Origin of the sequence: Streptomyces sp. NPDC007205 (genome assembly GCF_040634095.1) — a bacterium.
In the GTDB taxonomy this organism is placed as follows: Bacteria; Actinomycetota; Actinomycetes; order Streptomycetales; family Streptomycetaceae; genus Streptomyces.
This window is the reverse complement of the sequence record NZ_JBEYEW010000003.1, coordinates 1-57,671: the sequence shown is the minus strand read 5'-3', so window position 1 is coordinate 57,671 and position 57,671 is coordinate 1. Positions and strand designations below refer to the sequence as shown.

Annotated in this window: 45 protein-coding genes, 1 tRNA gene and 6 pseudogenes; 32 read left to right on the top strand and 20 right to left on the bottom strand. The window is 69.2% G+C overall.

The genetic code is table 11. From position 1 onward, the window contains the following. Window positions 1-512 precede the first annotated feature (512 nt). Together ABZ624_RS06640 and ABZ624_RS06635 are read left to right on the top strand one after the other, a co-directional pair. Window positions 513-1,742: a hypothetical protein gene (locus ABZ624_RS06640; RefSeq protein ID WP_360083315.1), complete on the top strand. Its 1,230-nt coding sequence runs from the start codon at window positions 513-515 to the stop codon at window positions 1,740-1,742. 895 nt (window positions 1,743-2,637) lie between these two features. After that, a complete protein-coding gene (locus ABZ624_RS06635; protein WP_360084051.1) occupies window positions 2,638-4,527 on the top strand; it encodes an IS481 family transposase in 1,890 nt (629 codons plus the stop codon). On the opposite strand, the gene ABZ624_RS06630 is transcribed toward ABZ624_RS06635, so the two are convergent. The 4 genes and pseudogenes from ABZ624_RS06630 to ABZ624_RS06615 form a co-directional block, all read right to left on the bottom strand. Continuing rightward, window positions 4,472-4,744 carry a hypothetical protein gene (locus ABZ624_RS06630; protein ID WP_360083313.1) on the bottom strand — a complete coding sequence of 91 codons (273 nt, stop codon included), beginning with the start codon at window positions 4,742-4,744 and terminating at the stop codon, window positions 4,472-4,474. The two genes, ABZ624_RS06635 and ABZ624_RS06630, sit on opposite strands and share 56 nt — an antisense overlap. Before the next feature lie 53 nt (window positions 4,745-4,797). Then, window positions 4,798-5,194 (bottom strand): annotated as a pseudogene (locus ABZ624_RS06625) (hypothetical protein). After that, window positions 5,188-5,616 (bottom strand): ATP-binding protein, encoded by a 429-nt coding sequence (locus ABZ624_RS06620; protein WP_360083311.1) that lies wholly within the window; start codon window positions 5,614-5,616, stop codon window positions 5,188-5,190. The pseudogene ABZ624_RS06625 and the gene ABZ624_RS06620 overlap by 7 nt, the downstream one beginning before the upstream one ends. Window positions 5,617-5,662: 46 nt before the next feature. Then, entirely contained in the window at window positions 5,663-6,070 is a 408-nt protein-coding gene (locus ABZ624_RS06615) for an NUDIX hydrolase (protein WP_360084049.1), read from the bottom strand. 109 nt (window positions 6,071-6,179) lie between these two features. Here ABZ624_RS06615 and ABZ624_RS06610 point away from each other — a divergent pair, with 109 nt between their 5' ends. From ABZ624_RS06610 to ABZ624_RS06565, 10 genes and pseudogenes are all read left to right on the top strand, one after another. Next, window positions 6,180-6,968 (top strand): GntR family transcriptional regulator, encoded by a 789-nt coding sequence (locus ABZ624_RS06610; RefSeq protein ID WP_360083309.1) that lies wholly within the window; start codon window positions 6,180-6,182, stop codon window positions 6,966-6,968. 168 nt (window positions 6,969-7,136) lie between these two features. Further along, window positions 7,137-7,493: a hypothetical protein gene (locus ABZ624_RS06605; RefSeq protein WP_360083307.1), complete on the top strand. Its 357-nt coding sequence runs from the start codon at window positions 7,137-7,139 to the stop codon at window positions 7,491-7,493. Beyond that, complete coding sequence (locus ABZ624_RS06600) at window positions 7,493-8,869, top strand: FtsK/SpoIIIE domain-containing protein (protein WP_360083305.1); 1,377 nt, start codon at window positions 7,493-7,495, stop codon at window positions 8,867-8,869. The genes ABZ624_RS06605 and ABZ624_RS06600 overlap by 1 nt, the downstream gene beginning before the upstream one ends. A 34-nt stretch (window positions 8,870-8,903) precedes the next feature. Then, window positions 8,904-9,464 (top strand): annotated as a pseudogene (locus tag ABZ624_RS06595) (DUF2637 domain-containing protein); the annotation flags it as partial. A 476-nt stretch (window positions 9,465-9,940) separates the two neighbouring features. Further along, window positions 9,941-11,242, top strand: coding sequence for a replication initiator (locus ABZ624_RS06590; protein ID WP_360084047.1), 1,302 nt, complete (start codon window positions 9,941-9,943; stop codon window positions 11,240-11,242). Then, window positions 11,235-11,417, top strand: coding sequence for a helix-turn-helix domain-containing protein (locus ABZ624_RS06585; RefSeq protein ID WP_030642747.1), 183 nt, complete (start codon window positions 11,235-11,237; stop codon window positions 11,415-11,417). The genes ABZ624_RS06590 and ABZ624_RS06585 overlap by 8 nt, the downstream gene beginning before the upstream one ends. Further along, window positions 11,417-12,568, top strand: a complete 1,152-nt coding sequence (locus tag ABZ624_RS06580; protein ID WP_360083303.1) for a site-specific integrase — start codon at window positions 11,417-11,419, stop codon at window positions 12,566-12,568. Before ABZ624_RS06585 ends, ABZ624_RS06580 begins: the two co-directional genes overlap by 1 nt. Window positions 12,569-12,965: 397 nt before the next feature. Next, window positions 12,966-14,711: pseudogene (locus tag ABZ624_RS06575) on the top strand (class I SAM-dependent DNA methyltransferase). Next, window positions 14,708-15,904, top strand: a complete 1,197-nt coding sequence (locus ABZ624_RS06570; RefSeq protein WP_360083301.1) for a restriction endonuclease subunit S — start codon at window positions 14,708-14,710, stop codon at window positions 15,902-15,904. Before ABZ624_RS06575 ends, ABZ624_RS06570 begins: the two are co-directional and overlap by 4 nt. Continuing rightward, window positions 15,904-19,047 (top strand): type I restriction endonuclease, encoded by a 3,144-nt coding sequence (locus tag ABZ624_RS06565; RefSeq protein ID WP_360084045.1) that lies wholly within the window; start codon window positions 15,904-15,906, stop codon window positions 19,045-19,047. Before ABZ624_RS06570 ends, ABZ624_RS06565 begins: the two co-directional genes overlap by 1 nt. A gap of 428 nt (window positions 19,048-19,475) precedes the next feature. Here ABZ624_RS06565 and ABZ624_RS06560 read toward each other — a convergent pair whose 3' ends face one another. The 4 genes and pseudogenes from ABZ624_RS06560 to ABZ624_RS06545 all read right to left on the bottom strand — a co-directional run bounded on the left by ABZ624_RS06560 (window position 19,476) and on the right by ABZ624_RS06545 (window position 23,016). Further along, complete coding sequence (locus ABZ624_RS06560; protein ID WP_360083299.1) at window positions 19,476-20,576, bottom strand: DUF3644 domain-containing protein; 1,101 nt, start codon at window positions 20,574-20,576, stop codon at window positions 19,476-19,478. Window positions 20,577-20,655: 79 nt separating this feature from the next. Then, window positions 20,656-20,967 (bottom strand): annotated as a pseudogene (locus ABZ624_RS06555) (hypothetical protein); the annotation flags it as partial. 158 nt (window positions 20,968-21,125) lie between these two features. Next, window positions 21,126-21,626 (bottom strand): NUDIX domain-containing protein, encoded by a 501-nt coding sequence (locus ABZ624_RS06550; protein ID WP_360083297.1) that lies wholly within the window; start codon window positions 21,624-21,626, stop codon window positions 21,126-21,128. 37 nt (window positions 21,627-21,663) lie between these two features. Then, a complete protein-coding gene (locus ABZ624_RS06545) occupies window positions 21,664-23,016 on the bottom strand; it encodes a tetratricopeptide repeat protein (RefSeq protein ID WP_360083295.1) in 1,353 nt (450 codons plus the stop codon). A 225-nt stretch (window positions 23,017-23,241) separates the two neighbouring features. On the opposite strand from ABZ624_RS06545, the gene ABZ624_RS06540 reads away from it, so the two are divergent. The 4 genes from ABZ624_RS06540 to ABZ624_RS06525 all read left to right on the top strand — a co-directional run bounded on the left by ABZ624_RS06540 (window position 23,242) and on the right by ABZ624_RS06525 (window position 26,289). Then, window positions 23,242-23,991: a hypothetical protein gene (locus ABZ624_RS06540; RefSeq protein ID WP_360083293.1), complete on the top strand. Its 750-nt coding sequence runs from the start codon at window positions 23,242-23,244 to the stop codon at window positions 23,989-23,991. 83 nt (window positions 23,992-24,074) lie between these two features. Beyond that, window positions 24,075-24,986 carry an aminoglycoside phosphotransferase family protein gene (locus tag ABZ624_RS06535; protein ID WP_360083291.1) on the top strand — a complete coding sequence of 304 codons (912 nt, stop codon included), beginning with the start codon at window positions 24,075-24,077 and terminating at the stop codon, window positions 24,984-24,986. Window position 24,987: 1 nt separating this feature from the next. Next, window positions 24,988-25,680: a class I SAM-dependent methyltransferase gene (locus ABZ624_RS06530; protein WP_360083289.1), complete on the top strand. Its 693-nt coding sequence runs from the start codon at window positions 24,988-24,990 to the stop codon at window positions 25,678-25,680. 30 nt (window positions 25,681-25,710) lie between these two features. Beyond that, window positions 25,711-26,289, top strand: a complete 579-nt coding sequence (locus ABZ624_RS06525; protein ID WP_360083287.1) for an HAD domain-containing protein — start codon at window positions 25,711-25,713, stop codon at window positions 26,287-26,289. Window positions 26,290-26,390: 101 nt separating this feature from the next. On the opposite strand, the pseudogene ABZ624_RS06520 reads toward ABZ624_RS06525, so the two are convergent. The 5 genes and pseudogenes from ABZ624_RS06520 to ABZ624_RS06500 all read right to left on the bottom strand — a co-directional run bounded on the left by ABZ624_RS06520 (window position 26,391) and on the right by ABZ624_RS06500 (window position 32,012). Next, window positions 26,391-28,105, bottom strand: a pseudogene (locus ABZ624_RS06520) (mobilization protein). After that, window positions 28,102-28,617 (bottom strand): MobC family plasmid mobilization relaxosome protein, encoded by a 516-nt coding sequence (locus tag ABZ624_RS06515; protein WP_360083285.1) that lies wholly within the window; start codon window positions 28,615-28,617, stop codon window positions 28,102-28,104. The pseudogene ABZ624_RS06520 and the gene ABZ624_RS06515 overlap by 4 nt, the downstream one beginning before the upstream one ends. A gap of 389 nt (window positions 28,618-29,006) precedes the next feature. After that, on the bottom strand, window positions 29,007-29,807 hold the full coding sequence (locus ABZ624_RS06510; protein ID WP_360083283.1) for a DUF2637 domain-containing protein: 801 nt from the start codon (window positions 29,805-29,807) through the stop codon (window positions 29,007-29,009). 484 nt (window positions 29,808-30,291) lie between these two features. Then, on the bottom strand, window positions 30,292-31,554 hold the full coding sequence (locus tag ABZ624_RS06505) for a DUF3631 domain-containing protein (protein WP_360083281.1): 1,263 nt from the start codon (window positions 31,552-31,554) through the stop codon (window positions 30,292-30,294). Between the two features lie 263 nt (window positions 31,555-31,817). Next, window positions 31,818-32,012 carry a hypothetical protein gene (locus ABZ624_RS06500; protein WP_360084043.1) on the bottom strand — a complete coding sequence of 65 codons (195 nt, stop codon included), beginning with the start codon at window positions 32,010-32,012 and terminating at the stop codon, window positions 31,818-31,820. 141 nt (window positions 32,013-32,153) lie between these two features. Here ABZ624_RS06500 and ABZ624_RS06495 point away from each other — a divergent pair, with 141 nt between their 5' ends. Together ABZ624_RS06495 and ABZ624_RS06490 are read left to right on the top strand one after the other, a co-directional pair. After that, window positions 32,154-32,840 carry a transcriptional regulator gene (locus ABZ624_RS06495; protein ID WP_360083279.1) on the top strand — a complete coding sequence of 229 codons (687 nt, stop codon included), beginning with the start codon at window positions 32,154-32,156 and terminating at the stop codon, window positions 32,838-32,840. Next, window positions 32,837-34,369, top strand: coding sequence for a site-specific integrase (locus ABZ624_RS06490; RefSeq protein WP_360083277.1), 1,533 nt, complete (start codon window positions 32,837-32,839; stop codon window positions 34,367-34,369). Before ABZ624_RS06495 ends, ABZ624_RS06490 begins: the two co-directional genes overlap by 4 nt. 176 nt (window positions 34,370-34,545) lie before the next feature. On the opposite strand, the gene ABZ624_RS06485 is transcribed toward ABZ624_RS06490, so the two are convergent. Both ABZ624_RS06485 and ABZ624_RS06480 read right to left on the bottom strand, forming a co-directional pair. After that, window positions 34,546-34,618 (bottom strand) — tRNA-Arg (locus ABZ624_RS06485). 721 nt (window positions 34,619-35,339) lie between these two features. Continuing rightward, on the bottom strand, window positions 35,340-36,323 hold the full coding sequence (locus ABZ624_RS06480; RefSeq protein WP_360083275.1) for an Lrp/AsnC family transcriptional regulator: 984 nt from the start codon (window positions 36,321-36,323) through the stop codon (window positions 35,340-35,342). Window positions 36,324-36,530: 207 nt separating this feature from the next. Between ABZ624_RS06480 and ABZ624_RS06475 the strand changes: the two genes are divergently transcribed. After that, the gene (locus ABZ624_RS06475) at window positions 36,531-39,749 is read left to right on the top strand and encodes an amidohydrolase family protein (RefSeq protein ID WP_360083273.1); all 3,219 of its coding nucleotides are present in this window, start codon (window positions 36,531-36,533) and stop codon (window positions 39,747-39,749) included. A gap of 77 nt (window positions 39,750-39,826) precedes the next feature. Here the strand turns inward: ABZ624_RS06475 and cydC are convergent, their stop codons facing one another. The 4 genes from cydC to ABZ624_RS06455 are packed head-to-tail and all read right to left on the bottom strand — an operon-like array spanning window position 39,827 to window position 45,696. Continuing rightward, window positions 39,827-41,563, bottom strand: a complete 1,737-nt coding sequence (gene cydC, locus ABZ624_RS06470) for a thiol reductant ABC exporter subunit CydC (protein ID WP_360083271.1) — start codon at window positions 41,561-41,563, stop codon at window positions 39,827-39,829. After that, window positions 41,560-43,287, bottom strand: coding sequence for a thiol reductant ABC exporter subunit CydD (gene cydD / locus ABZ624_RS06465; RefSeq protein ID WP_360083269.1), 1,728 nt, complete (start codon window positions 43,285-43,287; stop codon window positions 41,560-41,562). Before cydD ends, cydC begins: the two co-directional genes overlap by 4 nt. A gap of 30 nt (window positions 43,288-43,317) precedes the next feature. Continuing rightward, window positions 43,318-44,343 (bottom strand): cytochrome d ubiquinol oxidase subunit II, encoded by a 1,026-nt coding sequence (gene cydB / locus ABZ624_RS06460; RefSeq protein ID WP_360083267.1) that lies wholly within the window; start codon window positions 44,341-44,343, stop codon window positions 43,318-43,320. Between the two features lie 60 nt (window positions 44,344-44,403). Beyond that, a complete protein-coding gene (locus ABZ624_RS06455) occupies window positions 44,404-45,696 on the bottom strand; it encodes a cytochrome ubiquinol oxidase subunit I (protein ID WP_360083265.1) in 1,293 nt (430 codons plus the stop codon). 201 nt (window positions 45,697-45,897) lie between these two features. Here ABZ624_RS06455 and ABZ624_RS06450 point away from each other — a divergent pair, with 201 nt between their 5' ends. The 13 genes from ABZ624_RS06450 (at window position 45,898) to ABZ624_RS06390 (ending at window position 57,490) form a co-directional block, all read left to right on the top strand. Beyond that, the gene (locus ABZ624_RS06450) at window positions 45,898-46,812 is read left to right on the top strand and encodes a LysR substrate-binding domain-containing protein (RefSeq protein WP_360083263.1); all 915 of its coding nucleotides are present in this window, start codon (window positions 45,898-45,900) and stop codon (window positions 46,810-46,812) included. 299 nt (window positions 46,813-47,111) lie between these two features. Beyond that, the gene (locus tag ABZ624_RS06445) at window positions 47,112-47,435 is read left to right on the top strand and encodes a 2Fe-2S iron-sulfur cluster-binding protein (RefSeq protein ID WP_360083261.1); all 324 of its coding nucleotides are present in this window, start codon (window positions 47,112-47,114) and stop codon (window positions 47,433-47,435) included. Continuing rightward, window positions 47,435-48,706, top strand: coding sequence for an FAD-dependent oxidoreductase (locus tag ABZ624_RS06440; RefSeq protein WP_360083259.1), 1,272 nt, complete (start codon window positions 47,435-47,437; stop codon window positions 48,704-48,706). Before ABZ624_RS06445 ends, ABZ624_RS06440 begins: the two co-directional genes overlap by 1 nt. A gap of 213 nt (window positions 48,707-48,919) precedes the next feature. After that, the gene (locus ABZ624_RS06435) at window positions 48,920-49,465 is read left to right on the top strand and encodes a PhzA/PhzB family protein (RefSeq protein ID WP_360083257.1); all 546 of its coding nucleotides are present in this window, start codon (window positions 48,920-48,922) and stop codon (window positions 49,463-49,465) included. Window positions 49,466-49,499: 34 nt separating this feature from the next. Next, window positions 49,500-50,675, top strand: coding sequence for a 3-deoxy-7-phosphoheptulonate synthase (locus ABZ624_RS06430; protein ID WP_360083255.1), 1,176 nt, complete (start codon window positions 49,500-49,502; stop codon window positions 50,673-50,675). A gap of 96 nt (window positions 50,676-50,771) precedes the next feature. Next, window positions 50,772-51,395, top strand: coding sequence for an isochorismatase family protein (locus ABZ624_RS06425; protein ID WP_360083253.1), 624 nt, complete (start codon window positions 50,772-50,774; stop codon window positions 51,393-51,395). After that, window positions 51,392-53,323, top strand: a complete 1,932-nt coding sequence (locus tag ABZ624_RS06420; protein WP_360083251.1) for an anthranilate synthase family protein — start codon at window positions 51,392-51,394, stop codon at window positions 53,321-53,323. The genes ABZ624_RS06425 and ABZ624_RS06420 overlap by 4 nt, the downstream gene beginning before the upstream one ends. 143 nt (window positions 53,324-53,466) lie before the next feature. Next, window positions 53,467-54,303, top strand: a complete 837-nt coding sequence (locus ABZ624_RS06415; protein WP_360083249.1) for a PhzF family phenazine biosynthesis isomerase — start codon at window positions 53,467-53,469, stop codon at window positions 54,301-54,303. Then, window positions 54,296-54,985, top strand: coding sequence for a phenazine biosynthesis FMN-dependent oxidase PhzG (gene phzG, locus ABZ624_RS06410; protein WP_360083247.1), 690 nt, complete (start codon window positions 54,296-54,298; stop codon window positions 54,983-54,985). Before ABZ624_RS06415 ends, phzG begins: the two co-directional genes overlap by 8 nt. A 25-nt stretch (window positions 54,986-55,010) precedes the next feature. Beyond that, a complete protein-coding gene (locus tag ABZ624_RS06405; RefSeq protein ID WP_360083245.1) occupies window positions 55,011-55,517 on the top strand; it encodes a PhzA/PhzB family protein in 507 nt (168 codons plus the stop codon). 122 nt (window positions 55,518-55,639) lie between these two features. Beyond that, entirely contained in the window at window positions 55,640-56,734 is a 1,095-nt protein-coding gene (locus ABZ624_RS06400) for a phage tail sheath subtilisin-like domain-containing protein (RefSeq protein WP_360083243.1), read from the top strand. Window positions 56,735-56,756: 22 nt separating this feature from the next. Then, a complete protein-coding gene (locus tag ABZ624_RS06395; protein ID WP_360083241.1) occupies window positions 56,757-57,311 on the top strand; it encodes a hypothetical protein in 555 nt (184 codons plus the stop codon). Continuing rightward, a complete protein-coding gene (locus ABZ624_RS06390) occupies window positions 57,308-57,490 on the top strand; it encodes a hypothetical protein (RefSeq protein ID WP_360083239.1) in 183 nt (60 codons plus the stop codon). Before ABZ624_RS06395 ends, ABZ624_RS06390 begins: the two co-directional genes overlap by 4 nt. A gap of 70 nt (window positions 57,491-57,560) precedes the next feature. Here ABZ624_RS06390 and ABZ624_RS06385 read toward each other — a convergent pair. Continuing rightward, window positions 57,561-57,671: pseudogene (locus ABZ624_RS06385) on the bottom strand (3-dehydroquinate synthase); the annotation flags it as partial.

The following is a 57,671-nucleotide window of genomic DNA, read 5'->3' as shown; positions in this document are numbered from 1 at the left end:
GCTGTGGATGTCAGGTCGTCCCTCGATGCGAACTATGGGCAGGTAGGTCGCTGAGATCTTTTTAGCTGGTCGCGGGGTTCTTAGCAGCCACGACCGGACGCCTGGGGCCCCCACAGTTGCTGTACTTCTGTGCTGTACCGCAGGCGGCCTGTCTCACTGGTTCCTCAACATAGGTTCGCCGATGAGCACCTGCAATGGCGCTTACCGCGCCATTCCTGACCAGGGGCAGAGCCGTCGACAACTGCTTTTCCTGTCGTCGTTGACACCCCTCGTACGGTCCGGAGACGACCCCGGAGTGTGTCAGATCGCTGCACTCCAGCCCGGGTAGCCAGTCGGTGACGGTGCAGCCGCTGAAAGTGCCAAGACATTTATCTCCAGTTATGGTGATGTGCTGAGCGATTGCGGTGAGCAGACAGTCAACACATGCTGGGGAATGGTGCAGCTCATAAGTTCAAAAGTTGGCTGCCCGTCGACCGTGACTGCGCCCTGGCCACATGGTTCTAGGAGATCGCATGAAGTTAAAACGGCGATTACTCTCGGTTAGTTCCCTCTGGGTGATGGTGGTCTGCTTACTGGCAGCCCCCGCCATGGCATCATCCAGGCTGATCCCTCTCAAGGAGAAGGTTGGTGATCCGTTCACCGTCTTCCATTTGGGTCGGTCAGTCAAAGACCCGCGTCAGGCGTTCTTTGTGCCCTACCGCGGCAACCCGGTCGTCAGGGGGCCGAATCTGTATGCGGCCAACCCCGTCAAGGCGGGCGGCGTCTGGAACGTCTACTTCGGTGGCTGGCGCGCCGCAGGACAGCAGAACGACGAGATCTACCTGTCTAGGACCAGAGACGACACACTTACCCATGGTTTCTCCGGTATCAGGACAATTATCGGTCACGGCGTTTACGACCACGTCAACGATCCCTCGGCGGTCAGGCTCCAGGACGGTAACTGGGTCATGGCGATGACCACCAGACCGGTAGGGGATGTCGATAAGTGCTCCACACTGCTTTCCCCCGACGGGGTTCACTGGCCACAGCTGACCGACCGTAGGCACGAGGTCACGATTCGGGGAGCGCGCGTCACCATGTGCGGCCGCCCGTCGCTGATCTTTAACTCCCACTATAAGGACAGGCACCACCGGTGGCGGTGGGAGATGTACTTCGATGGCTCGGTCAACAACAGCCCTTGGTCGCAGCACCTGGCTGTCTCCTACGAGGCCTTCCCGAGGCACTTCACCTACGTACGGCTGATCGGCCTCATGGGCGACGCCGACATCAAGCTTGTCAACGGGCAGTACATCGCCGCTTATCGCAGGATCGGCCCCGGCATGGACTCGTGGTGGCGCCTGCGTTACGCCACCAGCCGGGACGGCCTCCACTTTGCCGAACACGGCCAGTTGGTGGCCCCTGACCCGCTGGCCAGCTACGACGACTGCGGCGTGACCAACCCGGGCTGGGCCATCAACGAGAAGGGCCTGATCACTGCGGTAATGTACGGCGGCATGGCCACCTGCCCCTGGGGAACCAGCAAGCAACAACTCGGCGTGGCCCTGCCGCAGGCGGAGGTGACCCTCTTCACTGGCAATCTCGCCCATTGGCACCGGCAGGCCATCAGCGCCACCGCACAGCGCATCGACACCCACCAGTACAACAATGTCGACCGGATCATGATTATTCCACAGCCCGGCGCACGCCCGATCATCAACCAACCAGTCCATGGCACCCGTAGGGACGCATGGGCTGTTAAATAACGTTTCCGTGCCCCGCATACCCTCTTCCGGGCTATCCGGTGAGGCTGGCTGGTTCGGTTGTGGCTCACCCGCTGGTTACTGATCACGGGTGAGCCGTCACCGGCGCAACCGACCGCCCCAGCCACAGAGGGGTTCTCCCCCTTCTCATGGCCGCGCCCGCCATCCGGCCGGCCTGGCGCGTGGATCACTGGGCCGTACGAACGCCCGCGCATCTGGCAGCGTCGGCCCGCATGCCACCGCCACCACGATCCGGCCTCTTGCGGTAACAAAGCGTCTTTGACCTGCACCGTTGGGTATCACTGTTCGTTCCCGTGCCCGTGTTGGAATGTGGCCGCTGCGTGCGGCGACGGACGGGCGGCGACGTGCGGCCGGTGGCGAAGACAGTGAGGCGGCGCGGCGGCGACCGGTCGGCGCCGCCGCGCTTGGCGCGGCCCTCGGGTCTTGATCCGACCTACCGGAAGTAGGCAACCGGGTGGAAAGGGGTACGCGGTGGCCCTGGTAGCGGAGTGCTGGGGTTGAGCTGCTGTTGCGTCGTTCCCTTCCTGAGGCCGGATCGTGGTGGCGGTGGTGTGTTGGTCGGGAGCGGCCGTTGATGCGCTTGGGCGGAGGGTGCGGCGGTCGGGTTGGCGATGATCCAAGAGGGCCGTTGACCGCCGGACCAGCGAGCGAAGCGAGCCTTGAACCAGTAGAGAAAGTTGTAACTCACTGGCTCGGGCCGGTGGTGTCCGGTCCCGGTAGATGCTTGAACCAGTAGAGAAAGTTGTAACTCACTGGCTCGGGCCGGTGGTGTCCGGTCCCGGTAGATGCTTGACACTTCGGTCCCAGCTGATGGTTGACAGTGGCCGTGATCGGCTTTTCTGTGCGCGTCGTTGCGGCGCGTGTGGGGAGGCCGGGATTGGCGCTGGTGGAGTTGTCGGTTGTCGAGCAGAGATGCCGGGCTGTGCTTGCGGTGCTGGCGGGTGCGACGGTGACGGAGGTCGCCGCTCAGCTTGGTGTGTCCCGGCAGACGGTGAGTGGGTGGAAGTCGAGGTATGAGGCCTCGGGTCTGGCGGGGTTGGGGGATCGTTCACGCAGGCCGACGTCGTGTCCGCATCAGGCGTCTGCCGAGGTGGAGGCGGCGGTGTGCGAGTTGCGGCGCGAGCATCCTCGGTGGGGTCCGCGGCGGATCGCTCATGTGCTGGAGCGGTCCGGGATGGTGGATCCGGTGCCGTCGCGGATGACCGTGTATTGGATCCTGGTCCGTCACGGGTTGGTGGAGCCGGGGGTGCGGCGCCGGAAGCGGTCGGATTACAAGCGCTGGCAGCGGGACCGGGCGATGCAGCTGTGGCAGATGGACATCATCGGCGGGGTGATGCTGGTCGACCCGGTGACCGGGGAACTGACCGAGGCCAAGGTCGTGACTGGGGTGGATGACCATTCCCGGTATTGCGTGATCGCGTCGGTGGTCGAGAGGGCGACGGGGCGGGCGGTGTGTGCGGCCTTCGCCCGGGCCTTGCAGAGGTTCGGGGTGCCGGAGGAGGTGCTGACCGACAACGGCAAGCAGTTCACCGACCGGTTCGGGCAGGGTGGTGAGGTGTTGTTCGACCGGATCTGCCGGGAGAACGGGATCGCGCACCGGCTGACCCAGCCGGCGTCGCCGACCACGACGGGCAAGGTCGAGTGGTTCCATCAGACGCTGCGGCGTGAACTCCTTGACGACTGCGGGGCTTTCGAGAGCATCGAGGCGGTGCTGGATGCGTGGGTGGAGGAATACAACTCCTCGCGGCCGCATCAGGCGCTGGACATGCAGTCTCCGGGGGACCGGTTCGCCCCGGTTGCTGAGCAGGAGCGGGACGTCCTCGGGCTGAAGATCCCCGGAGTGCTCGCCCTGGTGCCGCAGCAGCGGACACCTCCTGCGGAGCTGGCTCCGGCTGAAGCGTCGGCTGTTTCTGCCGCCCGGTCTGAGGTGGTGCCGGCGGAGCCCGGTGGGCCGGTGGAGTTCGAGCGGGTGGTGCCTGCGAGTGGGAATCTGCAGGTCGCGGGCAAGCAGTTCTGGCTCGGGCCGGCCCGTTCAGGACTGACGGTGACCTTCTGGGCCGACAGCTCCATGATCCATCTGCTGATCGCCGGAACACGGATCAAGACCGTGCGGTCGCACTTGTCGGTGGCGGATCTGGGCCGGCTGGCCGCCCGGGGCGGACGTGCGGCTGGACCGGCCCCGCTTCCGGCTGGCGACGGGGCCGCGTTCGAGGTGGACCGGGTCGTGAACAACAGCGGCCTGGTGGGCCTGGGCGGGCACCAGCTCCTGGCGGCGGAGATTCTCGGCGGCCGCCAGGTGGGCATCCGCATCGACGACGAGACGCTGTCGTTCTTCGATCCGTCCTCGCGGGAGCTGCTGCGGGTGCGGCCCAACCCGCTGACCGGCGAGGAAGTCCGCAAGCTGCGGGGCCTGCGGCCGGCCGGACCGCCACCACGGCCCGGCGTCGAGCCCGTGCGGGTGCAGCGGCGGGTCAGCGCGGTCGGCACCGTCATGGTCTGCCGCCAGGTCGTCTCCCTCGGCCGCCCCTACGCAGGGCAGACCGTGACCGTCCACGTGTCCGACACGACGATCAGCGTCGAGCTGGACGGCCAGGTCCGGGTGATCCGGCGCACGACCGACGTCCCGGTCCGTAACGTGAAAGCGAACAGGCCCCACGGGGCTTCCCATGTGGCCCACCGTCAAGCATCACCTGGGACCAGATCGTCAGGCATCAGCTGGGATCCGACAGGCTCGGGCCGGTGGTGTCCGATCCCGGTAGATGCTTGACGCTTCGGGCCTCTGCGATGTGGCGGCCGTGTTCGGCCGCTCGTAGCAGTGACTGGGCTACCCGTTCGGCGTCGTCCGGGTGCAGGTAGATCTCCTGGGTCCACAGCACTGACAGTCGCACGGTGCCGTTCAGGGGGTTCGTTGCTACGTCTACCTCGACGCCGTTGCCGGTGGTGTCGCTGACGTTCAGGTCCAGATCGCTGCTGTAGGCGCTCATGCGATTGAGCATGCATGAGGCCCGGCTTCAGATGCGAGGCCGGGCCTTCGTCATCAGCTGAGACGGGTCGTGGTAGGCAGACGCTTGAAGTCGTGAGCGCAGAGCGGGGGGTTCCCTGAGTGCACGATGAGCGAGTGGCAGGTAGGTCACTGGCCGGATAGTCCAGGTGACGCGGGTGTCAGCGTGTGTGACCGACACCGTGCAGGGTTCGCACCGTAGCAGTGCTCGTCTGGTCTCGACACGGCCGTCGTGCAGCCACTCCCATGCCTCATCTGAGGCATCTGAGTCCAGGGCTGGTGAGATGGTGCGAAGTGCGACCGCGACCCACCGGTCGGCCTGTGGTGCCGAGTAGGCGTCGAAAGATGCCAGGAGCGCCGGCCCCTGCGCCTCGGTGAGGTTTTCCGTCCAGCACTCGCACCAGAAGCCGCGGCGGGTGTTCTGGCTCAGCACGGATGGCCTCCCCACCGACCGTCCGCGTACAACTCCGCGGTGACCGTGTGGCCCTGGTCGCTGTCGTGCACGACGATCCGGTGGGCGATGGCGCTGACCATGCCCAGTCCTCGGCCGTGCTCGGCGTCCTGGTCCTGGTGCTCGACCTTCGGGGCCGTGGCCGTACCGCCGTCGTCCGTGACTGACACTGCGACCACCTGAGCCGATACCGCGACCGCCAGGTGGAAGCTGCCGTACTCCCGGCCGCTGGCCGTGTGCAGGATCGCGTTTGCGCTCAGCTCGCTCACGATCAGTTCGGCGTCCTCGGCTAACGGGGAGCCGCGCAGGATGTCACGGGTCCAGCGGCGGGCCCGGCTCACTTCTTCGGGGAATCCTGGGCAACTCAGTCCCCAGACCCGGGCTGTACTCGTATACTCGTGCATACAAGTTCCTTCGTGCTGGTAGGCCGCCATGTGCAGCGGGTTCGGGCTAGACGAGTTTCACGCCGTTGTGGGCGCGGATGGCCGGCGGGGTTGCCGCGTCGAGTGCGTCCAGGACTCGGATCGCGTACGCCTCGTCGGCGAGCTCGGTGACCTCTTCGCGGGTGGCCCAGCGCAGTGCGCGGGTCTCGTCACCGGTGGTGGGCACACCGTCGGCGGCCTCGCAGCGGAAGACCAGCGAGACGATCAGGCCCTTCATGTTCTTGTAGACGCCGGTCAGGGTCGCCGGAAGGGCGATCTTGATTCCGGTCTCTTCGAGGACTTCGCGCTGGAGGGCTTCCGGGATGGTCTCCTCGCGTTCGAGGACGCCGCCCGGCGGCTCCCACTTGCCGTTGTCCCGGCGCTGGATCAGGAGGGCCCGGCCTTGGTCGTCCACGACGACCCCGGCGACGCTCACGGAGTGCGGGCGTTCAGTGCTCACGTTCCTCGGACCTCTCGGCTGGCTAGGCTCTCCACCGTAGCAACAACACTCGCCCACTCGTCTAGATACCTAAAGGAGTACTCACGTGAGCCCTCTCCCTTCGGGCCTCCTCGGTGATCTCGACCCCACGAGCGATCGTGCGGTCTTCCGGCAGATCGCCGACCAGCTGCGCGAGGCCATCGACCGTGGGCGATTTCGCGAGGGCGGGAAGCTGCCCTCCGAAGCCGACCTTGTCGACCACTTCGGGGTGTCCCGGATGACGGTCCGCAACGCCTTCTCCATCCTCCAGGGTGAGGGGCTGGTGCACGCCGAGCACGGCAGGGGGGTCTTCGTACGACCGCGACCGCCCGTGCGGCGGCTCGCCTCGGACCGCTTCGCCCGGCGACACAGGGAGCAGGGCAAGTCCGCGTTCATCGTGGAGGCCGACGCGGCCGGCAGTCACCCCCAGGTGGACAGCCTGGAGGTCAAGGAGGAGAAGGCGAGCCAGGACGTCTCCGCCCGGCTGGGATCAGTGCGGCGCGTGCTGGCTCGTCGGCGCCGGTACCTGCTCGACGGGCGACCGGTGGAGTTCGCCACCTCCTACCTCCCGCTCGACATCGCCCGCGGGACCCCGATCGCGGAACCCAACCCCGGGCCCGGCGGCATCTACGCCCGCCTGGAAGAGCTGGGTCACCGCCTCGAACACTTCGAGGAAGAGATCCGCGCCCGGATGCCCTCACCCGCAGAGGTGAAGACGCTCCGGTTGGCCGCCGGCGTGCCGGTCATCCACCTCATCCGGACGGCCTTCGACACCGAGGGCCGGGCCGTCGAGGTCTGCGACACGGTGATGGCGGCGGACGCGTACGTCCTCTCGTACCAGCTTCCTGCGACCTGATCGTCACGATTTGCGGTGGTGCGCGGGGACGCTTCTCCGAACTCGTTCACCCCAACACGCTTACTCGTATAGACGAGTGGGCAAGTTGTGTGGCAAGGTGGGTACGTGATCCCGATCAAAGGGACTCGCAAAACCCATCTTGTATAGACGAGTAGATAGGAGTGTGCCTTGCGCACCATCCGCGTGGAGACCTCCGGAGCGACGATCCTCCTCACCGAGGCCCCCGAGCCGAAGGTCCGCGACCGGCAGACCGGTGAGATCGCCAAGGACACCAACAGCGGTGAGGCGCTGATGACCATCGGCGTCGTCTACATCGAGGACGGCGAGTCGTCGCTGATCAAGGTCACCGTTCCGGAGGGCGGCATCTCCGAGGGGCTGGCTCTCGGCGCGCCGGTCTCGCTGCCGGGTCTGGTCGCCCGGCCGTGGGAGTCCGTCTTCAACGGCCAGCAGCGCCACGGCATCGCCTACCGCGCTGCCGCCGTCACTCCGGCCGCCTTCCCGGCCGCGACCGGGGCCGCCGCCTGATGTCCGACCTGACGACGCTTCTGGAAGTGGGTGGTCCTGTCGCCGCACTCGGTGGCGGGGCCGCCTACGCCCGGGCCAAGCACCCGGCGGCGTACTGGTCCACGGTCGGTCTTCCGGTGTCCACGGTCCGGCTGATCAGCTCGTACGGCTCGGTCATGGAGGCGTGCGGCCTGACCGTGGCGCCCTCCCGGCTGCGGGTGCTCGCCGTGAAGGCCATGACGCAGCGTGAGGTACGGCCCGTGCCGCCACGTCGGGGCCTCATCCGACCCACCACGACCGGGCTGCGGATACGCCTCCGCCTGGCGCCGGGCCAGGAACCCGCCGACGTCGCCGCCTCGGCCGAACGACTCCGGCACGCGTGGGGCGTTCACGCCGTGTACGTCACCACCGTCAAGCCGGGGGTCGTCGAGCTGCGGCTCGTGGGTTACGACGTCTTACGGCGGGTGCGTATGCCGCGCAAGATTGCGGGCGGTTTCCTTAAGGTGCCGGTCGCACTGCGAGAGGACGCTACGCCGTTCGTCCGCGACTACCGCACCATCCCCCACCAACTCACCCTTGGTGCCACGCTGTCCGGCAAGTCCATGTACCTGCGGCACCTCATCGCCGGACTCGCTCCTCAGTCGGTCGCCCTCGTCGGCATCGACTGCAAGCGGGGTGTCGAGCTGGCTCCCTTCGCGCCCCGGCTCTCCGCACTCGCGACCGACCCGGAACAGGCGGCTGAGCTGCTGCCGGTGCTGGTCAAGGAAATGGAGGACCGGTACGACCTGATCAAGGCCCGACAGGGCATCGCCCCCGGCACCCCGGACGAGGAAATCACCTCCGACATCTGGGGCCTGCCGGAGCATGAACGCCCGGTGCCGGTAGTGCTGTTCGTGGACGAGGTGGCCGAACTCTTCATGGTCGCCACAAAGAAGGACGAGGAGCGACGCGACGAGATGGTCACCCAGCTCATCCGCCTCGCCCAGCTCGGCCGCGCCGCCGGCATCTACCTGGAAGTGTGCGGGCAGCGCTTCGGCGCCGAACTCGGCAAGGGTGCCACGATGCTCCGCGCCCAGCTCACCGGCCGCGTTTGTCACCGCGTCAACGACGAAGCCTCCGCCAAGATGGCTCTGGGCGACATCGCCCCTGAAGCGGTCTCCGCCGCCTGCTCCATCGCCCCGGAACGGCCCGGGCTGGCCGTGGCGGGCGACACCTCCGGCGGCTGGTCCCGCATCCGCACGCCGTACCTCTCCCTCGGCGACGCTGCCAAGACCTGCCACGAGTCGGCCCACCTGGTGCCCGACCTCCCCGCCCTGAAGCCCTTCCGGCCCGACGTGCCCGAGCATCCGGTCGAGAGCACGCCGCCGGTCGTCCTGCCGCACCCGGTCACCGACTGACCTTCCCCTGCCCGACTCCGGAAGGAGCCGCATCATGCGTGCCCACCTGGCCCGCGTCGACGCGGTGCTCGTCCAGGCGCTCATCGCCGCCGCGCTGTCCTTCGCCCACCTCCATGACGTCGCCGTGGCCGCCGGACAGGACGGATGGAAGGCGTGGGCCTACCCCGTCTCCGTCGACCTGCTGCTGGTCGCCGCCTGGCGTCGACTGCGCTCCGGGCACGGCAAAGCGGCGGCCTGGTGCTGGTTCGTCATCGCACTCGCCGCCTCCCTCGGTGCCAACGTCGCCACCGCCGGCCTCCTCGACCTCGGCAACGTCCCGGCCTGGCTGCGCATCCTCGTCGCGGGCTGGCCCGCAATCGCCTTCCTCGGCGGGACCCTCCTCGCTCACACCGCGCCCAAGACGGACTCCGAAGCCGAGGTCATCGAGGACCAGGAGGACGAGCCCGAAACCGCGTCCGAGCCACCTGCCCAACCGGCCATCGAGGCACCACCGCAACCCTCGCCCGTACCCGTCCCGTCCGCCCTGGTCGACCATGCCCGCAAGGTCGCCGCCGAGCACCACGCCCGTACCGGCGTCCCGATCGACACCCCCACACACCTTCCTGGCTCCCGCCATCGAGTCCGGCACGCGCTCCGGCGTGAGCGTGCTCACATGCCTAGACGAGTAGATAAGGAGACGCCCGCTGTGTTCCTGCCCAAGTACCCGGACAGCCCCACCCCGCCGCCCGCCCACACCCACGCACCCACCGACCCGGCTCCCGCCCGACGCGGCCTCCCGTCGCTTTCCGTGGATCAGAAGACGGTCGCGACGGTGCTCGTGGCCGGCGTGGTCCTCACCGCGCTCCTGGCCGCCGTCGCCGTCACGGCCATATCCGTGGCCGTCGCCGCTGTCGTCGTGCGCTCCCTGCTCCGCGACCAGTACCGGCGCTGACAAGCCGAACCGCACCCGGGGCGGCCACGACACGGCCAAGCATCCGGCCGCCCCGGGCCATCACCCCTGACCGATCCAGTCAGAAGGAGACTGCCATCTTCACCCGCACCACCCCGCCCCCGCTCCCGGAACTCGCAAGGCTGGCCGAAGACGGCACCCTGCCCGGTACCCTCCGGCAGCTCTCCGGGCTCGGCGGCTGCACCAACCCGATCCGCCTCGACGGCCACCGCACCGAGTACGACATCGACACCACCACCGGCGAGATCGGCCGCGTGCTCCACCACCTCGACTCGACCGCCCTCCCGGCCGGCCAACTCCTCGTCCGCTGCAACAACCGCCGCACCACCCGCTGCCCGGCCTGCGCCGAGGTCTACCGCCGCGACACCTTCCACCTCATCACCGCCGGACTGCGCGGCGGCAAGGGCACCCCGGAACACGTCGCCGCCCACCCCCGCGTCTTCGCCACCTTCACCGCCCCCGGCTTCGGCCCGGTCCACAACCGCCGCACCGACGGCCGCCCCTGCCGCTGCGGCACCGACCACGACCAGGACGATGACGTTCTTGGTACCCCGCTCGACCCGGACACCTACGACTACGAAGCGGCCGTCCTGTGGAACGCCCATGCCGGGCAGCTCTGGCGGCGCTTCTCCGTCTACCTGCGCCGAGAGGTCGCCAAGCGGGCGGGCCTGTCCCAGCGCCGGTTCCGCGAGCACGCGCGCGTGTCCTTCGCCAAGGTCGCCGAGTACCAAAAGCGCGGAGCCGTCCACTTCCACGCGGTCATCCGCCTCGACGGCCCCAGCGGCGGAGACACCCCGCCCCCGGCCTGGGCAACGGCCGAACTCCTCACCGACGCCGTCGAGGCCGCCGCCGCCAAGGTCCGCGTCGACGGCCCGGTCATCGACGGCCGCGCCCACACCTTCACCTTCGGCCGCCAACTCGACGTCCGCACCATCCGCTCCGCCGACTTCAACGACGGCCAGGAGCTGACCGAGCGGGCCGTAGCGGCGTACATCGCCAAGTACGCCACCAAGGGAGCCGAGACCGCGACGGGTGCCCTCGACCGCCCGCTGAAGTTCGCCGCCGAACTCGCCCAGCTCGACATCAGCGACCACGCGCGCCGCCTCATCCGAACGGCTTGGACGCTCGGCGCGCGGAAGGACCTGGAACACCTCCGCTTGCGGGCCTGGGCCCACATGCTCGGCTTCCGCGGCCACTTCTCCACCAAGTCCCGCCGCTACTCCACGACCCTCGGCGCCCTCCGCGACGCCCGCGCCGAATGGCGCCGAGCACAAGCCGCAGCAGCCAACGGCCCGGAGACCGAGACGACGTACGTCCTCGCCCACTGGGTCTTCGCCGGCACCGGCCTGTCCGACGCCGAAGCCTGGCTTGCCGCATCCCTCGAACCATCCCCCGGAACGGAAGGAGAGCCGACCCGTGCGTGACGACGAGCTGTTGACGGTGCCGGACGTGATGGAGCGGCTGAAGGTCGGCCGTTCCACGGTCTACGACCTCATCCGCTCCCGGCGTCTTCCCTCGATCACCATCGGCCGCTGCCGTCGCATCCCGGCACGGGCCGTCCGCGAGTACATCACCAACGAACTGGAGGCGGCCGCCTGATGGCCCAGCAGCGCAAGCGCAACCCGAACGGCGCCGGCACCATCACGAAGCGCAAGGACGGCCGCTTCCAATGTGCGGTCTACGTGCTCCAGCCGGACGGCACCCGTGCCCGCAAGTTCGCCTACGGCAAGACCTGGGCCGAGTGCGACGCCAAGCGCCGCGAACTGCTCGACAAGGTCGACCAGGGCGTGCCCGTGCCGACCCGTTCGGCCAAGCTCTCCGAGTGGCTGCCGTACTGGCTGGACAACGTCATCAAGCCCCGGCGGAAGCTGAGCACGTACGACAAGTACGAGGCGCACGTCCGGCTCTACCTGGTGCCGCTCCTCGGAGCGAAGCGGCTCGAATCGCTGGGCGTCGCCGACGTGCGCTGCTTCCTCGTCCGCCTGGAGAACGAGGCGACCGCAGCCACGGCCAAGGAGGCTCACCGCGTACTGCGGTCGGCGTTGTCCTCGGCTTGCCGAGAGGAACTGATCACCCGCAACGTCGCGAAGCTCGTCGAGCCGCCCCGGATCAAGGAGCGGGCGCTGAGCCCCTGGACTCTGGACGAAACCCTCGACTTCCTCGCCGCTGCTCGCAAAGACCCGCTCTACGCGGCCTTCGTGCTGGCCATCGCCATGGGGCTCCGCCGGGGAGAGATCGTGGGCCTTCGCTGGTCGGACCTCGACCTCGAAAACCGGGTCCTGTACGTCCGCCAGCAGACTCAGCGGCGCCGTGGCGTCCTGTACGACGATGACCCCAAGAGCCGTCGTCGCCGAGCCGTCCCGCTCCCTGCCCTCTGCATCGCGCCTCTGCGCTGGCATCGCATGCGGCAGGCAGCTGCTCGCGCGAAGGCGGGGGAGCGGTGGCAGGACTCGGCCTACGTCTTCACCACCCGGACCGGTCGCCCGGTCGAGCCGCGCAATCTCTACCGCTCTTTCACCCGCGTCGCCCAGTCCGCCGGCCTTCGCGTCATCCGGCTACACGACGCCCGTCACGGCACGGCCACCCTCCTCACGGCGGCCGGAGTCGCGCCCCGCGTCGTGATGGAGATCCTCGGCCACTCCCAGATCAGCATCACCATGGACGTCTACACGCACGTCGTGCAGGACACCCAGCGCGAGGCCATGAGCCACATGGACCGTCTGCTGCGGAGGCGCCCCGGTCGTCAGTGACCGCCCCCGTTGATGTCAAAAGTGGATGTCAAAGGCCACCTACCAAGATCGGTAGGTGGCCTTTTCCCTGGTGCCCCCGGCAGGATTCGAACCTGCGACACCCGCTTTAGGAGTGGGATCGAATCCTTGCCGGGGGATGCCTGGCGCTGCCGCGCGGTGCTGTTTCCCCTGGTCAGAGCCGCGCGGCGAGCCACTTGATCCGGATCATGACGCGCTGTATCGGGCAGTCCGCTCACGCATCGCTCACGCGCCCGAGGTACCTCGGTGTCGTGCCGACGCATCTCCGGGCCGATCGGCGAGAGCACGTCGAGGGCTCCGTATAGCTGAACCATGGGATGCTGGCTGCTCCCTTTGGCAAAGTGATCGTCACTGCTAGACGATTCTCGTGAGGAACCCTGTGAGCACGCTCGGTAGCTTCATCTGGTCGATCGCTGACCAGCTTCGGGGCCCCTATCGCCCCAACCAGTACGGGACTGTGATTCTTCCGTTCACGATCTTGAGACGGCTCGACTGCGTGCTTGAGCCGGACCGTGCGGTGGTACGGGAGCTGGCTGCGAGGTACGAGAACCCGAACCGGCTCAAGGTCGAGGTTAAGAAGGCCACGGGACGGACGTTCTACAACACCTCCAACTACGAGTTCGCGAACCTGCTGGCCGATGCGGACGGGCTGGCGGACAACCTCGCTGACTACATCGACCGGTTCTCCGCCGACGTGGACGTGTTCGAGTACTTCGACTTCAAGAAGGAGATCTTGGCCCTGGAGAAGGCCGGGCTCCTGCGCGAGATCGTCAAGTCCTTCGGCGCTGTCGATCTCCACCCCGATGTGGTGTCGAACTCCGACATGGGCGACGCCTTCGAGTACATCATCCGCAAGTTCAACGAGGCCGCGAACGAGACCTCCGGAGACCACTACACGCCGCGCGACGCGATCCGGCTGCTGGTCGACCTGCTCTTCGCGGAGAAGGACGTCGAACTCTCCGAGGGCAGCATCATCAGGTCGCTGTACGACCCCACCGCCGGTACCGGCGGCATGCTCTCCCTGGCAGAGGAGCACCTGCTCGCCCAAAACTCCGAGGCGAAGCTGAGCCTGTACGGCCAGGAGTACAACCCGCAGTCGTACGCCATCTGCAAGTCCGACCTGCTCGCCAAGGGACACGACACGACCAACATCGCTTTCGGCAACACGCTCACCGACGACGCCTTCAAGGGCCGCCAGTTCGACTATTGCATGTCCAACCCGCCCTACGGGGTGGACTAGAAGCAGTATGCCAAGGCGGTCAAGGCGGAGCGCGACTCCGCCGGCCCCTACGGCCGATTCGCGCCGGGACTCCCCGCGACCTCGGACGGCCAGATGCTCTTCCTGCTCCACTTGGCCCACAAGATGCGCGCACCCGAGGACGGCGGCGGCCGCGTCGGCATCATCATGAACGGCTCGCCGCTCTTCAACGGCGCCGCCGAATCCGGTCCCTCCAACATCCGCAAGTGGTTGCTGGAGAATGACCTGGTCGAGGCGATCGTCGCGCTGCCGACCAACATGTTCTTCAACACCGGCATCGCCACCTACATCTGGATCCTCGACAACACCAAGCACCCCGACCGCCAGGGCAGGGTCCAGCTCATCGACGGCACGTCGTTCTGGACCAAGATGCGTAAGAACCTCGGGTCCAAGGGACGCGAGATAAGCGACGATGACCGCGCCGAGGTCGTGCGGCTGTACGCCGACTTCGAGGACGCCGACCCTGACTTCTCCAAGGTGCTGCGCAACGACGAGTTCGGCTACTGGACCATCAGCGTCGAGCGTCCCATGCTCGATGAGGACGGGAACCCTGTCGTCGACCGCAAGGGCAACCCGAAGCCCGACTCGAAAAAGCGTGACACCGAAATTGTGCCCTTTACCTACGGCGGCTCAACCGCCGGCGCCGCAGGGGAGCGCGAAGTCATCCAGTCGTACTTCGAGGCTGAGGTGAAGCCGCACGTTCCTGACGCCTGGATCGACTGGGCCAAGACAAAGACCGGCTACGAGATCCCCTTCACCCGCCAGTTCTACAAGTATGTACCCCCTCGCCCGCTAGCCGAGATCGACGCCGACCTGGAGAAGCAGGTCGCCAAAATTCTCGATCTCCTCCGGGAGGTGGAGCAGTGATCACCACGCCGCCGTCCGACTGGCGTGAGACAACGGTGCGGCGAGTGTTGCGGCTGCTGAACCGACCTGCTCGGTCGGGGATGGGTGTTGTCACCGCCTATCGGGATGGCACAGTCACTCTGCGCTCGAACCGCCGTGAGGACGGCTACACCTTCTCTGACACCGAGAACGGCTATCAGGAGATCCGCCCCGGCGACCTGGTTTTCCACGCCCTCGACGGTTTTGCTGGCGCCGTCGGAGTCTCGGACAGCCATGGCAACGGTTCACCCGTCTACCACGTCTGTGAGCCTGTGGCGGGCGACGATCCCGCTTACCTTGCCCGCCTGCTACGGCACCTTGGCACCTCCGGCTTCCTCGCTACCCAGGCGCCGAACGTGCGCGAGCGTAGCGTTGACTTCCGCAACTGGAGTACCTTCGCTCGCATTCCTCTAGTACTGCCCCCGGCCGACGAGCAGCGAGCCATCGCTGACTACCTCGACCGCGAGACGGCCCGCATCGACACGCTCATTGAGGAGCAGCAGCGGCTGATCGAGTTGCTCCACGAGCGTCGCCACTCGCTTATCAACGGAGTCTTCGAAGCCCAGCCGGTCAACACCCGACTGCGGAACGCATGCGCAGACGTCGTCGACTGCCCACATACGACGCCGGAGGTTGCGGAAGACGGCGCATACGAGGCAGTCCGAACTGCCTCGGTCAGGAATGGAAAGTTCCGGCCGGGAAACGGACTGCCTGTCAGTGCGGAGACATGGGAGGCCCGAAACGCTGGAGGCGCACCGTCCATAGGCGACGTGTTGTTCACGCGTGAGGCGCCCGCCGGTGAGGCATGCATGGTTCCTAATGAGCAGATCTGCCTCGGCCAGCGCATGGTCCTGCTTCGGATCGACGTCGCAGTTTGTGTAGGGAAGTTTCTGATGTGGCAGATCTACTCGGACCGCGTGCAGGACCACTTCCTGCTCTCGGCAAATGGCTCTACGGTGGCAAATGTTCGACTGCCGATCTTGCGCACAACGCCGATCTGGCTGCCGAGTCTCGCGGAGCAGCGCCAGATCGTTGCGTATCTCGACGAGCAGACGACCAAGATCGACGAACTCATTGCGGAGGCTGAGCGGTTCATCGAGCTCTCGCGGGAGCGCCGGTCGGCGTTGATCACGGCGGCAGTGACAGGGCAGATCGACGTGCCAGAGGTGGCGTGATGTCCGACCACAACGAGGTGGTCTTCGAGGCGGAGATCTGCGAGTACCTGCGTGATCACGGCTGGCTGTACTCGAAGAACGACCGTGACGATGGTGAGTACGACCGGGAGCGGGCGCTGTTCCCGGCAGACCTGTTCGCGTGGCTTGAGGAGACGCAGAGGCCGGCGTACGAGAAGGCATTGAAGGCGGCGGGGTCGCAGGCGAAGTTCCTCGACGTGCTGACCGCGGCGCTCGACCGGCCGCTGGAACATGGCGGTGGAACGCTGAACATCCTGCGTAACGGGGTGCAGTACATCGGCGGTGGCCGGATGAAGATGGCGCAGTTCCGTCCCGAGACGTCGCTCAACGAGACCACCATGGCGCACTATGAGGCGATGCGGGTGCGGGTGGTGCGGCAGGTGCACTTCTCGACCGCCGATCAGCGCAGTATCGATCTCGTGTTCTTCGTCAATGGGCTCCCGGTGGCCACGGTGGAGCTGAAGACCGACTTCACCCAGTCGCTGGACGAGGCGGTCAACCAATACAAGCAGGACCGCAATCCGTTGACGAACGGCCGACCGGAGCCGTTGCTGTCGTTCGGTCACCGGGCGCTGGTGCACTTCGCGGCCTCGAATGACCTGGCGGCGATGACCACGAGGCTGGAGGGGGAGAAGACCCACTTCTTGCCGTTCAACATGGGCTTCGACAGCGGTGCCGGCAACCCGCCCGGCGCGGACGGGCGGTCGTCGACGGCGTACCTGTGGGAACGCGTCTGGGAGAAAGACGCCTGGCTGAACATCATCGGGCGACTGATGATCGTGCAGACCAAGGAGGAGTGGGACGTCACCACCGGCACGTCGGTGCGACGTACGAGCATGCTCTTCCCACGGTTCCACCAGTGGGAGGCCGTCACGAACATCGTTGACGCAGTGAAGGTGGAGGGTGTCGGGCAGCGGTACCTGATTGAGCACTCGGCCGGGTCGGGAAAGACGAACACCATCGCCTGGACAGCCCACCGGCTGGCGCGACTGCATGTCGATGATCGGAAGGTCTTCGACTCGGTCATCGTGGTCGTGGACCGCACCGTGCTCGACTCCCAGCTGCAGGATGCGATCCGGCAGATCGACGGCACGGGCAAGATCGTCGCGACTATCAGCCCCGAGGACGTCCGCAAGGCTGGCGCGAAGTCGAAGTCGGGTCTGCTGGCGCAGGCGTTGAAGAACGGTGAGCTCATCATCGCGGTGACGGTGCAAACCTTCCCACATGCGCTGAACGAGATTCGGACCGACGCTGGCCTGAAGGGCAAGCGGTTCGCCGTCATCGCCGATGAGGCGCATTCCTCCCAGTCGGGTCAAATCTCCTCGAAGCTGAAGCAGGTGCTGACTGCCGAGGAGGTCAAGGAGATCGAGGAGGGCGGACAGGTCGATGTGGAGTCGGTGCTGGCATCGGAGATGACCGAGCGGGCCGAGTCGGAGAACATCTCCTACTTCGCCTTCACCGCGACGCCGAAGAACAAGACGCTCGAGCTGTTCGGCCGCAAGGGGCCCGACGGCAAGCCGCGCGAGTTCCACCTGTACTCGATGAAGCAGGCGATCGAGGAGGGCTACATCCTCGACGTGCTCAGGGGCTATCAGTCCTACGGCACCGCCTTGAAGATCGCCGGCAGGGCCGAAAGCGGTAACGGGGATGAGGTCGAGGAGGCCGCCGCCCGCAAGGGTCTGATGCGGTGGGTGCAGCTCCACCCGACGAACATCAGCCAGAAAGTGCAGATCATTGTCGAGCACTTCCACGCCAACGTTGCCTACCTCCTCGAAGGCAAGGCGAAGGCGATGGTGGTGACCGACTCGCGCAAGTCCGCAGTGAAGTACAAGCTGGCCATCGACGCCTACATCGCCAGGCGCCGCACCGAGGACGCTTCGTACAACTACCGTACCCTGGTCGCCTTCTCCGCCGGGGTAACGATGACCGAGGACGAGACCTGGCACAGCGACTGGGGCGCGCAGCCGTCGAAGGATGACGAGTTCACCGAGGCCAACATGAACCCCGGCGCCGGGGCTGATCTGGCAGCCGCATTCAAGGGCGAGACGTACAAGATCATGCTGGTCGCCAACAAGTTCCAAACGGGCTTCGACCAGCCCTTACTCTCGGCGATGTACATCGACAAGAAGCTGTCAGGGGTCACCGCGGTGCAGACGCTCTCGCGGCTCAACCGCACACATCGCACCGCTGGTGGGGAGCAGAAGCGCAAGACGTTCGTCATCGACTTCGCCAACAAGCCCGAGGACATCAAGGCAGCCTTCGAGCCGTACTTCAAGAACGCGACCCTGGAGACCGAGACCGATCCGTACGTCGTCGTCCACCTGGCTAACAAGCTGGCCCAGGCCGGAATCTACACCGAGGACGACGTTCGCAAGGTCGCCGAGCTGTGGGTGACCCGGAAGGGCAACAACGCGCTCTCGGCAGCGATCAGCCCGGCGCAGCACGACTTCCGGCGCCGCTACGCGCGGGCGATCGAGGAGGAGGACAAGGTCACGCTCCAGGCGCTCGACCTGTTCCGCAAGGATGTCTCCACCTACGTACGTCTCTATGACTTCATGTCCCAGATCGTCGACTACGGCGACCCCTACATGGAGATGCTCTCGATCTTCCTGCGCCTGCTGGAGAAGGTCATCGCCGAGTCCGCTTGGGCGGCCGACGTGGACCTCTCCGACGTGGTGCTGGTCGGGGTCAAGCACAACAAGGCAATCCCGGTCAACATCTCGCTCGTGGGCGACGGGCAGCTGAAGGGCATCAACGCAGCCGGCACGGGAATGAAGAAGGATCCGAAGTACGTCGCGCTCCAGGTCGTCATAGACAAGATGAACGACCTCTTCGGCGCCGAGTCGTTCGCCGAGTCCCAGGTCAGGGAGTTCGTGCAGGGACTCGTCCAGCGGTTGCTCGCCGACCCGAACCTGATAAGGCAGACCAAGGTGAACTCCAAGAAGCAGTTCGTGGAGTCACCAGACTTTCAAGCAGCCGTTACGGAGGCGGTCGCAGACAACCAGGACGCCCATAACACGATGGCTGACTACTTCTTCACCGACGGGCCGGCCATCAACTCGATCATCGTCGCCCTTGCGGATGCCTTCTACGAAGCAGCGATCGATCAGCAGGTGGATTCATAGATACGGCAGCACGCACGTCGCACGCCAGCAAGCGGGCCTCGGGTCAAGGCCCGCCCACCTACTGCCAGACTCCGACCTCAGCGTTTGCGCCAGTCTTTGTGGGGTTCGATGAGGGTGCTGCCTCCTGCCCACTTCATCCTGCAGACCGGGCAGATCACGTACCACTCGTCGCCTGGTGCACTTTCGTCCATGTACCCGTCCTGTCCTGTCCCAGGGCAGTCTTCGGTGATTTCTTCTTGACGCATTGCTTCCCCTCAGTGCCTGGTTGACCAGGCTGCGCCTTCGGCGGCGACAGCGGCAGAGCGGATGCAGGCTAGCGCAGCCCACTGACACGAGCAGGACACTCGACAATCGTTGATGGCGATACTCCGACGTCCAGAGCACGATGGTCTCCGCAAGTAGTCAAAGATCGCCGTAGGTCGCGATGATCACCCAGCTCGACAGCCGGGCACTTTGCAGGACTCCAGTTGGCGGGCGGACGGGTTGTGAGCTCGCCAGACGGCTTCCAGATCCAACGTGTCGCGCGCGGTGCGCATGCGGGTGAAGGCGTTGTCGGAAAAGCGCTTCAGGCGTTGGGAGCTGAAGACGAACTCGTGGCTGCACGCGGGATCAGCGTCGATGCCCAGGTGCCGCCGCAACGCGAGGCACTTCGGCTGGGTCAAGTCAAGGGCCTCGGCGAGCTCGGCCGCTGAGCGGTGGTACTTGGCCTGGAGATCCACCTCTCGGATCGCGGCCGGCGGCACGGATTCATCAGCTGCATAACGCACAGGCGGAGCCGCCTGGTTCTTGACGAAGCGCACCTTGATCAGCAGTCCCTCACCGTCCGTAGCAGTGGCCAGCTCCTCCAAGCGAGGGAAGACTTCCGAGCGCGTCGCTCCCCCGCGTATGCCGGTCTGGACGCGATCGACGTCCTTACTCGAGACGCGGGTCTCTGGCCCGGTGTGGGCCTCCATCGCCAACAAGGTTCGAATCCTGGCTCGCGCCTCGTGCGTCGCGCGTCGGCCCGGCTTGAGTAGGGCCGCGATCTGTGTGTATTCCTCGTCCAGGAGGAGCCCAAGGTCACGGGGCGGGTCAACCGACACCGGCAGTACGCGGTCGGGCAGGTGGTCAGCGAGCGACTCCTTGAATACGCCCCTGAGCAGGTCGTCGAAGAGTGTCACGGCAGCTCGGGCATGCACGTACAGCAGCTGCTCGGAAACCTGGTTGAACCAGTGCTGCTCGTCATCACGCATGGCGTCGATGGCTCTGAGCGTTCCTGCGTCAGGCTCGCTGAGCTTGATGTCCGGGTGTTCGGCAGCCTTGCGTACGCAGGTCTCAAATCCGAGTGACCGGCCCAGGGCCGGGTCGAAGACGCTAATGCCCTTCTGGACGAGCGCGGCTTTCAGCAGCATCTCGAAGGAGTGCTGAAGGTGCAGAAGTACCTTCGTTTCTCGCCCTCGGTTGTGCGGCGAGTTGAATGCCTCGGCCGCCGCAACCATCGAAGAAACGGCCTTCTCCTTGAGGACACGAGCCTCTTGCCTCAGTCTCACTCGCAGCCCTCACGTTCCAGACGCACCAGATAATCGGTGTCCAGGGTAGAGGTTTCCTGTCATTACGGGCTGGTAGATGCTACGACGAGCGCCGGCCCCGCTCGGACGCCCCCGTCTGTGCGCCCAACACTTTCAACGAGGCCCCGCTGGACGTACTCCGAGACTTCCAGGTCTGCACGGTGGAGTTGCCCGGCGCCGTGGCGCGCAGCGCCGCCCCGAACTCCTGCAGCATGCGCGTGACCCGGGCGTGGTGGGTGGCGGCTTCAGCGGGGACCTTCATCGCGGTAGCCGTGGCGGCATCGGGGGCGCCCTGGGCGAGCTGGGCGTGGGCGAGGCAGGTCGTGGTGATGGCCCGAGAGGGGATCATGTGGGGCCGGAGGGCGGCCAGGCAGTGTCAGTTCTGCCATGCGCGTGGCTGGTCGGTCGGGGATGTGGGCAAGCATCCGGCAGCCGGCCGCGCAAGGTCTTTAACCCCTGGAACACGGCGCGCAACAAATAATCACGGCCTTGCTCCGAGTCGCGCAGGCCACGCTGCCGCCGTGCTGATCCCTACTTCCACCCATCCAGCGATACCTGAGGGCCACCGGTGAGATAGCGGTGGAGGGCGCTCGCGGTGGTGTCCACGAACTCCTCCGGGATGGCATCGGCATCGACCCAGCAGACCTGAGCGTGCTTGCTAGGTTCGCGGTTCTCCGGTTCGCCGGTCCAGTCGTGCGCGGCGAAGACCACCGTGAGGAAGCCGTTGGGAGCTTCGACGCCCCAAGCGCCATGGATGACGTGGGCGACCTTCAGGGCCTCCGGCTTCACGGTCAGGCCGGTCTCCTCGTACAGCTCGCGTACGGCGGTGTCGGTAATCGGTTCACCGGGTTCGCTCTTGCCGACCGGGAGGTCCCACATGCCCTGGGCGAACTTGGCGTTCTGGCTGCGCTGGAGGAGGACGACGCGGTTGGTGGCCTTGTCGTGGACGATGACGGCGGCGACCAGCAGGGTCATGGATTCGAGGGCGGGCGGGAGGGCGTTGGGCTGGTCGTCGGTTGTCCGCTGAGCCACGGTTGGGTGTCCCTTCGTCGGCCGGTTGGTGGGCAGCTTAGGCCAGTGCTTCGCGTGTGCGGCGGGCGAGTTCGGCGGCTCCGGACACTTTGCGCCGCTGGTAGATGGCGAGGGTGGAGCGGAGTGAGGTGATCGCCTTGCGGGTGCGGTCCGAGGTCATTCCCTCCATGAGGGACAGGGCCTGGGACCAGGCGGCGACGGCCTCGTCGGCTCGGGCTTGGGCGGCAAGGCTGTCGCCGAGGTCGGCGTAGGTGAGCGCGTGGACCCGTTTGTACTTCTCCGGGTCCCAGCGGACCAGGGCATCGCGGTGCTGCTGCTCGGTGCCGACGTGGTCGGCGAGGTCGGTCAAGGTGCGGGCGGTGTGGCTGGCGACGGTGCCGGCGGCCGGGCCGCTGACGCGGGAGTAGCTGGGCTGTGGGCCATCATCGCGCAGGAGGGCGTCTTCGGCGGCGAGCAGGGCGCGGGCGGCTGCGGGCTTCTCGCCCACGGCGGCGTACGCGCGGGCGTGGGTGATGTGGAGCAGCGCCTCGGTCTGGCGGTCGACGTGGCCCAGGCCGCGGGTCAGTGCGCCCTCGACGAGGTCGACGCAGTGGTGGGGTTGCTTGAGGGTGAGGGCCTGGTGGGCGAGGGCACGCATCATCCAGGCGGCGTGGCCGTGTGGGTCGGCTTCGCAGGCGAGTTGGTATCCGACTTGGTAGTAGCGCTGGGCGGCGCCTTCCTGGCCGAGGTCGTGGTGCTTCCAGCCTGCGAGGTAGGCGAGTTCTGCGACCGCTCCGAAGGCTGCTCGGCGTAAGGCTTCGTTCGGGAACCGTCCGCGGAGCATGGGGGCTGCGGTGTCGGCGAGATACGCGGTGACGGTGGTGAGCCCATGGCCGCCACCGAGACGCTCGTCGGCGGCACTGAAAGCTGCGGTGATCTGGCGTACGACCTCCACGTCCTCCGCACCGACCAGCGAGTTACCGGTGCGGGCTCGAAGCATGCGCGCTGTGGCTTCGTGGTCATAGGCAAGGGGCATGGCGACGCCGGCCGCGGTGAAGGCGGCTACGGCCAGGAAGCGTCGGCGTTCGACGTCGGCACGGCCCAGGTCGGTCGCGGCGAGGACGGGATCAGCCTGCTCGGTCGGTGCCTCGCCCCCGCGGAGACCGATCTCCGTCTCAGTGACCGTGCGGCCTGCTCGCCGGGACAGTGCCTCGGCGAGGTACCGGGCGGTCCGGCCGGTCGGCTGGCGGTTGCCGTTCACCCAATGGGAGACAGCCGACTTGTTGGTCTGGAGGGTCTCGCCGTTCTCGGCAGCGATGCGTCGGATGTCCTTCGCCAGAGCCTCGTAGGTGCAGCCCGTCGCCTCGATGGTCTCGCGCAGGCGGGAGTTGGGTTCTCTCTGCGCTGCCACGATCGCCTCCGCTCCGGAGCTGTAAACCGCGTATACCGCTTCGACTGCCTCTCACCGTACCCACTGTGCGTGACGGCGTGTTCACTGAATATCAGCCGCCCGGCCCGGTCCGACACTGTGACCAGGCTCCCCCCTTCGGCCGGGCGGCTCCGCGAAGTTCCGTACCACCGCTCCGGGTTCAGGCATGCCTGCGCCCGAACCCGGCCGATCAGAGACGGAGACACGGTGACCACCATCGACACCACGGCCATCACGGTCGAGCTGCCCCAGGCGTTCGACGCACGCTGGAACCGCCTGCCGGGCATCCAGGTCGACGGCCGGCGCATCACGATCGACCCGGCCGAGTACTTCTTCCGCTTCGAGTCCAACACCTGGCTCATCGCCGACTGGGAGCTGGTCAAGTCCCAGCTCCTGGGCGTGGAGGAAACCACCGAGAGCGCGGTCGAGCAGCTCGCCCTGGACTTCATCAAGGCCCACGGCGAGTCCACCTCGGATGCCGCCCGCGTACTGTCCACCGCCTACGAGGTGTACGCCTACCTGTTCCGCGACGAACACCTCGCCGGGCTCGGCCTGCCGCAGATCACCTCCGAGCACCTGCGGATGCTACGCGAGGCCGCCACCCTGATGGCACTCAACAAGGTCGAGCTGGACGGGCACATCTCCAACGTCGGCCCGTGCTGGTTCTTCCCGGCCGCCACCTCGGTCGTCTTCGACCTGGACGACGAGATGGGCGGGACGCTGGACGAGGTCTACCACGGCGGCTGGTTCAACGAGCACCGCCGCATCGAGTCCATCAAGGCCCACGCCGCCCTTGGCGGTCGGCTCGTGCACGGCTGCCAGTCCGTGCCGGACCAGTCCGGCGGCGTCGTCGCACCCTACGGTGCCTCGATGACCGCCTTCCGCGACGACCTCGCGGCCTTCAAGACCGGCTGGATCGAGCAGGTCTACGCCCACCGCGTCAGCCCTGCCGCATAGCACCCGCACCGCACGCCCGGCTCCGGGGCGGGCAGGCACCTCTCGCCCGCCCCGGACGCCACCACCGCACTGGAGAGCCCTTCATGGACGCGACCCTCAACGCCGAACTCCTGGACAACCTGCTGACCCTCGCCAACCAAACCTGCGCATCCCGTGACCAGGTGCGCGTCTGGTCCATGTCCGGCGTCGAGCGCCTGACCTTCACCGACGGCAGCACCGCCATCTTCAAGTACGCCAGAAGGCCCTTCGACAGGGAGGACCAGGCACTCCGGTTGGCAAAAACGCTCGGCGTCCCCGTCCCTTCCGTTCACGCCTCCGCAGTCCTGGACGGCTGGCTCGGGATGCTGCTGGAAGACCTCGGCGCTCCCATCCGCGAAGCCGATGACCTCGACGGCGCCGCCGCAGCCGTGGTCCTGCACCGCACCCGCACGGCCGCCGCCCTGCCTGTCCTCGACCAGGAAGGTCTGCGCCGCCTCCCGGCACGAGCCTTGGAACACCTCGGCCACCTGCGCAAGGCCGACCGGTGGGAGGACACCCACGACATCGAGGACGCTCTCGACCACATCGCCCAAGCCGCCGAGACGCGCTCGGCCGACGCCACGATCGGCCCGTTCGGCTGGGTGCACTCCGAGTTCCACCCCACCAGCCTCCACATCGGCCGGCGCGGCTGGCGGCTGCTGGACTTCGCCCGCGCCTTCACCGGCCCCGGCCTGCTCGACCTCGCCAGCTGGCACGGCACCATCGAGGACCCCGACCCCGTACGTCTGCGGGTCTTCCTGGAGACGTACGTCACCGAGGGCGGCACCCCTGACGCCCTCGCCGAGCGTGGCGGGCTTCCGGCGGAGAAGTGGGCGCTGGGCTGGCACCGCGTCTGGGCCGTCGAGTGGTTCATGGAGCAGTCGATCCGCTGGATCAACAACCCGGCCACCGACCCGGCCTACATCAAGGCCGCACGCCGGCACCTCACCGATGTCCTCCACCTCCTGGAGGTCTGACGTGCTCGCCCAGGCGTCCCCCTGGTACGTCCACGCGCTCCAGCGCACCACGGCCGCCCTCGCCGAGCCCCTGTCCGTCCCCGCGCGGATGGAATGGACCACACGGCCCGGCAGCGGACCCGGCGCCGAGATCCTCGCACCGGATCTGCGCCGCAAGCGACTGCTGGAACTCGGCTGCGGCCCCGGCCACAACGCCGCCCACCTCGCCACCCGCTACGGCGCCCACGTCACCGGCGTCGACCTCGTCGGCCTACAGGTCCGCCGAGCCCGCTCCCACTACGGACGGCTGAACAACCTCACCTTCGTCGCCGGACACGCCCTGCACTACCTGCAGGCTTCCGACGAGCGATTCGACGCGATCTACTCCGTCTTCGGAGCGATCGGACTCGTAGCCCCCGAACTGCTGCTCCCGGCCATCGCCCAGCACCTCAAACCCGGATGCACCCTCGCCTTCTCCGTACCCCACCCCCAGCGGGGCGGCAGGCGCCCTTCCACCGACGACCGGCCCAGCCGCGACTACGTCACCCTCCCCGACCGCACACGCCTGCCCATCGCACGCTGGGAGTTCGACGCCGAGCGCTGGGAGAAGCACCTCGGACGAGCGGGTCTCTGGCTCGCCTCGGCCCAGGAGTTCCACGACGCCCGCCACGGCCTCTGGCCCACCACTCTGCTGATCACCGCGCGCAAGCTCTGACCCCAGCCCCCGGCCCCCTGGGAGAACCCGATGCGCCCGTCCTACCTACTTCTCGACATCGACGGCGTCCTCATCCCCTTCCCGGACGCGGAAGGAGCCGGCCCCGAGACCCACACGCGCCACGATGTCATACCCACCGGCCGGACCGCCGACAACCCGGTCACCATCTGGCTCAACCCCACGCACGGCCCCCTGCTCATGCACGTGATCCGGACCGGCCTGGTCACCCCCGTCTGGTGCACCAGCTGGCGCCAGGACGCCACCACGCTCATAGGCCCGCTCCTCGGCCTCCCGCCCCTGCCGCACGTCGACCTGCCGCGTCCGCAGATCACGACCAGCCACCCCAACGGCTACCTGTGGAAACGCGACCACGTCGACGCCTGGCTCGGCGACGCGCCCGCCATCTGGATCGACGACGACTTCAGCAACCTCGACCACGAGTGGGCCAGGGAGCGCACCGCCCGTGGTCATGTCACCGCCCTAATCCAGCCGGCCCCGCACGTCGGGCTCCTGGCCGAGCACCTGGTCGAGGTCCTGGCTTGTGCAGCCCTGTTGCGCGTCGCGCGGGCTGATGCCTCAGGCGTCCCATGTGAAGCGAAGATCGCCTAACGTGGCAAAACCGCAGGAATCGCTGATGCCCTCGTCACCAAGAAGGAGCGAGGGCATCAGTGTTGACAGCTATGTCGCCGGGGCGCAGGCAGTGTTGGTCCCTACCGACGCTGCCGGTGCTGCTGTTCGGTGAGCGTCGATGCCGCAGCTGTGATCTGGTGGCCACGGCTCTGGGAAGTGCCGACCGAGCCCGCGATGGTCGAGCGCCGGCGGGCGGCTTCGGCGCGGCGGTTGGGGGCCGGGTTTCGGCCGGTGTGCTGGATACGGGTGATCAGGACGCGGGCGGGGTGGCGGGCGGAGATCAGTTCGCGTTGGGCGGCGGCCTCCTTGAGGAGCTGGTGGGGTTGGTGGCCGCGGGCTTCCGCGTCGGCGAGGACGGTGGCGAGCGCGGGCCAGGCCGGGTCGGAGAGGATCCGTTCGGCGTGGTCGGGGACAGCTGCCCGTACGTCGCTCGCGAGAACGCGGCGGGCTTGGTCCCTGGGCGGTCGGGCTGTGAGTTCGGTGAGCGTCGGGGCGAGGGCGCGGTCTGCGGCTGTCTGAAGGTGTTGGACGGCCTGGCGGGCGGCGTCGGCCTGGTGGGCGTGGTACTTCGCTTCGTGCCAGCGCCTGGCGACGATGGTTGCCCAGAGGAGGGCTGCGAGCATGACGGCGAGTGTGCTGCCGTCGGGGCCGGTGGCGGTGTGGACGATGTCGCGTGCCGCGTTGCGCAGGGCGTGGGCGGCTCGGTCTTCGGCGCGAATCTGGGAGCGCTGGGCTCGGGCGAACGCCTTGGATGCGGCTTGGAGTTCGGCGCGCAGGTTGGCGGGTGCCTTCTGGGCGGTGGCTTCGAGCAGCTCGCCGAGGGCTGCGATGTGAGCCTGGGCGTGTGTGTCGTCGGTGAGGTCGGTGTGGAGGGTGTCGAGTGCCTCGGTGGCCTGGTGCCAGGGGGTGCTGGGGCGGTTGCGGCGGGCGGTGGGGTGCTCTTCAGGCCCGCCGGATTCGAGGCGTGCCTTGATCTTGGGCAGGGAAAGGTCGGGGGAGATCTTGCCTCCGGGGTGGAAGATCTGCTCACCGTTGTGTTGAGGTCGCCGGGGCGGCCGACAGCGTAACCGAGGAGGTCGCCTGACGGTCCGCGCCTGGCCTTGACCTCGATGCCGTCGGCTTCAAGGTAGGCGATGAACTCCTCGGCGCCTGTCACGTGGGGGATGGCGGCGCGGATGCGGTCCTGGAGCCACTCGGCACTGATCTGGTCCCAGCCGAGGCGTTCGGCCTTGTGCATCTCGGCCTGGGTAGGCCGGAGGGCCCCAGTACGGTCACCCTTCTTCAGTTGCCGCAGCCCGTAGACCTTCTCGACCTCTCGGCAGGCGTCACCGACGCGCAGGCCGCTGTCGTGGAGTTTGGGGCGGCGGCCGTCTTCGCGGACGGTGGTGGCGAGGATGTGGATGTGGTCGTCGGCGTGGCGTACGGCGATCCAGCGGCAGGCCAGGTCGCCGCCGGCGGGGGCGATGCCGGCGGCCTGGACGATGCGCTGGGCGATCTCGCCCCACTCGGCGTCGGAGAGATAGCGGTCTTCGGGCGCGGCGCGGACAGGGCAGTGCCACACGTGATCGGTAACCTTCTGTCCAAACTCACTGTTGCGCAGCCGCACGGGTTCGTCGAGGTAACGGGCGAGTTCGGTGAGGGTGGCGTTCTCGTCACGGCCGGGGTCGGGCATCCCGAGCATGGCGAACCCCGCGACGATGTGTGGGTCGAGGTGTTCGTCGTGGCGTCCGGGACCGTAGAGGTAGGCGAGCAGGCCGCGGGTGTTGGACCCGGCCGGCTTGATGGCGGCGATCACGCGGCCGCCTCCGTCTCCGGATCGACGGGCTGGCGCAGGGCCTCGGCGATCAGCTCCAGCAGCTGCTGGAGTTCGTTCAGGCGCTGACGGATGTCGGGTGGGGTGTGGTCGCTGTTGAGGGCGCGGGCGATCTGGTTGACGTTGACGCCGATCCGGTTGAGCTGGCGCAGAACCTGGGCGCGGAAGATATGAGTGCGGCGGCGGTCCTCGGATAGAGGCAGGTTGGCGGTGAACCGTCCAGTGACGAAGGCGAGGACGATGTCGGCGGCGAAGCCGGAGTGGCCCTTGTAGCCATGCTGGGCGGCAGTGTCCTGGAGCAGGGCGAGCTGGTCGGGGGTGAAGCGCAGGGGGCCGACGCGCTCGTCGCGTTTGGTGCCGTTGAAGCGGCGGATGGTGGGCTGCACGTTCTGCACAACGGGCTCGCCGGTGGAAGTCTCGGCGGTGGGGGCAGGGTGGAGAACTTCGCGCTGGACGGCGTGGAGTGTGTCCGGGTCGGGGCCGCCCTCGGCCACGGCCTCCTGGTCCTGCGCCCCCTGGCGCTGGGCCGTCTCCGCCTCCCCTGGGGCGGAGATCCCCGAAGTCCGGCCTTGAGTCGGACTCGGGGTACTACTGGCTCCGCCGGGGGCCACCCGTCCGAACGCACGCCGCAGACGGCTCATCAGCGTTGGGGACTTCGTCAGCGGTATCGGCACGTCGTGAGTGTCTTTGGGGCGGTGCGGGTCGTGCGTCACGGGCGGTGCTCCAGAAGAGGTGGGGAAGGCGGGCAGTTCCGCAGGAGGGGGCGGCGGAGTGGGGGGGCACCGCCTCGTCCACAGGTGTGGAGAAGCGGGCGGCGAGTGAGACGGGTGGCCGACTGGCCGGCGTGACCGGAAGGGTTCCGGTCACGCCGTGAGGATTTCGGTCAGCCGCTGTCCGGACTGGTCTCGGCGGCGGCTTCGATTTCGGGCCGGAGGGTGGTCATCACGTCGGTCTGCCGCTCGCTGCTGATCGTCAGCCCCTTGGCTTTAATGGCCTTTCGGAGCAGTGACCGGGTGAGCGTGCCGTGTTCGGCGAGGGCGATCCGGCCGATCTCCACGAGTTCGTCAAGCGTGGCGCTGGGCGGGCGGCCGCCGCGCGGCCTGCGCTCGGCAACCTTGGAAGCCGGTTCCGTCGGCCGGGCGGCCACGGCGGTCGGTGGCACGGTGAGCTGTGCGGGCTCGGCTGGTGACTCGGCAAGCGTGGCGGGTGCGGTGACCGGTGGTTCCGGCGCGTGGACCGGCGCGGGTTCCGGATGGCCCGCAGGCTGGTCGACGAGCTGGTGGATCTGCCTCATCAGGACGCCGAAGGCCAACAGTGCGGCGGTCGGGGGGACCGCGGCGACCACGTAGTCGAGCAGCGGCACGGTGCCCGCGCTGCCGGTGCCGTTGACTCCGGCCACGTTGAGCGCGATGGAGCCGACCGATCCGGTGGCCGTCAGGGCGATCGCCCACCTGTCGGTCACCCTGCGCAGGCCGGCGCGCAGCATGAGCAGTTCGCCCGCGACGATGAAGGCGTCCAGGGTCGCCGGCCAGGCCCAGCGGCGGGTGGGAGAGCTGCGCAGCCCGTGCTGTCCGGCGACCTCGGCGAGGTGTGCGTACGACAGCCAGAATCCGCTGATGGTGAGGGCGACGATGACGCCCCCGGCCGCACCGAGCGTGTATCGCTCGATGTCCTTCTTCGTCATCGACAGCCGTCCTCCGTCGGGGCGGTGCCCCCGACGGGTGGGTATGGGGGTGGGGAGGGTCAAGCGGGGTGCTCCTGGGCTTTGGTGGTGTGATCCGTCTTGCCGTCTTGGCCGTTGCAAGCGCAGGTCAGGGCCGGTACGGCAGGGCGTGGATGTGCCGTACCGGCGGCGTTCGGGGTCTTCCGGCGTGTGCGGCGCGGCCTGACGGCCAGCGGCCTGCCGGCGGCGTCTCGTCGTGTCCCCCTGCCGGTCAGGACGGCACTGCTACGTTGTGCCGTCCTGACCGGCGGGGCTGTGACCTGTGGTGATACGGCGAGGACGCGTGGGACGGCGCAAGACGGGTCCGGGCGGCGTCCTCTCGACGGCCGCAACTCACCATGATCGTGCTGCCGTCTTGTCGTCGGTTGCCGTCTTGCCTACACGCGCCTTGACCTGCGGAATCACGGGAGGGACGGCAGGGACGCCCACCCGGGGGATGCGGGGGTCAGTCTGCGCTGGGGGCGGCAGGCTCGGTATCCACTGGGTGGACAGTGGGGCAGTAGCGCCGCCACGGGTCGAGGAACTTGTTGCGCATGTAGCCCTTGCGCTGGGTTCCGTCGGGGAGGCGAACGTTGCCGGGCCTGATATCGAACTCTCGGAGCATCGCTGCCAGGTCCTTGGCGTTCAGCCCGTTGCGTCCCCACTCCGCCCAGGGGCTCTCGGCATCCAGCCGGAGCTGGTGGAGTAGTTCGTCCGTGGTAAGGCTGTCGGGCTCGCGCTGGGCTACGAACACCCTGCGGATGTCGGCGAGGATTCGGGCTCCGCCGGGCCGGTCCTCCTCTGCCTCGACCTCTGCGGCGACCATCCGTGCGCACGCCTCGCGGGCGCGACGGGGCCAGGATCCGGCGGCCAGGTCCGCGATGATGACCAACGGCTCCCAGGTGTCTGCGGCCCGGTCCTCCACCGGCATGTCCGGCTCCAGGTCCGCTGCCTCATCCAGCAGCGGCCTTGCCCATGCAGCGATCCGGTCGCGCAGGTCGTGCAGAGCGGGGATGTCGCGTCGGGAACGGAAGGGCTTGACGCGCTCGCCCTCCGCCCGGCGGCGCATACGGATCACCACAGCCCGATCCATGATCGTGTCGGGCAAGTCACCGATCCCCGCCAGCGCCGCCATGGCGAAGGTGGCGAACCGGTGCGGGGTGTGGTCGTTGCCGACCACCCGCGTGACGTAGCGGTTGCGTTGGTGGCCGGCGTTGAGCAGGCCGCGCATCTCCTCGTTCTTCTCCGCCTGCTTCGGCGTGCCGAAGATGGTGTCCGCCTCGTCCACCAGGAGCGTGGGCGGCTCCTCGGTGATCGACCGGAACACCGCCGCCGGTGTGGTGTTGATGGTGAGCATCGGGTCGTGGACCGTCTCGGTCAGCACGTCCAGCAGCCGCGACTTGCCGCACCGCTTCGCCGGCCCCACCACCGCCAGGCGCGGTGCGTGCTGCCAGGCGGGCTGCAGATGCGTCGCCGCAACCCACAGCGTCACCGCATCCAGCGCCTCCTGCGAGGGCAGGATCACGAACTTCGCTATCTGCGCACGTAGTTCGTCCAGCAGCGCCGAGCCGACGGTCGGCTCCGGATCCGGTGCCGGAGTCTCGACCGCCTCGCCCTGCGCAGTCGGCTCAGGTTCGCCCTGGTCGGGCTTGCCCGGCACTGCGACCGGCGGCCATGCGGTGGCAAGGGGTACGGGGGTGGAATAGGGCGCGGGGTTCTCAGGTTGCACCAGGTGGCTCCTCTTCTGCGCCGCCGGGCATGCAGGCCCAGCGGCGCGGATCGTTCGTTGGATGCGGGCGACGGGGATTCCCGAGCCTCCGGCGTTGCCGCGCCGGAGGTTCGCTGTGTTCAGCGACCGAACACGTGCTCTGTCCCGAGTCGGGACACTCGGTCTGCTCCCCGAGGGAACACGGACAGTACGTCCGGCCCATGCAACAGTCCAGCGTTTCTGTGTCAGCTCAGCGCAGAACCGTCTGCTAAGCTCCCCCGCCTTCACGCCGCCAGCCCGAGCAGCTCCCACAGATCTGCGGTCACCACCCGGTAGGCGTTGCCCAGCCGCAGCACCTTGCACGGGTAGGCGCCCCGCTTCGCCAACTCATAGCCCTTGCTCCGGCCGAGCCCGAGCGCTCGATTGCTGGTGTCCAGGTCAACGGCCACAGGAAGGGCGAGTACCTCTTCCCGGCTCATTCCCTTCGAGCCCTTCGAGTCTCCGGCCATCGCGTCGTCGCGCACGCAGTGCGCTCCTTTCCATGCAGCCCTCGGCGAACGCGGTCATCACGTCCGGCTCCAGGCGTCTACAAACCAGGATGGCCAAGTTAATGTGTCTTCATGACACAACGCGGTTTCGATGATGGAAGCGACGAAGACGACGTCCCTGAGTGGGCGGACCGGATCAAGGCCAACGTCGCCGGCGAAGTGCGGCGCAGAAGGAAGGAGATGGGATGGAGCGCGCAGGACCTGGCGGACCGGTGCGAACAGCTCGGGCATCCCATCCCGCGCAACGTGATCGCCAACATGGAGTCCGGCCGCCGGGCCAACCTCCCCCTCGTGGACGTCATGGTCCTGGCCGCCGCCCTGGAGACGTACCCGGTCTGCCTGATCTTCCCGGTCGGCTACGTCGAGGAGACCCAGGAACTGCCGTTCCAGCACCTCGTGCCCACCTGGGATGCTCTACGGCGCTTCACCGGGGAGGAGGACGTGCCCGGCCACGACGCGGGCCTGGTCCCCGACTTCGAACTTCACGCCAGCCTCGTGCGCACCGCTCTCGCTGCGCTCGAAGAGGAAGAACAGGCCCGGTTCGCGGCCAAGACGGCCACCAGCCGCGCCGAGAAGGAAGAGGCCGAGCGCCAGCAGGCCAAGTACGCCGATCAAGCCGTCTCGGCCAAGTACAGGCTCCGCTACCTCCGCCGCGACCTCCGCGAGGAGCGGGCCACCCCACCCGATCTGCCACCAGCGCTGGGCGACGTCGACCCGCCCGAACCCGATACCGAAACCACCCCGGAGGAACGCCCTTGAAGGGCTCCACCCACCGCCGCTGCTACTGCCGCGACCCCCACACGGGCAAGCCACTCGGCAAGAAGTGCCCCAAGCTCTCAAGCCGCAAGCACGGCTCGTACTCCATACGCCAGGAGCTCCCGCCTCGCGAGGACGGCACCCGACGCTCCTTCAGCCGCGCCGGCTACGACAGCCTCAAGGCCGCCCAGACCGACCTCGACCACGTCCGTGCCCTGCTCGGCCTCGCCGACTCCGACGACGCCGAGGGCCTGGCCCAGATCGCCGAGCTGCTGGAGAAGGTGGCTGAGGAGAAGGCGCCGCTGCCGGACATCGAGGCGACCCGCAGGCGCCTCAGCCACGGCCTGGACCTGACCAGCCGTCTCACCGTCGGTGAATGGCTGGACATATGGCTGGCGGGAAAGAAGGGGCGGCAGAGCGCCATCAGCCGCGACGAGAGCAACATCCGGGTGCACCTCAAACCGCGGATCGGGGACCTGCGGCTCGACCGGCTCAGGGTCACCCACCTCACGGAGATGTTCGAGGCCATCGCCGAGGCCAACGTCGAGATCGCCGAGGGCAACGCTGCGCGGCGCAAGGCGTTCGAGGACCTGGCCCAGATCCCCTGGAAGGGCCGGGAGCACCGCGCCCGCCGCAAGGTGATGAAGGCGGCCATCGAGGAAATGGAGCCCTACCGCCGCATCGTGGGCCCGGCTACCCGCCAGCGGGTCCGCTCCACGCTGCGGGCCGCGCTGAACGCCGCGATCGCTCAGCAGCTCATCACCTTCAACCCAGCGGCTCACGTCGAGTTGGAGGCGGGCAAGCGGCCTAAAGCACTGGTGTGGACCGAGGAGCGCATCCTCCACTGGAAGCGCACCGGCGAGAAGCCCTCGCCCGTGATGGTCCGGACGCCGGAGCACACCGGCCTCTTCCTCGACCACGTCGCGGAGGACCGCCTCTACGCGCTGTTCCACCTGATCGCGTTCCGAGGGCTGCGACGAGGCGAGGCGTGCGGGCAGAAGTGGACCGACACCCACCTTGACGCCGGCCTCATCACCGTCGCCAAGCAACTCGTCGTGGATGGCTGGGAGGTGTACGAGGACGACCCCAAGACCGACGCCGGCGCACGCACCATCGCGCTCGACTCCGACACGGTCCAGGCCCTCAAGCGGCACCGCGCCCAGCAGGACAAGGACCGCAAGGAGTGGGGGAGCGCCTGGGTGGAGACCGGCCGCGTCTTCACCAAGGAGAACGGCGAGATGCTCCACCCCGCCAACGTCACCCGGCGGTTCGTCGAGTTGTGCGAGGAGATCGGTCTCCCGCCGGTCCGGCTCCACGACCTCCGTCACGGTGCCGCGACGCTGGCCCACGCGGCCGGGGCCGACCTGAAGGACATCCAGGAGATGCTCGGCCACTCCTCGATCACCATCACGGCCGACACATACACGAGCCTGCTTCCTGAGGCGGACCTGGCGATCGCCGAGGCCGCAGCCAGGCTCGTACCGCGCGCCCGCGCCGCCTCCAAGGACGACGCTTCGGAAGCCCAGGGCTAGGCCGAAGGGGCGGAGGCGAACGTGTCAAACGGTGCTGATCCGTCCGGAGAAATCTCGGGCCCTGGCACCCCGTCCGCTCACGCACCGCTCACGCAAACGGCCCCGGACGAGACGTCCGAGGCCGAATAAGACCCCTCCCTGGGGGATAAACCCCAGGTCAGAGCGGTGATGCGTTGTGCCCCCGGCAGGATTCGAACCTGCGACACCCGCTTTAGGAGAGCGGTGCTCTATCCCCTGAGCTACGAAGGCGGGGATCTGTCGGAAAACGTGTCTGACACTAGTGCCCAGATGACGCGGGCGTCAGACGTGCTCCCGGCAGTGTTGCGGCGACAGAGCTGGCGTGCAGCTGTGCCACCGCCCACAGTGTAGCGGCTGGCGCTGTGGTGGCTGGAGGGTTGGTCGGCTTGGCTGCCGGGCGGCAGGTCGGAGCGGGCGGACGGCCGCGGTGTGGGAGGTCCGGGACGGGCGTCGGCCCCGTGGCGATGGGGTCGGGCCGCGCGGCCGAACGCTCTGGCCCGGGGCGCGGGGGAGGGAGTGGTTGACCAGGCGCAGCCGATGCGGATCAGCAGGCCGGCGTTGGCTTCATGGGCGGGGACGCGCTTGTGTCGGCAGGCCCGGTGAGACACGGGAGTGGGTGTTGACACCCACGGGGTTGCCACTTGAGTAGCCGTGATGGCTCGCCGTCTCGGGGCGAGATGCCACTGCGGCGGGAGGGTTTGAGCGCGCCGGCCCGCTGCGGTGGCCGCCGCCCGGAGAGGCCACTTGGGCAGGCCAGCTGGCAGCCCGCCTGGGGAGGCGGCAGGCCGGCTGGGGAGCGAGCATGGGCAGCCCGCCTGGGGAGGCGGCAGGCCCGCTGGGCAGGGCGCATGGGGAGGCCGCCTGGGCTGGGGCAGGCCGGCTGGGGAGCGAGCATGGGGAGCCTGCCAGGGGAGGCGGCAAACCCGCTGGGGAGGGCGGCTCGGGTTCGGGGTCAGGGCAGGAACGTGAGGTGCCTGCTGTGGGGGTCGAGGAGGTGGCCGGCGCGTTTGACGGTGCGCAGGGTGACGCAGCGGTCCGGGATGCGTACGCCGTCCAGCCGGGCCTCGATCCGGGCTTCGAGGCGGGTGACGTCGGACAGTTCCCGCAGCCAGACGCCCATGACCAGGTTGTAGGTGCCGACCGTGGTGATCATCAGGCGGGTCTGTGCCAGGCGGGTCAGCTGCGCGGCTGCCGTCGCCACCCGGCCGGCCGGCACGCGCATGAAGTACCAGGCCTGGACAGGGCGGCCGGAGACAGGCACGGCCACGTCCGTGCGCAGCACCGTCCGCCGGTCGGCAAGGAGGCGCTGCACCGTGTCCCGGGCCCGTCGTACCGGGATACCGGTGCGGGCGGCGATCTCGGTGGACGGCATGCGCCCGTCCTCGTGCAGGGCCGCGAGGACGGCGCGGTCCAGTCCGGAGAGCGTGGGAGCCGTGGCGGGGGTGTGGTGGGCGCGGCCGGTGAAGCGTTCGGCGCGGGCCGGGCTGAGGGCTCCCAGGCGCCAGTCGCTGGCCTCGCTCAGGAAGGACGTGACCAGGTGGGCGCGGACCGACCGGATCTGGGGCCGGGCGCCCAGGCGGGTCAGGATGTAGTCGCCGAGTGCGACCTCGCTGTCGCATCTGACCCACAGCAGCAGGTCGCGTGCGCCCGAGGTGACGTCCAGGGCGAAGCACTCCCGGTCGCTCGACACGGCTGCGGCCGCCTCTAGCGGATTGCCGGTGCACTCCACCTCCACCGCGGCCGTGCGCCACTCGCCGGGCCCCGGCTGGTATGCGGTCACCCAGGCCAGACCCGCCTCGCGCAGCCGGTTCCAACGGCGTGAGACGGTGGCCGCGTCCACTCCGAGCACGGCGGCGACCTTGGCCCATGAGGCGCGTGGCTCGATCTGCAGGGCGTTGACGATCTGCCGGTCCAGGTTGTCGATGTCGGTCTCCACACTTTGCTCAGCGCGCGTTCCTGCACAGAAATGCCCAGCGCGGACCGGATCCTGCACGAAGGCCTGTCCGAGGCGGCGTTCGCATGAAGATCACGCGTGGCCGTCCTGCCCGCAGGACGTCACCAGGGTGCTCGACGCGTACGGCGTCCGCGAGGACAACTGGCGCGACGCCCTCGCCCGCGAACCGCACCATGTACAGGAGGACAGATGACCATCCCGAACATCTCGCGCCGTCGGCTGCTGCAGACCGCGGCGACGGCGGGTGCGGCTGCGGCGGGCGGCCTCGCCACCGGCACCGCTGCCCACGCCACCGGCACCGCTGACCACGCCGCCGTGACCGGCGCCCCGACGCGGGCCGTCGGCACCGTCGCGCAGCCGGCCGGCAGACAGACGCTGACCTTCACCGCCGCCACCAACGGCGCTGCGTCCCTCGCGCCCGCCGGTGACCGGCTGGTCGCCGATGTGCAGGACGTGCTGTGGTCTGTGCCGCGCGGGGGTGGCGCAGCCGTACCGCTCACTCCGGCGGATCTGGAGGCCACGCGGCCCGTGCACGCGCCTGACGGCAGGCTGATCGCGGTCTCCGCGTACCGTTCGGGCTGCTATCACATCTGGACGCTGAAGCCGGACGGCACGGAGCTGACCCAGCGCACCGACGGGCCGTGGGACGACCGCGGCCCGGCCTGGTCGCCGGACGGCCGGCACATCGCGTTCGCCTCCGAACGCGGCGGCGATCCGGTGACGGGCGCCTCCTACCGCATCTGGGTGCTGGAGCTGAGCACCGGCAAGCTCACCCGGCTCACCGGGCTGCCGGGCCAGAGCGGACCCGCCCAGGAGGAGATGTGGGAGGACTTCGACCCCGTCTGGTCGCCGGACGGCAAGCGCGTCCTGTTCGTCCGGGCCGCTGTGCAGAAGGGGGCCTTCACGGCACACACGATCGCGTCCGTCGCGGCCGACGGCAGTGGTGCCGTCACCACGGAGCACACCGACTCCAGCGGCGGCCAGCTTCTCGTGCCCGCCGTCTCCACCACCGGAACACTGGCCTACCTGCGCACCACCCCCGCGCCACAGGCCTCGTGCACCCTCGTCGTGGCCGGCGAACCGGTGGCGGTCAAGGGTGACGTCGCGCCTGTGCCGCCGCGCTGGGTGTCCGCCAGGGAACTGCTGCTGACCGTCGACGGCCGCTTCACCGTCGTGAGCGTCGACACGCCCGGAACCCGGCAGGAGATCCCCTTCACCGCACCGCTGCCGGTCGACCGGCCCGACTACCAGGTCAAGAGGTTCGACCTGGACGGCACCGGCACCCGGGCCGTACGGGCGCTGGACCTGCCCGCGCTGTCGCCCGACGGCACGCAGGTGGCGTTCATGGCGCTCAACTCCCTGTGGACCGGCGACGTCTCGGGAGGAAAGGCGCCGCGCCGGATCGCCCGCGCGAAGAGCACCGGATATGTGTACGCCGCCGCGTGGACGCCCGACGGGAAGGCGCTGCTGTACAGCGACGACCGCGACGGACTGCCCGGCATCCGCCGACGGGACCTGGCCACGGGCGAGGAGAGCGTGCTCGCCTCGGGCGGGCGGATCCAGCCGGCGCTCTCGCCCGACGGCAGCCGGCTGGCCTGCTTCGACCTGTCCGCCAACCTGCTGGTCCGCGACGTGAGCACCGGCCAGGAGAAGGTCCTCGCCACCGGCCCGGCCGGCGGGGAGCTCTCGGGCCGGCCCAGCTGGTCACCCGACGGGCGGTATGTGGCCGTCAGCTTCCGCAACCGGATCAACCAGCGCTTCCGTGAGGGCTACAACCTGATCCGGGTGATCGACACCGCCGACGGCACGGCGCGCACCCACGCCGTGGCACCCCACATGTCGATATCCGACCGCAACAGCAACGGACCGGTCTGGTCCCCCGACGGCCGGTACATGGCCGTCGTCGTCGAGTCCGCGCTGTGGCTGCTTCCGGTACGCGCCGACGGCAGCCCCGACGGCGCGCCACGCCGTGTGTCCGACGAGGCCGCCGACCACCCCACCTGGTCGGGGGACGGAAGCCGGATCCTGTATCTGTCCGCGGGCCGGCTCAGGCTCCTCGACGTCGCCGGCGGCGCCGTGCGCACGGTCGCCATGCCGCTCGACTACCGCAGGCCGGCGCCCGAGGACACGGTCGTGCACGCAGGCCGCTTCTGGGACGGCACCGGAGGCGACGACACCGTCCGGGAGGACGTCGACATCACCATCCGGGGCGGGCGCGTCGTCGCCGTCGAGGCGCACCGCGCACGGCGCCTGGCCGGCCGCCGCGTCGATGCCTCGGCACAGACCGTCATCCCGGGACTGTGGGACGCGCACATGCACCCGCAGTCAGCCCTCTACGGCGGGAGGCAGGCGGCGATCCTGCTCTCCTACGGCATCACCACCGCCGCGTCGATGGGCGGCTACGCCTACGAGGGTGCCCGGCTGCGCGAGGCGACGGCCGCCGGGGAACTGACCGGACCCCGGCTGATCACCTCCGGTGAGGTCCTCGACGGAACACGCGTGGCCTGGGACAACCGCGTCCACACGACGTCCGAGGGGCTTCAGCGCACCCTGTCCCGGGCGAAGCCGCTCGACTGGGACTTCGTCAAGACGTATGTACGGGCGCCGGGCTGGCTGATGAGCGAGGCGACGCGCTTCGCCCACGAGGAGCTGGGCGTGCGCTCGGGCAGTCACAACCTGTCTCCCGGCATCCAGGTGGGCCAGGACATGACCACGCACCTGCAGGCGACCCAGCGCGCGGAGTACGGGCATGCCACCACCGCCGATGAACTCGCCTACCAGGACGTGACGGAGATCTACACCGCCACGGGCGACTTCCATCTGATCGTCACCCCGTTCTCGGCCGGTCCCCTCCTCGGGGCCGACCCGAAGCTGGCGCAGGACGAGCGGGTCACCCGGCTGATGCCCCCGTGGGAGACGGACGAGGTGCGCCGGGTCGCGGGGACGCCGCCCACGGCGCCGCAACTCGCCACGCTCGACCGGGAGATCGCGGCCTACCGCCGGATAGCGGCCGCGAACGGGCTGCTCGCTCTCGGCACGGACGCGCCGATCATCCCGACCGGCCTCGGCGTCCACCTCGGCCTGCGCGCCCTGCGGCGCGGTGGCTTCACCGCCGCGCAGGCCCTGCGCACGGCGACCTCGCTGCCCGCCCGGATCTTCGGCGTGGAGCGCGACCTGGGCACCCTGGAGGCGGGCAAGCTGGCCGACCTGGTGGTGATCGACGGCGACCCGTTCGAGGACTTCGACTCGCTGGTGCGGACCGTGTCCATGATGCGGGGCGGAGTTCTGTACGAACAGGCGGAGCTGATCGCATCCGTGCCGGCGGTGTCAGCGGTGGCGGCGGAGCGGAAGCACTGGGCGCGGACCGGCCACAAGCTGCGCAGCGCGTGCTGCGACCCCGTGCACTGAGCAGTCCGGCCCTGCCCGACGGAAAGGACAAGGGCAGGGCTCGCCGGTCCCGTCGCGTCCGTCCTCGTCGAGTGCCTTCAGAGCGCCATGCGGGCAAGGCCGGCCTGGGGGACGGGGCGGACCCGGCCGCGGTCGAGAGTGACGATCTCGTCGGCCGCGGCGAGGCCCGACCGCTCGTGGGTGACCAGGAGCGTGGTGCGGCCGCGGGTGGCGTCGAGGATGTCGGCGAGTACGGCGGCGGCGGTGTCGGGGTCGAGCCCCTCGGTGGGTTCGTCCAGGACGAGGACGGGCGGGTCGGCGAGCAGCGCGCGGGCCAGGAGCAGGCGCCTGCGCTGGCCGCCCGACATGGTGGCGCCGTCCCCGCCGACGAAGGTGTCCCAGCGGTCGGGCAGCGACTCGATCCAGTCCAGGAGCCGCGCCCTGCGGGCCGCTTCGCGCAGGTCGGCGTCCGTGGCGTCGGGCCGGGCCAGGAGCAGGTTGGCGCGGATCGTGGTGTGGAAGACGTGCGCGTCCTGGGTCATGCCGGTGATCACGCGGCGGACGTCGGCCCCCGCGCAGTCACGCAGTTCGCGCCCGCCCACACGGATGCTTCCGGCTTCGTACGGGACGAACCGCATGAGTGCCGCGATCAACGTCGACTTGCCGGACCCGCTGGCGCCGAGGAGGACGACCCGGCGGCCGGGCGGCAGGCGCAGGCTCACCCCGTCCAGGGCCGGGGGACCGTCGGGGCGGTGTCGTACCCGCAGGTCGGTGATGTCCACGCCGAGCGGCTCGTCGGTGGCGAGCGGGGCCGGAGCGGGCGGGTCGACGACAGGGGGCGGCGTGTCCAGAAGGTCCGCCAGCCGGCGTGCGGAGGCCCGCACCGCGACGAGTCGGCGGGCCGCGCCGGGCAGGGGCACGAGCGCCTCGAAGGAGACCAGCGCGAGGACCGCGAGGACGGTGAGGTGCACGGCGGGCAACGCGCCGGCCGTGTGCGCGCGCAGCGCGAGCCAGGTGACGCCGACCGCCGCCCCGCCCTGGAGCAGCAGCACCACGGCCGAGGCCGACGAGGTGGTCAGGGCCCCCAGGCGCTCCAGCGCCGCGATCCGGGCGGAGGCCCCGCGGGCCCGGTCGTGGGCGCGGTCCCGGGCGCCGTACGCGGCGAGATCGGCCGCTCCCTGGGTCAGATCGAGGGTGGCTACGGCGAGTTCGGCGCGCGCCGCCTTCTCGGCGCGGCCCGCGCGGCGGGACAGGGCGAGCACCAGGGCGGGCACGAGGAGTCCCGCCACGGCCAGCAGCAGCCCGAGCAGCGCGCCTGCCTGCGGCAGCAGCAGGGCCGCCGTCGCGGTGGCGGTCGTGGTGACCGCGCAGGCGGCCGCAACCGGGATCAGGACGCGCAGCAGCAGGTCCTGCGCGGCGTCGACGTCGTCGACGAGGCGGGTCAGCAGGTCGCCGCTGCGGAAGGCGGGGGTGCCCGCCGGGGCGAGCGGCACCAGCGTCCCGTAGACCCGGGTGCGGAAACCGGCGACTGCCCGCAGCACGCCGTCGTGGCCGAGGAGCCGGTCGGTGTAGCGCAGCGTGCCGCGCGCCAGGGCCAGGGCTCGTACGGCGACGATCGCGACGCTCACCGAGGCGAGCGGCGGTTGCTGCGCGGCGCGGGTGATCAGCCAGGCGGCGGTGGCCATCAGCGCGGCGGCGGCGAGTTCGCTGCCGGCCGCGGCGAGCGCGGCGGGCAGCAGCCTGCGCCAGTACGGCAGGAGGTGACGCAGAAGACGGACGGTGGGGCGGGGGCCGTGCCCACGGACGGGCGCGGCGGCCTGGGTGTGCGGGGTCATGAGGCCAACAGCCCTTCGGTGACGGCCGGTTGAGGCGTGACGAGGCCGCCTGCCCGCACCGTGATGATCCGGTCGGCGTGGGGCAGCAGGCTGGTGCGGTGGGCGACCACCACCGCGGTCCGGCCGCGCATGAGCTCGACCGTGGCACGTGTGACGGCGGCCTCGCTCTCGGGGTCGAGATGGGCGGTCGGTTCGTCGAGGAGCAGCACGGGCGCGTCCTTGAGGAACGCGCGGGCCAGCGCGATCCGCTGGCGCTGGCCGGCGGAGAGCCCGGCGCCGTGTTCGCCGAGCACGGTGTCGTACCCGTCCGGCAGTTCCTCGATGAAGCGGTCGGCCGAGGCGGCGCGGGCCGCCGCCCGCACCTCGGCGTCGCCGGCGTCGGGGCGGCCGAGCCGGATGTTGTCCGCGACGGACACCGCGAACAGGTGCGGGCGCTGTGGCACCCACGCCACCTGGGTGTGCCATGCGTCGGGATCGAGGTCCGCGAGGTCGGTGCCGTCGGCGGTGACCCGGCCGGACCCTGGGGCCGTGAAGCCGAGCAGCAGGGACAGGAGCGTGGACTTGCCCGCGCCGCTCGGACCGACCAGGGCCACGTGTTCGCCGGGCCGGACGGTGAGGGAGACGTTCCGCAGGGCCGGAGCGGGGCGGTCCGGGTAGTGGACCGTCACCTCGTCGAGCCGCAGCTGCGCCGTACGGCCGTCGGGGGCCGGGGCGCGGCCGGCCGCGCGCTCCGTGGTCGTCTCCCCACCGTCCCCACCGTCCCCACCGTCCTCGCCGTTCTCGCCGTCGAGGATCGCGAAGACCCGCTCGGCCACCGCGATGCCCTCGGCGCTGTCGTGGAAGGCCGCGCCCGCGGCCCGCAGCGGCAGATACGCCTCGGGGGCGAGGAACAGGACGGTCAGGGCCGTACGCAGGTCCAGCTCGCCGCCGAGCAGCCGCAGGCCGACCGGGACGGCCACCAGTGCCACGGAGAGGGTGGCGACCGTCTCCAGGACGAGGGAGGACAGGAACGCCACCCGCAGCGTCCGCATGGTGGCCCGCCGGTGGGCGTCGGCCATCTCGCCCACCACCCGCGTCTGGTGCCCCTCGCGGCCGAACGCCCGCAGCGTCGGCAGCCCGGCCACCACGTCCAGGAAGTGGCCGCCCAGCCTGGCCAGCAACCGCCACTGCCGGGCGGTGCGCTGGGCGGTGTGCATGCCGACCAGAGCGCCGAACACGGGGATCAGCGGCAGCGTCACGACGATGATCAGCGCCGAGGTCCAGTCGGTCCACCACAGCCAGGCGACGACGACGAGGGGGACCACCGCGGTGGCCGTCATCGTGGGCAGGTAGCCGACGACGTACGGGTCCAGGGCGTCCAGGCCGCGGGTGAGCAGTGTGGCCGTCTCGCCGTGGCGGCGGGTCGTCAGCCGAAGCGGGCCGGTGTGCCGCAGCCGGCCGGTGATCCGGTCCCGCAGCGTGGCCTTGGCGTCGGCCGCGGCGCGCTGGGCGAGAGCCCCGCGGACCCAGGTCAGCAGCGCGCGCAGCGCCATGACGGCGGCCAGCGCGGCGAGCGGCGCCTCCCGCACCGCGTGTCCGGCGAAGCCGTCCGCGAGGACCCCCGCCAGCAGGGCCGCTTGGCCGACCACCAGCCCGGCGCCCAGCAGCGCCAGCACCGTGGAGTACGTCAAGTGACGCCGCAAAGCCGGGACTTCACGCATCAGACGGCGTTCGACCGGCTTCATCCCGGGGTCCCCCTCGTCGCTGGGTACGGTTCAGAAGTAGCTGGGATGGCGCCGGCCCGTGCGCCCGCGGAAGGCGTACCAGCTCCACACCTGGTACGCCAGGATCGTCGGGACCACCGCGACGCCGAACACGGAGAGGATCTTCAGGGTGGCGCTGTCGGTGACGGCCTGGTCGATCGTCAGGCCCGCCCCGGCCGAGCTGATCAGGAGGTACGGGTAGTGTCCCGCCCCCACGAGCAGCACGGGCAGCAGCGTCGCGCAGCAGGTGGCCGCGAACGCCCGGACGTGGTGCCCCTGGGTGAGGTACCACCAGGCGCCGGCGAGCGCCGCCGCGAACAGGGCGGCGATGACCGCCGAGGTGGCGCGGTTCGTCATCGAGGCGCCCGCTCCGAACAGCGTCAGCAGCAGCGGGAGCAGACCGACCGCGCCGGCCGCGCGCACGAGTGCCGCGCCCAGCCGGCGTGCCGTGGCGGCGAGCTCGGGGGCCGAGCGCAGAGCGACGAAGGCGGCCCCGTGCGCGGCGAAGAGCAGCGCGGTGGTCACCCCGCAGCCGAGCACGAACGGCGAGAACACCTCACCCGCCCCGATGTGGAAGCTGCCGTCGGCCCGCCGGGGCACACCGTGCAGCAGCAGGCCCAGGACGAGTCCCCAGCACAGTGCGGGCAGCGCGCCCCCGAACACGATCAGGGCATCCCACCAGCGGCGGCCGCGGGCACTGTGCGCACGGCCGCGCAGCTGGACGGCGGCGTTGCCGAGGACGAGTCCGACGAGGATCGCCACGATCAGCGGGTACAGACCGGACAGCAGGGTGCCCTCCAGGTGCGGGAAGGCCCCGAACAGGACACCGGCGAAGGCCACCAGCCAGACCTCGTTGCCCAGGAAGAACGGTGCCATGGCGTCGAGGGCGGCGTTCCGGCCGGTCCGCTCCGCCTGCTCGCCGTCCGGGTCGCGGAGGAAGGGATGCAGCATCTGTACGCCGTAGTCATAGCCACCGAGCACGAAGTATCCGGCGAGAAGCAGGCCGAGCAGGCCCAGCCAGAGGGTCTCCAGACTCATGTCGTTCAACTTTCCGTCTTAGCGGGGAGGTTCGCTGTGCGCCGGACCGGTGGGACCGGCTCAGAAGGCCGGGACCGGCTGCTTGCCGTCGGCGCCGCTGTCGGGAACGTCGTCGGCGAGCGGCTCGGTGGCGCCGAGCTGGGTCGCGTCCGGGCCGCGGCGGGCGAAGCGGGCGATCAGGCTCCAGTTCGTCACCGCGAGTGCGACGAAGATGGCGATGAACACCGCGCAGGACACGGCCAGCGAGGCCCTGCTGACGTGGGAGAGCGCGTCGTCGACCGTCAACTGGCCGTACACCAGCCAGGGCTGGCGCCCGACCTCGCGGAAGACCCAGCCGCCCACGGCGGCGATGAAGGGCAACGGGATCACGGCGGTCATCAGGTACGCGAGGGGACGCCAGCGCACCAGCCAGTCCTTCCACAGCAGGAAGACGGCGATGAACGTGATGGTGGACACGGTGTTGCCGATGATCGTCATCGTGTCCATCGCGATCCGCAGCCAGTCGTGCGGGGGTACGTAGTTGCCGGGCCCGTGCTCACTGACGAACTGCGCCTGCAGATGGGCGACGCCGTCGTTGTTCAGGGCGGCCATCTTCATGGGCTGGGTCCGGTTGAGCACCGGGATCTGCAACTGGCCGACGATGATGACGAAGAACGAGGCGAGCATGCCCACCCAGACGCCCAGCCGCAGCGAACTGCGGAACAGCTGGGTCTCCTTGGTGCCCCGGGCGAAGTGGAAGGCGCTGACCCCGGCGACGAAGACGCCGCCCGTGGTGAGCGCACCGAGGGTGAGGTGGCCGAGGGCTATCAGGGCGTTGGGGTTGGTGAGCAGGGCGCCGAAGTCGGTCAGGTAGGCGGCGCCGTCGCGTACCTTGTAGCCGACGGGGTGCTGCATGAAGCCGTTGGCGATCAGGATCCAGAAGCCGGAGGCGTACGCGGTCAGCGTGACCAGCCAGATGAGCGTGACGTGCACGCCTCTGCGCATACGTCCCCAGCCGAAGATCCACATGCCGAGGAAGGTGGACTCGGCGAAGAAGGCGATGAGGGTTTCCAGTGCCAGCGGGGCGCCGAAGACGTTGCCCGCGAACTTGCTCAGGCCGCTCCAGCTGAGCCCGAACTGGAACTCCATGACGAGGCCGGTGACGATGCCGACCGCGTAGTTGATGACGTAGAGCTGCCCCCAGAAGCGGGTCATACGCTCCCGGACGGCTCTCTTGGCGGGATCACGGGTGAACGCGGCCCAGGTGTGCATGATCGCCACGAGGGGGACGAGCCCCATGGTGAGGATCACGAACAGCCAGTGGACGCTGGTCGTGGCCGCGAACTGGAGTCGGGCCAGATCCGCAGCGCTCATGTTGCGACCTTCCTGAGGGACGGGTGGCCGGTGGATGTCGGTCGGATGCGGGGCCCTCGCTTCGCGTGTGCAGATGCCGGGCGCCGTTGCCCGTCACCTGTGCGGTGACCCCGTGGAAGACCGTAGAGACAATCGCTTATGCATTCCAAGACCGGTTTTGCTATGTGTAGATGACCCACAAGGCATGAATGGAGGTGGACCGTGGATCTGCTGCAGCTGCGCTACTTCCAGTCCGTGGCCCGTTACGAGCACATCAGCCGCGCGGCGGAGGAACTGCGCATCGCTCAGCCCTCGCTCAGCCGGGCCATCGCGCGCCTGGAGGCCGAGCTGGGCTCCCCGCTCTTCGACCGGCAGGGCCGCCGTATCCGGCTGAACCAGTACGGCGCGGTGTTCCTGCGCCACGTCGACCGCGCTCTGAGCGAGCTGGACGACGGCCGCAGGGCCGTCCACGAGGCCCGTGACACCGGGCTCGGCCGGGTCAGCGTCGCCTCCGAGACGTTGCTGACGATCAGTTCGCTGCTCGGCAGCTTCCGGGCCGCCTACCCCCGTGCGGACGTCCGGCTCTTCCAGTCGGACGCGGACGAGATGGACCGCCAGCTGCGGGCCCGGGAGGTCGACTTCTGCGTGGCCTCGCAGCCGCTGACCGGCACACACCTGGAGTCGATCGAACTCGTCCGTGAGGAGGTGCTGCTCGGCGTGCCGCACGGGCACTGGCTCGACGGGCGCGACAGCGTGACCATCGCCGAAGTCGCCGACGAGCCCTTCGTCTCCACCCGGCACGGCTGGCAACGCGCCCTGCTCGACCGGCTGTTCGCGTCCGAGGGCCTGACGCCGGTGCTGTCCTGCGAGGGTGACGAACCGGGCGCCAGCGGGGACCTGATCAGCGCCGGCCTCGGCATCGGCCTCATCCCGGCGATGTCCCGCCAGGTCGGTACGCGCATCCCGCTGGCGTGGGTGCATGTGGACGCGCCCGACTGCCACCGGGTGCTCAGCCTGGTGTGGAACCGCGAGACCCACCTGTCCGAAGCGGCCCGGAGATTCCGGGAGTTCGTCACCAGCAAGCCGTTCATGACCCACCGCCTGCCCGACCGCCGCCGCACCCGCCATCCGGCCTAGGCCCTGTCGTCACATCCCCGCCTGCCCGGCGGGCGGACGACGGGAATGTGACGACAGGGCCTAAGCCCGGTCCGCCTGGCGCGCCGGGAACTCCTTTGCTACGCTCCAGCGCGCTGCCGCAACTCTGGCCGAGGACGTCGCGTGTCCGAACGGCCCGCGTCCGATGGCGAGTTGGCAGGGGTGTCGCGTCCCCCACCGGCCGTCGGCGGCGCCATCCGTATCTTCCGCTTCCTACTTGACCGGCATCCGTGCCACGGCGTGCCCTCGCGCGCGACCGGTTGCCATCGAGGAGTTCCGCCATGCCCAAAATCACGTATGTCGCCGTCGACGGGGCCGAGCGTTCGGTCGACGTCCCCCTCGGCACGAGCGTCATGCGCGGCGCCGTCTTCAACGACATCGACGGCATCGTCGCCCAGTGCGGCGGCAACGCGCAGTGCGCCACCTGCCACGTCTACGTGGACGAGACCACCCTCGACAAGCTGGAGCCGGCGCAGCAGAACGAGGACGACCTGCTGGACTTCACCGCCTGTCCCCGACGGCCCAACAGCCGGCTGAGCTGCCAGCTCAAGGTGACCGAGGCCCTGGACGGTCTGATCGTCCACCTCCCCGAACGGCAGAACTGATGGCGGACGGCGCACAGCCCACGTCCGTTGTCATCGTGGGGGCCGGACAGGCGGGCTACGAGACGGCGGCGTCCCTGCGTGAACGCGGCTACCCGGGACGCATCACTCTCATCAGCGCCGAGGACGCCCTGCCGTACGAGCGCCCGCCCCTGTCCAAGGCGTACCTCAAGGGCGAGCAGCACTTCAGCGACGAACAGCTGTGGCTGCGGCCCGTGACGTACTACACACGCCAGTCGATCGACCTGGTCAGGGGCACGGTGCGGGAGATCGACCCGATCGCCCGCACGGTCCGCCTCGCCGACGGCTCCGGGTACGACTACGGCCATCTCGTCCTGGCCACCGGGGCTCAGGCGCGGGAGCTCGACGTGCCGGGGGCCGGGCTGCGCGGTGTGCACACGCTGCGCACCGCGCAGGACGCCGCCGCGCTGCGGGCGTCGCTCGCCACCGCCCGGCGCGCGGTGGTGGTGGGGGCCGGGTTCATCGGTCTGGAGTTCGCGGCGACGGCACGGGAGTCGGGCTGCGAGGTGACGGTCGTGGAAGCGCTCGACCGTCCGCTCGCTCGCGTTGCCTCGGCGCCCACCGCCGAGTACTTCACCCGGCTGCACCGGCGGGCGGGCACCGAGCTGCTGTTCGGCCAAGGTGTCGTTGCCCTGCACGGAGACGGCCGCAAGGGCGTGACGGCCGTGGAACTGTCCGACGGCCGCAGGCTCCCCGCCGACCTGGTCCTCATCGGCGTCGGCGTCGTCCCGCGCACGGAACTGGCCGCCGCGGCCGGTCTCCCGGTGAACGGTGGCGTCACTGTCGACTCACGCCTGCTGACCAGCGATCCGTGCATCTCGGCCATCGGCGACTGTGCGTCGTTCCGGCATGTGCGCTTCGGCAACCGGCTGCGGCTCGAATCGGTGCAGAACGCCGTCGGCCACGCCCGGCTGGTCGCCGAGCGGCTGACCGGGGCGTCCCGCTCCTACGACGAGCTGCCGTGGTTCTGGAGCGACCAGTTCGCCACGACCGTCCAGATCGCGGGTCTTGACGAGGGGCACGACTCGGAGATCACGATCGGAGACGATCCCGACGCGTTCTCGGTGCTCCTCTTCCGCGGGGAGGAGCTGCAGGCGGTGGAGTCCGTCAACCGCTCCATGGACCATCTCGCGGCCCGCCGGATCCTCGAGCAGGGCATCGGCCTGAGCCCCGACGAGGCGGGGACGCCGGGCTTCACGCTGAAGGGCCATCTCTCACGTCGGCGGGAAGGCCCCGTCGTGGCCGCCGGCTGAACGCGCTCCCGTCCCGCTCCCCAGCGGGGCGGGGCGTCCTGTGTCGAGTACATTTTCCACTCTTGTCACCGTTAGTTTCATCCGGCAGTCAACAGTTTTTCCGAAGCATGATCGCGATTCGGCCAAGTCGGAACCGTTAGTCGGGTGTCAGGGCTTCGCACATGATGCAAAGGTTGTCACCAGAACCACTTGCGTCCTGCACAAGAATTTGCCATGATCGTAGATGTCATTGGTTCAGCCGTTATGACAATCAGAGACCGGGGGAATGCTGTGCCTGAATCCGTCAATTCTCGGGGATTCAGCGACGAGGCCGAGCTGCGTCGCATCAACCGCGCCACCGTCGAGCGCTATATGAACACCAGGGGCCAGGACCGGCTGCGCCGGCACGAACTGTTCACCGAGGACGGCATCGGCGGCCTGTGGACCACCGACACAGGTGAGCCCGTCGCCACCCACGGCCGGGATCGGCTGGCCGAGCACGCCGTCTGGTCGCTGAAGTGCTTCCCGGACTGGGAGTGGTACAACATCCAGATCTTCGAGACCCAGGACCCCAATCACTTCTGGGTGGAGTGCGACGGACGCGGAAAGATTCTCTTCGGTGATTACCCCGAAGGATACTACGAGAATCACTTCCTGCACTCGTTCGAGCTGGAGAACGGCAAGATCAAGCGGGAGCGGGAGTTTATGAACCCGTTCCAGCAATTGCGGGCGCTCGGTATTCCGGTTCCGGAGATCAAGCGCACCGGAATACCCACCTGACACATAACAAAACACCGCTGGATCGGAGTACGTCTTGGAAGACGTAAAACGGGAGATTCGTATCCGCGGGGCATTGCAACAGCCCGATTGGAGTGACCTTTTACAGGTCAGCCGGGTAGGCGAGTCACTCGCCACGCGCCCCACCCTCGTACAGGCCGACGACTTGGCCACGCTGCGGACTCTGCTGGGCAAGGTGGCGCTCGGCGAAGCCTTGGTGCTGCAGTCCGGTGACTGCGCCGAAGACCCGCAGGAATGCACACGCCACCACGTCACACGGAAGATCGCCCTGCTCGACCTGCTCGCCGGGTCGCTCGGCCTGATCACCGGCAAACCCGTCCTGCGGGCAGGACGTATCGGGGGCCAGTTCACCAAGCCCCGTTCCAAGCCCACCGAAGTGATCGACGGCGCCGAACTCCCCGTATTCCGCGGGCACATGGTCAACGGCCCGGAGCCCGACCTCGAGAGCCGCCGTCCCGATCCGCTGCGCATCCTCACCGGCTACATGGCCGCCTGCGACATCGTCGAGCATCTCGGCTGGCGCGACCGCGCCGCGGGACGTGAGGTCGTGGAGCCACTGGTGTGGACCAGCCACGAGGCGCTGCTCCTCGACTACGAGATGCCCATGCTGCGCATGGACGACAAGGGCCGGATGTTCCTGGGCTCCACCCACTGGCCATGGATCGGTGAGCGCACCCGCCAGGTCGAAGGCGCCCATGTCGCCCTGCTTGCCGAGGTGAGCAACCCGGTGGCGTGCAAGGTCGGCCCCGGCATGGAGCCCGACGAGCTGCTCGCCCTGTGCGAGAAGCTCGACCCGTGGCGCGACCCGGGGCGACTCACCCTCATCGCACGGATGGGAGCCGACGCCGTCACTGACCGGCTGCCCCGCCTGGTGGAAGCCGTACGCGGCGCGGGTCACCCCGTCGTCTGGCTGAGCGACCCGGTGCACGGCAACACCGTCACCGCGCCCGGCGGTTACAAGACACGGCTCGTGGAGACCGTCTCGCTGGAGGTCTCCCGCTTCGTCCAGGCCGTGCGCGCCGGCGGCGGCGTTCCCGGCGGACTGCACCTGGAGACGACGCCGGACGACGTCACCGAGTGCGCCTTCACCGAGGCCGATCTGGGCTCCGTCGGGGACCGCTACACATCGTTCTGCGATCCCCGCCTCAACCCGTCGCAGGCCCTCTCCGTGGTCTCGTCCTGGACCGCCTGAGCCGCCTGAATCGCCTGAACCGACGGCTTCGCCGCCCTTTCTTCCCGCTCCACTCTGCGCACGCAGCACACGCGCATCAAGCCAGGAACTGGAGCCATGGCTGGTATACCTCCCATATCCTCCTACCCGTTGCCCGCCGAGGGGGACCTCCCTCCGGCTGTCGTGCCCTGGAACGCCGAGCCCGACCGGTCCGTCCTTCTGGTCCACGACATGCAGCGGTACTTCCTCAAGCCCTTCCCCGACGACGTACGCCAGGAGCTGGTCCGCAACGCGGCACGACTGCGTGACCGCTGCGCCGAACTCGGCATCCCGGTCGCCTACACCGCCCAGCCGGGCAGCATGACCGACGACGAGCGCGGACTGCTCAAGGACTTCTGGGGCCCCGGCATGCGGGCCGAGCCCGCGGACCGCCAGGTGGTCGACGACCTCGCGCCGGCCGAGCACGACTGGCAGCTCACCAAGTGGCGCTACAGCGCCTTCTTCAAGACCGACCTGCTCCAGCGGATGCGTGCCGAAGGCCGCGACCAGCTCGTCCTGTGCGGCGTCTACGCCCACGTCGGCGTACTGGCCACCGCCGTCGACGCCTTCACGCACGACATCCAGCCGTTCTTCGTCGCGGACGCCACGGCTGACTTCTCGGAGGACTACCACCGCTCGGCGCTCACCTACGCCGCCGAGCGCTGTGCCCTCGTCACCACGTCCAAGGCGCTGTTCTCATGACGTACGGGCCACCCGGAACCCCCGGGCACGACACGGCCGCCGACCTGCTCGACCAGGTCGTGAACGGCCGGCCCGAGGCGTTCGCCCTGCTGCACCGGCCGGGCGCGACCGGCCCCGGCGTCGTCGAGGTCCTGACCGGCTCGGTGTCCATGCCCGCCACGCTGGCCGACATCCCGCTGCCCCCGGCACCGGACGCCGGCGCCGGTGCCCACCACGAGGTCCTCGTCGTAGTCCCCTACCGGCAGCTCACCGAGCGCGGCTTCGCCTGCGCCGACGACGGAACGCCGCTGGTGGCGATGACCGTCACCGGCCAGCAACGGCTGCCGCTCGGCGAGGCCCTGGCACGCATCCCCGATGTGCCGACCCCCCTGGCGGGCGGGGACTTCGACGTCGACGACGAGGCGTACGAGGACGTGGTGCGCCGCATCGTCAAGGAGATGATCGGTACGGGGGAGGGCGCGAACTTCGTCATCAAGCGCACCTTCGTCGCCGACATCACGGGCTACGGACCGCACAGCGCCCCCGCGCTGTTCCGCCGGCTCCTCCAGCGCGAGTCGGGTGCCCACTGGACGTTCCTGATCCACACGGGCACCCGGACCCTGGTCGGCGCCTCGCCCGAGAGGCACGTCAGCCTCCAGGGCGGTACGGCCGTGATGAACCCCATCAGCGGCACGTACCGGTATCCGCCCTCGGGTCCCACGCTGTCGGGCGTGCTGGAGTTCCTCGGCGACCGCAAGGAGACCGACGAGCTGTACATGGTGCTCGACGAGGAACTCAAGATGATGGCCCGGATCTGTGCGACGGGCGGCCGCGTCGTGGGCCCCTACCTCAAGGAAATGGCCAGGGTCGCGCACACCGAGTACTTCATCGAGGGAAGCACCGACCGCGATGTGCGCGACATCCTGCGCGAGACGATGTTCGCCCCCACGGTGACCGGCAGCCCGCTGGAGAGCGCCTGCCGCATCATCCAGCAGTACGAGCCGGGAGGCCGCGGCTACTACAGCGGCGTCGCCGCGCTCATCGGGCGGGACGCCGACGGGGAGCGGGTCATGGACTCCGCGATCCTCATCCGCACCGCGGACATCACCAGCGAGGGACACATCGGCATCGGTGTGGGTGCCACCATCGTGCGCCACTCCGACCCCGCCTCCGAGGCCGCGGAGACCCGCGCCAAGGCGGCCGGACTCGTCGCCGCCCTCGACGGAGACGAGAAGGAACGCTTCTCGGAACATCCGCACGTGCGCCGGGCACTGGAACTGCGCAACGAGTCCATCGCCGGGTTCTGGCTGTCCGACGCCGAGGCACGCACGTCATCGCTGCCGGAGCTGGCCGGGCGCAGTGTCCTCGTCGTGGACGCCGAGGACACCTTCACGTCGATGATCGACCAGCAGCTGCGGTCCCTGGGACTGCGGGCGACGGTCCGCCGCTACGACGAGGAGTACGACTTCGAGGGCTACGACCTGGTCGTGATGGGGCCGGGGCCGGGGGACCCGCAGGAGACCGCGCACCCCAAGATGCGGCATCTGCACACCGCGGTCGGCACACTGCTGCGGGAACGCCGGCCGTTCCTCGCCGTGTGCCTCAGCCACCAGGTCCTCGGGCTGCGGCTCGGCCTGCCCCTGCGCCGCAGGGCGGTGCCGAACCAGGGGGTGCAGAAGAAGATCGACCTGTTCGGCGGCACCGAACGCGTCGGCTTCTACAACACCTTCGCCGTGGTCAGCGAGCAGGACGAGTTCGACGCGGACGGCATCGGCCCGGTCCGCGTCAGCCGGGACCCGGCCACCGGGGAGGTGCACGCGCTGCTCGGTCCGGGCTTCGCGTCCCTGCAGTTCCACCCCGAGTCCGTGCTCACCCGGGAAGGACCCCGCATCGTGGGCACGGCCCTGGCCGGCCTGCTCGCGCCGGCCCGCACCCCCGACCCGGCCTGACCCGTCCGGGCCGCCGGGCCCATCCCCCCAAGGACCGCCGGGTCGGCGCGATCCCCCGCGCGCCGGCCCGGCTCCTCCCGCCTGCCCGACACCCGATCCGGAGTGCGGTACGGCGAAGCCCTCTACGACGAGTGGGAGAAACCATGCATACGTATGTCGTCGTCGACGCGTTCGCGAGACGACCCCTGACCGGCAACCCGGTGGCGGTGTTCTTCGACGCCGACGACCTGACCGCCGAGCAGATGCAGTCCATCGCCCGGGAGATGAATCTCTCGGAGTCCACGTTCGTACGCCGTGCCCAGCAGGACGGCGACTACCACGTACGGATCTTCACCCCGGTCAACGAACTTCCCTTCGCGGGACACCCGTTGCTCGGCACCGCCATCGCACTGGGCGGCCACACCGACGCGGACCGGCTGAAGATCGAGACCGCCATGGGCGTCATCCCGTTCGAGCTGGAACGCGAGGACGGCAAGGCCGTCTCGGCGCGCATGCGCCAGCCGGTGCCTGTGTGGGAGCCCTTCGACCGCGCCGACGAGCTCCTGGAGGCGCTGGGCGTCAGCGAGTCGACGCTCCCGGTGGAGATCTACCGCAACGGCCCCCGGCACGTCCTGGTCGGCTTCGAGAGCGTCGAAGCCCTGTCGAAGGTCGACCCCGACCACCGGGCCCTGGCCCGCTTCCCGGACATGGCGACCAACTGCTTCGCCGGGTCGGGGAGTTCCTGGCGCAACCGCATGTTCTCGCCCGCGTACGGAGTCGTGGAGGACGCCGCGACCGGCTCCGCCGCCGGGCCCATCGCGATCCACCTGGCCCGGCACGGCCTCGGCGCCTACGGGCAGGACATGGAGATCACGCAGGGCGTCGAGATCGGCCGCCCCTCTCCGATGGGCGCACTCGTGCACGGGGAGGGCGACCGGGTCGACTCCGTCGAGGTCTTCGGCCACGGTGTCGTCGCGCTCGAAGGGGTGCTGCATGTCTGACCTGTCCCAGCCGGACGAAACCCTGAACGGCCGCGGCCCCGGCCGCCGTTCGGAGACGCTCACCGGCACCGTGGAGGTGGACTTCCCCGAGTTCCTCGCACCGCCCCCCGAGCCGATGGGGCTGCTGAACTCGTGGCTGGAGAACAGCGTCGCCCACGGGGTACGGGAGCCACGCGCGCTGGCCCTGGCCACCGCCGACGCCAAGGGCCGCGCTTCCTCCCGCATCGTGGCGATCAACTCGGTGTCGGATGCCGGGGTCGTCTTCATCACCCACGCCGACAGCCAGAAGGGCCGGGAGCTGGCCGAGAACCCATGGGCATCCGGCGTCCTGTACTGGAGGGAGACCAGCCAGCAGATCACGCTGGCGGGCCCCGTGCACCGGCTGCCCGACGCGCAGGCGGAGGTCCTCTGGTCCGCGCGCCCCGTCTTCACCCACGCCATGAGCGCCGTCTCCCGGCAGAGCACGCCGCTGGACGGCCTCGACCACATCGCCGAGCTGCGGGCCAGGGCCCGGCAGCTGGGCGAGCCGCAGCGGGCCCTGCCGCGCCCCGAGTCGTTCGCGGCCTACCGACTCGAACCCGCGAGCATCGAGTTCTGGGGCAACGGCACCGACCGGCTGCACGAGCGACTGCGCTACGACCGAGACGGCGGCGGCTGGGCGATCAGCCGGCTCCAGCCGTGACCGCCCTCACCTTGTGGGAGAGCTCATGACCCCGCCCCCGTTCACCGAACCGGGCACCTCCGCCTCGGTGTTCACCGACCACCACGACCTCAGGGAACGCAACCGGCGCGCGGTGGAGCAGTACATGGAGACCGGTGCGGAGGCCCGGCTGCGCAGGTACACCCTCTACACCGAGGACGGCACCGCGTCCCTGTTCAACACCGACATCGGCCGGCCCATCGTCGTCCAGGGCCGGGAGAAGCTGAAGCGGCACGGCCAGCTCTCTCTGGAGGTGCTGCCCGACTGGCAGTGGTTCGACGTGCACATCTACGAGACGCAGGACCCGTCCGTCATCTGGGTCGAGTGCGACGGCGAAGGCACGATCCGGTTTCCCGGTTACCCCGAGGGCCGCTACCGCAACCACTTCATCCACGGCTTCACGCTGAGCGACGGGCGCATCGTCTCCAGCCGCGAGTACACCAACCCGATCGAGCACATGCGCGCCCTCAGCATCGAGACACCGCACATCAAGCGGGACTGGATCCCCTCCTGACGGGCCGCGCGCTCCGGTCCGTGCCGCATCGAGCGCCTGGTGCCCCTGCCCATGGAGGCCACGGCACCGGTGCGGACGTCCGAGGCCGGAGCCCTGCCTTCCCGTTGTGATCGAGGAGTTGCATGTCCCACCAGCTGCTGAACGAACCGCCCGTCATCCCTCACCTGCGCGCGTCGGTGACCGCCTTCGTCGGCGACGCCCCGGGCCTTCCGCCCGAGCCGGCCTTCGTGCGTCACCCGCGCGAACTCTCCGGGACCGTTCCACCGGGAAGCACCTGCGAAAACGCGCCCTCCTTCGTCCGCGACGCCGTACTCGGCCACTTCCGCAACGGCGGTGGCGGGGTCTGGATCGTCGGAACGGCCCCGGACGCGGACCGTGTCGCCGCCTACCGGTCCGCGCTCGCCGAACTGGCGCCCATCGCGGAGATCACCCTCGTGGTGGCGCCGGATCTGTGGCGGGTGGAGGCCGACGCCCACGGCATCGCCCAGGCGGTCGCCGAGCACTGCGGCCACCTGGGCGACCGGGTCGCCCTCCTGCACACCCGGCAGGGTCTCGCCCCCGCCGAAGTGACGGGCAGGCCGTTCCGGCTGGCCGAGCCGGCCGCCCGGTTCGCCGCCGTCTACTACCCGTGGATCGTCGTCACCGACGCCGACGGGACACAGCGCCCGGTACCGCCGTCGGGTCATGTGTCCGGGCTCTGCTGCCGCCTCGAAGCCGAGCAGGGCGTGCACACGGCGCCCACGAGTGCGCTGCTGACCGTCCTCGAACACGAGCGGGAACTGTCCGACGCGGAGCAGGCGGCCCTCGGCGACCTGGGGGTGAACTGTCTGCGGTTCTTCCCCGGGGAGGGCACCCGGGTGGTGGGCGCACGCACGCTGTCCACCGAGCCGGACTGGATGCAGCTCAGCGTGCGGCGCCTGGTGAACCACGCCCGCGCAGCACTCGGACAGGGGATCCGGCGGGCCGCTTCCGAGCCGGCCGACGCCCCGGTGCGGACCCGGGTGCACCGGTCCGCCACGGCGTTCCTGACCGACCTGTGGCACCGGGGAGCGCTGCACGGCCGGTCCGCCGACGAGGCGTTCCGAGTCGTCTGCGACGCCGGCGACAGCACCTCCGGGGACACGGTTCACGGCATGGTGACCCTCGATGTCGGCCTCGCCGTCGTGCGCCCGGCCGAGTTCATCTATTTCCGCATTCAGCAGCCCGTCGGACTCTGAAGCATGACGAGGAGACGAACCCATGGATGTCAGGCAGCTGGAACGCCGTCTGCGCGCACTCCCTGATCTCCACCAGGAGTGTCTGCACGACATCTTGACGACAACTCGGCTGAGGAACCCGACGAAGGTGTCGGGAAGCCGCAGGCGGGACTACCTGAACATGTCCGCCCTCGACGCCCGGAGTGACGTACTCACCATTCTGGAGTCCTGGTCGGACTTCGTCGCGGAAAAGCTCGGAGCGGTTGCTCCGGCTCGCTCCGTCCCCCAGCTGGCACGCTTCCTCGTACGTCACCTGGAGTGGCTCACCACGCAGCCTCCGGCCGCCGACTTCGCCGCCGAGATCGAGGATCTGCACGGCGAGTTGCAGCGCGCCATCGATCACGACCGGAGTGATCCCCGGTCACCCCTCGTCGAGTGCGTCATGGACGGCTGCACGGGGACGATCAATGCGACACCGCAGAAAACCGGAAACGGGGAGAAGAGCAGCATCAGCTGTTCTTCCGGACACAAGTGGGAGATACGCGAATGGCTCACTCTACGGCACCTCATGGATCGCCGACGAAAGCATGCCGCGTGAACAAACCGCCGCGCCACAGGCTGGTGCCGACGAACGTGGCCGCCCTTGCCGTGGGCGTGACCGAAGCGACCATCCGTAAATGGGTGACCCGCGGGAAGATAACGCGCTACGGCACACCGGGCCGTTTGGAGTTCGACATAGAGGAACTCACCGAGATCGCGATACGGCGTCAGCCCTGAACCGGCCGGGTACCGTCCCCGGCCGTCGTTCCGTGAACGGCCGGGGACGGCGCCGTATGCCCGGACCGGCTCACTCCCGCACCTTGCCGTAGGCGGCGAGGAGGACGGCGGGGTCGGGGCCTTCCAGGACGGTCGGTCTGGCCAGGCCGTCCAGGACGATGAAGCGCAGCAGGTCGCCGCG

Bases quoted from the DNA above. Each gene is read 5' to 3' on its own strand.
- phzG (WP_360083247.1), top strand. From the start codon at position 54,296: ATGTCTGACCTGTCCCAGCCGGACGAAACCCTGAACGGCCGCGGCCCC.
- ABZ624_RS06640 (WP_360083315.1), top strand. From the start codon at position 513: ATGAAGTTAAAACGGCGATTACTCTCGGTTAGTTCCCTCTGGGTGATG.
- ABZ624_RS06630 (WP_360083313.1), bottom strand. From the start codon at position 4,744: ATGAGCGCCTACAGCAGCGATCTGGACCTGAACGTCAGCGACACCACC.
- ABZ624_RS06420 (WP_360083251.1), top strand. From the start codon at position 51,392: ATGACGTACGGGCCACCCGGAACCCCCGGGCACGACACGGCCGCCGAC.
- ABZ624_RS06525 (WP_360083287.1), top strand. From the start codon at position 25,711: ATGCGCCCGTCCTACCTACTTCTCGACATCGACGGCGTCCTCATCCCC.
- ABZ624_RS06620 (WP_360083311.1), bottom strand. From the start codon at position 5,616: ATGCACGAGTATACGAGTACAGCCCGGGTCTGGGGACTGAGTTGCCCA.
- ABZ624_RS06500 (WP_360084043.1), bottom strand. From the start codon at position 32,012: ATGAGCCGGGAAGAGGTACTCGCCCTTCCTGTGGCCGTTGACCTGGAC.
- cydB (WP_360083267.1), bottom strand. From the start codon at position 44,343: ATGAGTCTGGAGACCCTCTGGCTGGGCCTGCTCGGCCTGCTTCTCGCC.
- ABZ624_RS06405 (WP_360083245.1), top strand. From the start codon at position 55,011: ATGACCCCGCCCCCGTTCACCGAACCGGGCACCTCCGCCTCGGTGTTC.
- ABZ624_RS06510 (WP_360083283.1), bottom strand. From the start codon at position 29,807: ATGACGAAGAAGGACATCGAGCGATACACGCTCGGTGCGGCCGGGGGC.
- ABZ624_RS06395 (WP_360083241.1), top strand. From the start codon at position 56,757: ATGGATGTCAGGCAGCTGGAACGCCGTCTGCGCGCACTCCCTGATCTC.
- ABZ624_RS06455 (WP_360083265.1), bottom strand. From the start codon at position 45,696: ATGAGCGCTGCGGATCTGGCCCGACTCCAGTTCGCGGCCACGACCAGC.
- ABZ624_RS06435 (WP_360083257.1), top strand. From the start codon at position 48,920: ATGATCGTAGATGTCATTGGTTCAGCCGTTATGACAATCAGAGACCGG.
- ABZ624_RS06475 (WP_360083273.1), top strand. From the start codon at position 36,531: ATGACCATCCCGAACATCTCGCGCCGTCGGCTGCTGCAGACCGCGGCG.
- ABZ624_RS06535 (WP_360083291.1), top strand. From the start codon at position 24,075: ATGGACGCGACCCTCAACGCCGAACTCCTGGACAACCTGCTGACCCTC.
- ABZ624_RS06580 (WP_360083303.1), top strand. From the start codon at position 11,417: ATGGCCCAGCAGCGCAAGCGCAACCCGAACGGCGCCGGCACCATCACG.
- ABZ624_RS06600 (WP_360083305.1), top strand. From the start codon at position 7,493: ATGTCCGACCTGACGACGCTTCTGGAAGTGGGTGGTCCTGTCGCCGCA.
- cydD (WP_360083269.1), bottom strand. From the start codon at position 43,287: ATGAAGCCGGTCGAACGCCGTCTGATGCGTGAAGTCCCGGCTTTGCGG.
- ABZ624_RS06400 (WP_360083243.1), top strand. From the start codon at position 55,640: ATGTCCCACCAGCTGCTGAACGAACCGCCCGTCATCCCTCACCTGCGC.
- ABZ624_RS06565 (WP_360084045.1), top strand. From the start codon at position 15,904: ATGTCCGACCACAACGAGGTGGTCTTCGAGGCGGAGATCTGCGAGTAC.
- cydC (WP_360083271.1), bottom strand. From the start codon at position 41,563: ATGACCCCGCACACCCAGGCCGCCGCGCCCGTCCGTGGGCACGGCCCC.
- ABZ624_RS06445 (WP_360083261.1), top strand. From the start codon at position 47,112: ATGCCCAAAATCACGTATGTCGCCGTCGACGGGGCCGAGCGTTCGGTC.
- ABZ624_RS06440 (WP_360083259.1), top strand. From the start codon at position 47,435: ATGGCGGACGGCGCACAGCCCACGTCCGTTGTCATCGTGGGGGCCGGA.
- ABZ624_RS06495 (WP_360083279.1), top strand. From the start codon at position 32,154: ATGACACAACGCGGTTTCGATGATGGAAGCGACGAAGACGACGTCCCT.
- ABZ624_RS06425 (WP_360083253.1), top strand. From the start codon at position 50,772: ATGGCTGGTATACCTCCCATATCCTCCTACCCGTTGCCCGCCGAGGGG.
- ABZ624_RS06415 (WP_360083249.1), top strand. From the start codon at position 53,467: ATGCATACGTATGTCGTCGTCGACGCGTTCGCGAGACGACCCCTGACC.